Source organism: Carbonatibacter coralli, assembly GCF_039592655.1.
GTDB classification, from domain to species: domain Bacteria; phylum Pseudomonadota; class Alphaproteobacteria; order Kiloniellales; family Kiloniellaceae; genus Carbonatibacter; species Carbonatibacter coralli.
In genome coordinates, this window is record NZ_JBBUTJ010000001.1 from 686,965 (window position 1) to 741,686 (window position 54,722).

The window sequence follows — 54,722 nt, forward strand, 5'->3', positions numbered from 1 at the left end:
GACTTTAGGAGGCTGAACAGATGCTGATGTCTTTGGGGCTTTATGTCTTTCAACTCAAATCCGCACCGATCAGCAAGATCGATCGCACAACAAAGCAGAACTGGGCAGTCACACAACGAGTAGGTAAGCGCCCTGCCACTCAACACATCGGCCCATCGGATGACACCATCACACTGACCGGCGCATTGGCCCCGGAAATCACCGGCAAGGATATCGAGCTGGAAACACTCCGCGACATGATGCGATCAGGGAAAGCCTGGATACTCACAACGGGCACAGGTCAGGTTCTGGGCCCGTGGATTATTCTGGAGATCAAGGAAACCAGACGACATCTGACCAATCTGGGGCAAGCTCGGTTTATTGATTTCACTCTGTCCCTGCGCCGTTACGGTGAAGATCAGACTAGTGAACTCGGTGCCCCTATTGATTCCGCCCCGCCTGATTTAAGGCTGGCGCTTGGCAATCAGCAGCAGGCCACAAGCAACGTCCCACAAAGTGGCCCTCCCCCGCGTCCATCAAGGCGACCAGTATCAGCTGAAAGAAGCGAACAGCAATCTGCACAGGTTCCACTATGACCCCGCATTTCCAGATCACCGCCAATGGCCGGTCGATTACATCAGCCATCAACGAACACCTCATCAGCCTTTCAATCACTGACAAGCGCGGGTTTGAAGCCGATGATCTGTCCATCACCTTTGCAGATCCGGAACAGCGCTTTGCTCTACCCACCACCGGGGCAGCGTTGCGCTGTTCCATCGGCCTTTCCCCTTCGCAGCTGGTCAACAAGGGAAGCTTTACGGTTGATGATGTCAATCTGGACGGACCGCCAGACGTCATCACGATAACGGCCCGGTCCGTAGATTTTGCGAAGGCAATGAAGGAAGGCCGGGATCAATCCTTTTCCGGTAAAACCATTGGGGAAATTTTCGAATCTCTGGCTGACAAATCCGGACTGACACCACGTATTGCGGATGATCTCAGGGATATTGTGATTGACCATCTGGACCAGACCAATGAATCCGCCGCCAATCTGATCACCCGTCTGGGGCAAAGCTATGATGCCATCGCGCAAATCAAGGATGGCCATCTGCTGTTCATGCCCCGCGCCAAAGGTCGCACTGTGTCCGGTCAAAGCCTGCCGGGTCTGGCCATCGCCTACACAGGTATTGAACGTTTTCGCTATACCAATGCAGCCCGGCAAACCGACTATACAGGCGTCGAGGCCATTTGGCACAATCAGGCCACTGCCGAAACGCTCCGTGAACGTGCCGGCACAAAGGGCAACATCAAGACGCTGCGGGAAACCTACCCAACCAGGGAAGAGGCACTCGCAGCCGCTCAATCAGCCTTTCGTGATCTGAAGCGAAAAGAAAAAAGCATGTCTGTGACCCTGTCTCCAGGTAACCCCATCGCCCTCCCAGATCAGCCCGTCTTCCTTTCCGGCTTCCGGAACGAGCTTAACCGCATCAAGTGGATCAGTGGCGATATCACTCACACCCTGACAACCGGTGGATTGAAAACAGAAATTCAGTTGGAGGAAATTTTTATTTGAAAACAATAGCGAAATTCAGAGTCAATCCCTATTTTCAATAAAGAATGATTTCTTTACCGATTGCTGCTAACGTTACAGAGAGACTTGACATTAAGATCAAGCTCAGGCATTGCGCACGGCACAGGAATCTTCGTCTTTGAGGGGGAAGAAAGGGAGAAAGAGCCTTGACACAGACTGCAGAGTTCACACCTGCCCAAATAGCCAATTTCTTTCTTGATAAAGGAAAGAATGAAGGTATTGCGATTGAAAACCTGAAACTACAAAAGCTGGTTTATATCGCCTATGGCTGGTCTCTGGCTGTATTGGATATCAAATTATTCGACGAACCGATCGAAGCCTGGAAGCACGGCCCCGTGATTCCTTCGCTTTTCCATGAGTTCAAACACTTCCGTAAAGCCCCTATCACTCAATCTGCACTGGACATTGATTGGTCTGATTTGGAAGGACGTCTAAAACCAGCCCAAATTAACATCACAGATGAGAAACAAGCCGTTGTTCTCAACAAAGTATGGGATGTTTATAAAATTTTCACTGGCTGGGAGCTTCGTGCCAGAACACACGAGCAGGATACGCCATGGACAAGAGTCTATGCCCCAGATGAAAATCATCACATCAGAGATGAAGATGTTCGTGAGCATTTTGTTCAAAAAATTAACGATCTCATTGAGGCTGCTCACGCTGCATGACTGAAGAAAACCAAACTTCAGAAACAAACAGACCCCTGTTTGATGAAGACGTCTATCGCAATTTTGAAGGTACAAACGCCAAAAGCTTTCAAAAAGCAACACGCGATGTCGATCATGAGAAACGCATCAAAGAGAAAGATGAAGAAGGCGAAGCGGATCTTAGAGATCGCGTTAGAGCAGCTCAACGCTTGGCTATTAGCTCCATTGGTTGGGCAGTTTGGTTACTCGTTATTGGAGCCGCTTTTGCCGGATTTTTACTCATATTGCGATATACGTATTTGATTTGGGATCAAGCTCACACAATTTCATTTCTTCTCGGCAGAATTATTGAGTGGTTTATTGTTGCTGGTGCAGCAATGTTTGCAAAATCGAGATTGTTCGATATGAACAAAAAAGCCGGGGAGTAACCCGGCTTTTCAGAATTACTTCTGAGGATAGCCCATAAGCACCATACACAAGGCACTTGATTGGGCTGCAGGATTGGCTGACCTTTCTGCTACACCAACTCCGCCATAGAACTCATCAAGGCAAGTAACGAGATTGATTGCATAAGCTTTCAGCTCGTCCATAGATGACAGATTATCAATGCCGATATAAACAGCTGAAAAATCACCCGCTGTTGCCAGTTTATTTGCATAGCTTGCTGCATACCATTCGTTGCCATCTGCTTTATGAAGCGTTCCCCCGTTATACCATTCCTGTGCATAGGCGGTCGAAACAATTGAAAAAATGCTGAAAGTCAGCATAAGAGACAAATTTTTTTTCACTCTTATTTCCCTAGAAAAAATATCGCAGTGATTGTGCAAAAAAGGCCCCTAGATATGGGGCCTTAATTTACGAATGAGCGGAACAACCCGACGGATCAGAACCTTGCCGCATGTCCGTTTTTGTTGACCTTTGCGACGTTGTAAAATTGGCATCAAGCTTTTTAAACAATTGGTTTTCCAGATACTGTGCGAGTTTATCTGCCCGGTTTTTTTGTTGTTGCATTCGTGACTTGGTATCCCAATGCTTACTACACCCTTCCGGTTGGGAAAGGTGGTGTGGTTTTCCTTGGCAAACCTGTGTCAGACTTATGTGAATAGACCTGACAGCGGAGGATGTTAGCGCATCCCCGCCACCACTGAAGCAACGGATCAGTGGCGACAAACGGAGTGTGCAACAGGCTACATTTTACACGCAAGAGGTTTTTACGCGCTTTGCTATATTTTTATGCCTTCCTGTTCAACTGATCTCTTACCAGCTTCTCAAGGTTATCCACAGTATCTGAAAGCCTATATTTCTCGGGTTCCGATGATCGTTCCGGATCATTCAATAGATTATAGGTCCGGGCTGCCATGCCAATCAGGTCCAGGCAATTCATGTTCAACCCTTGTCGACTGTTGACCGTTTCCAGACCTTCTGCAATGTCCACCAGCATCGGAATATCAATCAAGCCCGGTGCTGGTGGTACAGCAACTCCCAACCCCGCATCAGAGCTTTCCTGCTGCTCTGAACCTGTCGCCAGCCATTCAACCGAAACACCACCAGCACGCGCAACAAGAACAAGCTTTGACAGTGTCGGTTCAGATTGCCCCTTGCGATAGGAGATCAGACTGGATCGGTTGATCCCCGTGGCTCTCGCCATAGCCGTGTCACCGCCTGCCTTTTCGATTGTTGATTGCATTCTTTGTGCAAAATTCTGGTCACTCATTAATTTTTTTTCCTCTTGCTTCCGTTCTCTTCCAGAAAGCCGCATGCCGTTGATTTCTGGTCATTTCCCCCTTTGGGAACAGAAACTATTATGTTTGGTTTTCCAAACAATTGAAACCCAAACAAACAATTTATTGTTGCTTTTTCCAAACAATAAAATCAGTTTTGTAGTGAATTATGAACATTCACTGCAAAAGGATACCCCAGTGCCTCTTTCTGCAACAGACCGAAAGAAAATCCAGATCAAGATTTTCAACAAGGCCAAGAAAAAATGGCCCGGTGAAAATCCTACCACGTTGCGAGATATCGCACGTCTGGAAGGGCTGGAAGATGAAGACACTTTCAGTAGCGCCCTGAACAACCAGCGTTTCAAAAAAGCAAAACAGGCAACAGCAGAGTTCCTCGAAGAAGATCCCGCGAAACTCTTCCCAAACCTGAACTGGTCCAAAGACTGATTAGACCTTCACTCGCCCAATAAAAAGCCGTCCACAGAGACGGTTCCACAGGTTCCATACAACATGCATCAAGAAACACTTTTCGAAGATCACCGGGTGGGCAGCCCTTCAACAATGAACGGAAAGACTGCCATGTCACCCCCAAAGCGAAACCAGGCCCCAGCCCCTGGTGTGAAGTGTCCTCACTGCAAAAGCCCGGCAAACAACACCAGAACCGTTGTGGTCAGTGAGACGCTCAAGGAAATTCGTTATCACTGCACCAACGAGAAATGCGGACACATCTTTCTGGCTGATCTGGAAATCAAAAGGACACTGGTTCCGTCTGATTGCCCAAACGCAGACATCAAAATTCCCCAGCACGATTTCAACGCCGCAAAAACCAACTGACCGGCATCCAGCAACAATCGTTCACAGGGGGTTATCATGTCCGCAGCTATCATCAATTACCCGTCCAGTTTCAAACCTTTTCTCAGCAACTTATTTGCACGGGTCTGCCAGCCTTTCTCTTCCGGTTCCTTCAAAGCTTTAAGGACATCAGAATCAAGTCGGATCGTGACCCGTTCTTTCGGATCGTCTGACTTGGGACGACCGGGGCTTCTCTTCTCATTTGATTGTTCCTTTGTTTCCATTCTCGTTCTTCCTTCAACATTCTGTCTTCATCAAGCATTTAATGTACGCACAATAATTATCTGCCACAAGATTTTTGTGCATACAAAAATAAAATTGACAGCTGTCAGTGCTTTCGCTAGTGTCGGACTTGAGGCGTCGAAACCTCATGTACACAGCGGGAACCGCACCCGACAGTTTGCGGTATTTTTGTGCCCTGTTTTTGGGGGCAATCTCGCTTATGGCGGGAGGGCAGCGGATACAACACCCTTCGGGGAAAGAAGCTCGCCTGATCTGTGTACAGGTTTCGAACCTCCCGCCACCAGGCTGGTCGTCGAAAGCCTTCTTGGTGGTGGTTGTTTAACAGCCAACACAGAAGGCGATACGATGACTGAGAAGCAACAAAGCGAATCTCTTTATTTCCTGACAAATGATCAACTGGAAGGACTGCGCGACTGCATCCGCCGGTTCAACGACATCACCTTGTCGCTGCCGATTGTGATTGAAGCTCTGGAAGTCAATGCGGATTTCCGAGAAGAAGCACCCATTCAGCTGGAAAACTCGATCGCAAACTTGCAGATCCTGCAAGAGAGCCTTGAACACGCCAGTAAACTGGCAAAAGACATCATGATTGATATCACCGCCCAAAGCGCCGGTGAGCTTTCAAACCAATCCACACAATCAGAGTAAATTATCATGGCTATCCGTGACGACATCCGGGCAGACCTGAAAAAGCGTCTGATTTCGGATTATCAATTCAAGGACCGCGGTGAATGGCTGCAGGGGGGCACATGCCCTTCCTGCGGGAAGCGCGAACTATTCACCAATGCTGAAAACCCGGCCTTCCTCCGATGCAACCGGCAAAACCGCTGCGGGTACGAAGAAAACACCCGCAATCTTTATCCTGATTTGTTCGAGAACCTGAACAAACGATACGAACCAACGCCAGAAGCGCCAAACGCGACCGCTGATGCCTATATGGACTTTGTCCGGGGCTTGCCCCTCAAGGACATCAAAGGATGGTACAGGCAGGAGAAATTCTGGTCACAGCGCGACAATGTAGGCACTGCCACAGTCCGATTTGATTTGAACCGTGAAAACAATATTTTCATGGAGCGCTTTGTCGAGACCATCACTGTCACAGATCAGGACGGGGTAAAGGTTAAGCGAAAGCAGCATTTCGGTGGCAGTCACAAAGGCATGGCTTGGGCGCCACCCGGATTCAAGATCGAACCGGGACGCGAGCTCTGGATTGTCGAGGGTATCATTGATGCAATTGCCCTGAACCTTTCAGGAAAGCCAACAATCGCGATCCTGTCCTGCGGGAACTACCCGGACCAATGGCTGAAGGACAAAAAGGTTCCTTTCAACGTTACTCTCGTCTGGGCACTGGACGACGACCCTGCAGGCCGCAAGTTTGCCAAGCGTCATGCAGCAAAAGCATTCAAGGAGGGTTACACCTCCAAAGCTGCATTTTGCCCGAACAGGGGAAAGGAAAAGATCGACTGGAACGAAGCCTATAAAGCCGGCGATCTGAAACAAAGTAGATTCTTTGAACAATGTCGGTTTGAAGGCGACCTGCACTTTGCAGCCAATGCCACAGACAGAGGTTTTATCATCTGGCAAGCCAAAGGCTTCAACGGCTTTTCCTTTGAGTTTAACAATAAAATCTATTGGTGGCAGTTGGACGGTGAACGCTTCAACAAGGAAGTCGACGCCTTTATCAAAAACAACGAGGGTAGAGGCCCCGACCATGAAGAACGGGACAAGATCGGACGCAGATGCGGAGCCATTGAAGAAATCAGCAACTGCAGGTTCGAGTTCCTTTACTTTCTGCAAAGCCGCTTCACAGATGAAAGCTGGTATTATGCAAAGATCACAATGCCAATGGGTGGCCGTGTTTTCAAAGACACGTTCACAGGGGGGCAGATTGCGGCATCCAGTGAATTCAAAAAACGTCTGCTGACGATCGCACCAGGTGCGCTTTTCTCGGGAAAGGGGCACCACCTCGATCACATTATCCGCACCGATCTGAACGACATCAAAACTGTCGAGACAGTCGATTTTGTTGGCTATGCCAAGGAATACGGTGCCTGGATATTCAATGACCAGGCAATCAAAGAAGGCAAAGCCTTTACGCTGAATGAAGAAGACTTCTTCGAACTGGGCAAAAGCAGCGTTAAAACACAGAACAAATCTGTTGCCCTGACATTGGGAGAAGCCAAGGCATACAATCCCGAATGGGTGAAAGACCTCTGGCAGGCTTTCGGTCCTGAAGGTATTGCCGCTCTGACCTTCTTTTTCGGTTCTCTTTTTGCTGAACAGATCCGATCGATGCACAAGTCCTTCCCCTTCCTGGAAATCGTCGGGGAAGCCGGTGCCGGTAAATCCACTTTGATCGAGTTTCTCTGGAAACTATTGGGACGAAACGATTACGAGGGTTTTGACCCGAACAAGGAAACGGTCGCAAGCCGGGCTCGTAAATTCTCACAAGGGGCAAACCTTCCGGTGTGTCTGATTGAAAGTGATCGGGAGGACGTTGCCAAGGTCAAGCAATATGACTGGGACGAACTGAAAACCGCTTACAACGGGCGGAGCCATCGGGGGCGGGGTGTCAAAAACTCCGGTAACGATACAGACGATCAACCCTTTCGCGGCTCGATCGTGATCACCCAGAACAACCCGGTCAATGCATCAGAAGCGATTCTGCAACGGATTGTCCATTTCTTCTTCACCACCAAGAGCCAGACCAAAGAAAGCTATCATGCAGCGAAACGTCTGGAGCAGCTGACGGTCGAGGAATTGTCTTACTTCATTGTCAAAGCCTGCACTGCTGAAAAGGCTGTTCTGGAAACAGTTAAAAAAGAAACTGCCATCTACGAAACAGAACTGCTCAAAACCAAGGACGTGAAGTCCAACCGGATCGCCAAGAACCACGCCCAAATGATGGCCTGTCTTTCTGCATTGCAACCGATCGCGGGGCTGACAGATGAAATGGTCGACAGAACCATTCTCGCTTTTGATCAGGCTGCCAAGGAACGGCAACACGCAATCGAGGCAGATCACGAAGTCGTCGCCAGGTTCTGGGAAGTTTACGAATACTTCCTCGCCAATGAGAAAAGAGCCAACCACTCGAACAGGGATGATCAGATCGCGATCAACCTCTCTGAATTCGAGAAATGGTCCTATGAGCTTCACCAGTCCATTCCAACTCTGGAAGCTCTGAAAAAGCATCTCAAAAACAGCAAAACACGAAAGTTCATCGACACAAAAGTCGTGAGTTCATCAGTCCTGAGCAAGTCCATTCGCTGCTGGGTATTCCAAACACCAAAAGGAGGCCAACACCAATGATTGTCGATCGCCAGAAACTCTCTGAAGTCATCCTGTTTGCCATTGAAACACTGACCTCCAAAAACGACGAGAATTGCACACTCCTGATAGGGCAGCTGGAAGACATCGAAGTCCAGATTTCTGTGACCAACCATCCTGATCACCTGATGGGGCAGTATTTGGATAACAACCAGGCAGAAGAGACCGCATGTATCAAACAAACATCACCCGGCAATGACTATGAAATGACTCTGCAGGATGCCCTGACAAATGCCGTGCTGATCAACGGAGAATTGGTCAAAAGCATCAATGCTCTTCGAAAGGAGAATGCATTCCTTCGGATGAACAGCTCAACAACAGTGATCAGGGGGAACCTGCAATGACCGTCTATGCCCTTTTCTGTGATGGCCATCAAATTTCTGATCCTGCCACAAGCACAGAAACCCTTCTCAAAGAAGCCAATGCCAACGGCCTGACAATCAGGCAACCAGACGGTGCGGTCCAGTTCCGTCCAGGCTTCATGATCAGCGCAACACGGGTACGTAATTCCAACCGGCTAAAAGCCATTCAGGAGCGGAGTAACAGCCATGCCAGCATTTAACTTTCAAAAGCAGTTTATTGCTTCCATCACTGAGGGAACCAAGACCGGTACCATCCGCAAAGAACGTAAAGACAAACGCTGCCCTGCTGACAAAGGCGACACACTCACGCTCTACACAGGAATGCGGACCAAACACTGTGCCCTGATCGCAGAAGTCGAATGCACTTCGGTTAAATCCTTCATGATCCATCAGGGACTGAACGAGCAAATTACCTGTTACAAGGACGGTCGCCCGATCAAGCATCAGGAACTGGAAAACCTCGCCATTGCTGATGGTTTCAAGAACTCCACCGAACTGGTGGCTTTCTTCCGGAAGACAGCCGGCTTGCCTTTTATTGGCTGGCATATCGAATGGGAGAGCAAGGCATGACCTGGCAAGCCGTTGTCACCTATATGTCCCCCCGCGCCTCGCAGATCCTCAACATCGAATCATTGAGTGAACTGGACAGCCTGATCGATCGGGGACCGGACAAGATCGAAATCGATCGTATCACCCTCACAACAACCACTCGAGATGCCGCCAAAGCATCGCAAGCCTTCTGGGGAAGGACAGAACAATGAATAAGCACCTCACGCCAAAACGCCAAAGGCAAGCAGCATTTCTGCCCTTCATGCTGGAACACATCCTTGATCTGATCTGTATCGATACAGAGTTCCATATCGATCACCCGGTTTCTCCGGAAGAGAAAGTGCGGCTGCAGACCAATCTCCCAACCATCAAACAGGCTTACAACCTGGCAAGGGAAGAGAGGATCAAAAACCTCTCAGATGCAAAAATACTTGTGTCCATGAAACGGGACTATAACGAGTTTTTTGCAGAACCACTGGCGCACAAGACAAACGGCTATGCCTTATTGATAGCCTTCTATATTTGCCGCGTTCTCCAGGACAACGATATCCCCGTTCCGGTCCCGCTCATTCAGGCTCTTAAATTGGTCCTTCCCTTTGCAGAGGAAGGCGAAAACAAAGACCGCATTGAGGGGTACAAAAAAAGTGCCTGGAAAGCAGCTGTCAAACTTATGAAACGTCTTCAAAGACGCGAATATCTGATCCCTCAATCCATGGAGATCGCCGCATGACAGTCATGGAAAAACTTGTCGGGATCGGTTCAAAAAGCAGCAGGGAAAAAGACGATTTCTATTCTACGCCATCAAAGGAAGCTCAGAGCCTTTTCGACCATGAAAGCTTCACTGGTTCCATTTGGGAATGTGCTTGCGGTGATGGGGCAATTAGTAAAACTGCGTTATCCAACGGTTACGATGTTTTAAGCACGGATTTGGTTGATCGAGGCTATGGGGCTTCAGGAGTTGATTTCCTCATGGAATACAAATCTATAGCTCCTAACATAGTCACGAACCCGCCTTTCAAGCTTGCAAAAGAGTTTGTCGAACATGCTCTAGCACTGGTGTCCGAATTCCCAGGAAATCCCAAAGGCCGAAAAGTGGCCATGCTTTTAAAACTCGGGTTTCTTGAGGGCCCCACCAAAGCTCACATCGTTAATCCAGAAGCTGGGCTGGCTCGAGTTCATATTTTCAGGAGACGGGTTTCATTTTTAAAAGGTGGAACAGAAAGCGTCAGTATGAAGGGTCGTGGAGGCATGATCGCATTTGCCTGGATAATTTGGGAAATCGGGTTCTCCGGCGTTCCAACGCTTCACTGGATCGAGGGAGAAAAATGATGACAGAAAAACAAATCCTGTCAGAAATCCTCTCAACAATTAAACAAAATCAATCGCTCTCATCAGAGCTATGGGCAATTGAGGATATTGCCCTCTTCCTGAAAATCTCACCCGATAGTGTTTCAAAAAGAATCACCAAGGTTAAAACTTTTCCCAAACCTATAAAAGTACCGACAACGGAAGGAACGATGAACCCCCGCTGGTACGCCCAAGAAGTGAGAGAATGGGTAAAAAGACATAAATCTTAATCAAGGCGCTGCGCGATCTCTGATGCTGTTGCATTGTAATAGATCATTAGGGATCGCGTATCTTTGTGGCCAACCATTCTGGCCAGATCCAACACATCAATTTTTCTAGCCAACCTGGTAAGAGCTTCATGCCGGGAGTCATGAAATTTCAAGTCCAGAATTTTCAAATCTTTCTTACATCGACGAAAGGCCATTGAAGCCGTCGTCTGGCTGCATTTGAAAACTTTCCCGGTCCCCGGCTGCATTGCTTGAAATAATTCAACAGCACGGCGCGAAAGAGGAACATCTCTTTTGTCGCCGTTTTTTGTATCCAGCAACTTACAGAACCTTTGATCCAGAAATACCCGCTCCCATTCGAGATCGAATAGTTCTCCCTGTCGCATTGCAGTCTCGATCGCCAACAAAAAGGCATAGGCGATAAACTGCTTTGAAGTAGATGGCGGCATCCCCTCCAGATAGTCCAAACCTTCCAGCAAAGAAGAAATTTCAGCATCAGAGATCCGGCGATCTCTGGCTTTTGGCTCTCTTGGCAAATCAGCATCCCTGCAGGGGTTCGTATGAATCCACTTCCACTTCTTTCTGGCCGTTTCAAAGACCGATGAAATCAGATGCACTTCTCGAAGAACCGAGCCAACTGACAAGCTTTTCAACAAGTCTTCGACAAGTTCGTTTATATCATCAGTTGAGACTTGGACGATTTGAACCGGTGCTATTGAGTATCTACAAAACTTCTGAAGGCGAATCTGCTCCCACCTTGCTCCCTTTTTGTTTGGGGAAACCTCTCTGGCATATCTCTCGAATGCATCCTCTACGGTTTTACCCAGGACAAGGCCAGATTGCTTTCCGAACTCTTCCTCTTTTTTTACAGCCCAGAGTTGAGCGGCAGATTTATTCGGATGAACCTTGGATGTATAACGGCCTTTTATCCGGACTTCAGCAATCCAGTCTCCTTGTTTTCGTTTACGGATAGAGGCCATTGAAGTGTTTTCCGTTCGTAATTCATTCGTAAATTATGCCCGGAAGTACCCCAAAACACCCCAAAATGTCCAGATATTGAAAATGAGATACAAGTCAAAGATCGCTTACACAAGGCGACAAACACCATAGAAAACAAAGGGTTTCAGGCACAAAAAAAGAGGTCTACCTGTTTCAGGCATCCTCTCTTTTACAGCTGCATTGGTGCCCCTGGCCTGACTCGAACAGGCACGTCCGAAGACAACGGATTTTGAATCCGTCGCGTCTACCAATTCCGCCACAGGGGCCCCTTGTGCAAGGGCCGGAAAAACACTGGTTCTTCAGGGTATTCCGGTCTGGTGCCGCATATTACTCAAAGCAGGGGATGATGCAAGCAGGCTTTTAAAAAGAATCATTTTTTTTGCTATTTTACACCAAATTGACTGCACAACTCTTGATATTTATACGCACATATGGTTGAAAGATAGGTAGATTAATGCACCAAAAAAAGAACGGCAAAGATCTGCATCAACAGGGAGATAGTGCAGCGATACGGAAGTATTGCCTGGAAAACAAACCAGACAGACCTCTTGAATTTCTGTCACAGACCCCTGAGAAATTATAAATCAACAGCGCAACATAAGAGTCTGACGGACACTCGCAAACAAAAACCGCAGACAAAAAGAAGACAGGCTGGAGAAAAGAATGCTCGATATTATCGATCAAGCCAAAAGCGGTTCGGCAGGCTCTGACAGCACTGCTACAACCTATGAAGAATGCACAGCTCGCATCAAGTGGTTCAACGTAACCAAGGGATTCGGCTTTGTTCAACCCGGAAACGGCAAGCCGGACGCCTTCCTGCACGCTTCCGTTCTGGAACCCACCGGACATCAGTCCCTGCCCGAAGGCTCCATGGTTCGCTGCGACATTGAAGCAGGACCAAAGGGCCTGCAGGTTCTGGTCATCCATGAAGTTCTGTCCATCCCGACGCCTCCTCCTCCGCTGGAGGCCGGTTCCGAGAGCGATGTCCTTGAAGGGCAGATCAAGTTCTTCAACGGGGACAAGGGCTACGGCTTCATCACGCTGGACAGCGACCCGACCAAGGACGTCTTTGTTTCAGCCCGTATCCTGGAAAAATCTGGGATCTTTCAGGTCACGCAGGGGCAACGTGTTCGCCTGCAGGCCGAAGAAGGTGGCAAGGGTCTTCTGGCCAAAGTGGTTGAACTGGCCTGAACAAAAGTTTATCTGAAGACAGCGCCCCCATCAGGCGGGCGCTGTTTTTTTGACCATTACAGGAAAAGACAGTGCGTCGAATCTATGACTGGACCCTGAGCCTGGCTGCTCATCCCCACGCCTTGCTGGCGCTCGGACTTGTCGCCTTTATCGAAAGCTCTGTTTTCCCCATCCCGCCGGATGTTCTGATCATCCCCATGATTCTGGCTGCCCGTGAAAAGGCGTGGAAAATCGCCCTGCTCGCGACCATTGGTTCAGTACTGGGCGGAATGCTTGGTTACGGTATCGGCGCACTGCTTTTTGAACAGATCGGCAAACCGGTCATCGATTTCTATGGCAAGGGTGCCTATCTTGAGGAATTCCGCACGGGATATCAGGAATGGGGCGCGTGGATTGTCGCAGGCGCAGGCTTTACCCCCTTCCCTTACAAGGTCATCACCATCGCTTCCGGAGCGCTGGATCTGAATCTGGGGGTCTTTACCGTCTCCTCGGTCCTGTCACGCGGCGCGCGCTTCTTCCTGCTCGCAGCTCTGCTCTGGCATTTTGGCACACCCATCAAAGCCTTTATTGAAAAGTACCTCAATATTCTGGCAACACTTTTCTTTGTCTTGCTGATCGGCAGCTTTGCCCTTCTCAAGTACATCTAGGACGATCCAACGGGGGACAGGACATGATTGCATCCTTGAAAAAACAGGCCTTGAACCCTGAAAGCGGCGTAGGCGCTCTGCTCCTCTTTGCAGCATCCGGGGCCATCCTGCTCTCGGCACTGGGTTTCCAGTATTTCGGCGGGCTGTTTCCCTGTGTCCTCTGCATCTATCAGCGCTATGCCTATGGAGCCGCCATGGCCTTTGCCGTCATGGCCTTTGGCTTCAAAGGCAACCCCTCGCTCAGGAACCTTTCCCTGGCCGGCAGCGCGCTGTCCTTTCTGGGTGGCGCAGCAACAGCCTTCTTCCATGTCGGGGTCGAACACCTCTGGTGGGAAGGTTCCTCCCAGTGCCAGGGGGAACCACTGGACCTTTCCCTCTCCGTAGAGGATCTGGCTGCGGATCTTCTGTCCCGCCCCTTTGCTCGCTGTGATCAGATCCCGTGGGATTTTCTGGGTCTGTCCATGGCGGGATGGAATGTCATCCTGTCTCTGGGCCTCTGCCTTGCCAGCCTCTATCTGCTGCGGCGCAGCCTGAAGCCGTCCTGAAAACTCACGAACCGGCCACAAGCAGGACGTTCCCGACCGCAGCGCTGATCAGCACTGTGAAGGTCAGAGCCATGCCCAGAACGCGCAGCCGGATCGGCTCATCAGGCTGCGACACAGCCCGGGAGTGGAACAGACGCCCTGCAAGGAGCAAGACTCCCAGTCCGTGCAACAGAAGGCCTGAAGCACCGTTCAGCTCCAGAAAGGCCAATAGAAGCAAGGCCAGCGGAACATACTCGGCAAAGTTCCCGTGAGCGCGAACAGCCCGCGCCAGTGTCATCTGCCCCTGATCACCGACAGCAGCACGAAAGATCCGTCTCAAGCGGATGGTTCTGAACGCAAGAACCAGATAGAGACAGACAAGCAGGGACGCATAGAGCGGTACAATCTTCAAAAGCATGACCTTTTCCCCTGACAAAAAGGGGCCGCACCCTGCAGCCCCTTCGAAAATTCCGCCATCGTATCCTACGAACCGGTACGGCAGCGATCATGTCACGGATCAAATCAATTCAGCTTGCCGTGACACTGCTTGTATTTCTTGCCGGAACCACAGGGGCAGGGTGCATTGCGGCTAACCTTGCCCCAGGTTTCCGGGTTTTCCGGATCAATCTCGGCCACAGCGGCTCCTCCGGCAGCAGCTCCTGCACCAAAGACAGAAGACCGGTTACGGGCCGGACCAGGGCGGTTCGGTGCCATGGCAGGATCGGCATTGCCTTCCTGCATCGGACCGGCCTGACGGGGAACTTCCGGGGCCTGATGCGCCTGCAGTTCGAAACGATGCAGCAGCATGGCCAGCTCATCACGGATAGACCCCAGCATGGCTTCAAACATGTCAAAGGCTTCACGCTTGTATTCATCCAGCGGATTGCGCTGACCATAGGCCCGCAGCTGAACCGCCTGACGCAGATGATCCAGGGACAAAAGGTGCTCTTTCCACTGTTTGTCCAGAACCATCAACAAAAGCTGCTGCTCCAGATTGCGCATGACCTCTGCAGAGTAGTTTGCAGTCTTGGCCGCAATTTTTTCGTCACTGTAGCGCTTGATACGATCAATCACTTCAGCATCGGCAATGCCTTCTTCCTCGGCCCATTCCCTCACTGGCATGTCAGCACCGAAAATGCGCGAACATTCCTCGTGAAGGGTATCCAGTTCCCACTGTTCCGGATAGGCATTCGGCGGGATGCAGCGTGCAACCAGATCCTCGATCACCTCGTGGCGCATGTCGCTGACGGTCTCCTGCACATTCTCGGCAGACATGATCTCGCGGCGCTGTTCGTAAACAACCTTCCGCTGGTCATTCATCACGTCATCGAACTTCAGCAGGTTCTTGCGAATATCAAAGTTACGCTGTTCCACCTTGTGCTGCGCCTTTTCCAGCGCACGATTCACCCAGGGGTGGACAATCGCCTCACCGTCTTCCAGACCCAGTTTCTGCAGCACGGTGTCCATGCGTTCCGAACCGAAGATGCGCATCAGGTCATCCTCGAGGCTCAGGAAGAACTTGGACGCACCCGGATCGGACTGACGCCCGGAACGTCCGCGCAGCTGATTGTCGATACGACGGCTCTCATGGCGCTCGGAAGAAATGACGAAAAGACCGCCGGCATTGCGGACAGTCTCGCCACCCTCGCGGACCTCTACCTCGATTTCGGCAATGCGTTTGGCCCGTGCCGCCTCGTCGGTCATGCCCGCGGTCTCGTGAAGGACACGCATTTCGGCATTACCACCCAGCTTGATGTCTGTTCCACGACCGGCCATGTTGGTTGCAATTGTCACCGAACCCGGAGCACCGGCCTGCGCCACAATGTAGGCTTCCTGTTCATGGAACCGGGCGTTCAGGATGCTGTGCGGGATCTTTTCCTGCGTCAGGAGCTTCCCGATGTACTCTGACTTTTCAATGGAAACCGTACCAACCAGAACAGGTTGCTGGCGTTCGCGGCATTCCTTGATCTGGGCAATGATGGCGTTCAGCTTTTCACGCTCTGTCCGATAAACTTCGTCATGGTGATCCACACGGGTCACAGGCAGGTTCGTCGGGATCGTCACTACATCCAGACCGTAGATGGAGGAAAATTCCTCGGCCTCGGTCATGGCTGTACCAGTCATGCCGGAAAGCTTTGGATAAAGACGGAAGAAATTCTGGAAGGTGATCGAGGCCAGGGTCTGGTTTTCACGCTGAATGTTCACCCGTTCCTTTGCTTCCAGCGCCTGGTGCAGCCCCTCGCCAAAGCGACGGCCTTCCATCATCCGGCCTGTAAACTCGTCGATGATCACGACCTTGTCGTCCTTGACGAGATAATCCTTGTCCTTGTGGAAAACCTTGTGCGCACGCAGGGCCTGATTCACGTGGTGAAGCGTGTTGACATTCTGGATGTCATAGAGCGAACCGCTTTCCATCACACCGGCTTCCAGCAGGCGTTCCTCCAGAAACTCGGTTCCCGCTTCTGTCAGGGTTACGGAACGGGATTTCTCGTCCAGCTCGTAGTGCTCTTCCGCCTCCAGAAGGGGAATAAAGCTGTCCAGTGTCACATACTGGTCAGAGGAGTCCTCGGCCGGACCGGAAATCACCAGAGGCGTCCGGGCCTCGTCAATCAGGATCGAGTCGACCTCGTCCACAATCGCAAAGTTGAACGGACGCTGAACCAGTTGATCTGCGGAAAACTTCATGTTGTCACGCAGGTAATCGAAACCCAGTTCATTGTTCGTGCCATAGGTGATGTCTGCAGCATAGGCTGCCTGACGTTCCTCTTCGGAAACACCCGGGTGCACGACACCGACATTCAGGCCCAGATAGCTGTAGATCTGCCCCATCCATTCGGCATCACGGCGGGCCAGATAGTCGTTCACCGTCACAACGTGAACGCCCTTGCCTTCCAGCGCATTCAGATAGACAGGCAGGGTTGCAACCAGTGTCTTTCCCTCACCTGTTGCCATCTCGGGAATCATGCCCCTGTGGAGCACAACGCCCCCCATCATCTGAACATCGAAATGGCGCAAGCCCAGTGTCCTCTGGGACACTTCACGGACTGTTGCAAAAGCTTCCGGCAGAATATCATCCAGACTTTCTCCTGCGGCCAGACGCCCCCGCAGTTTTTCTGTCTGGGCTTTCAGCGCATCATCATCCAGCGCCTTCAGTTCAGGCTCCATTGCGTTAATGGCTGTAACAATCGGATCCAATCCCTTGATGAAACGATCGTTGGCTGTGCCAAACAGGCGTTTGACGATAGAGCCGAACATGAAGAACCTCTTAAATACTATTCTGATGGACGGGGCAAAGACCCCTCTGAAAAAAAGTCTATTGAGAGATAGGGCCCAAGCCCCCCGATGTCAACGCGAACCCTCTTCGCTCACCCTCTTGTCAGCTAAATATACGATTATTATTGCCCTTTGCCCCTTTTCTGTCTGATTACTGTCATAGAAGCTTGTCGCAAAGCCGTCTTTATCTTCTTGACGCCAGAGGGTCCACAGAGCAGCTTGGGACCGGGTTTAAACAGTGAAAGATCACACAATCATGCGCCAGACCGGCCTTCTTACACTCGTTCTTTTCTCGCTTTTCCTCATGGAAGCAACGCCTCTGAGCCGTTCAGCTGCTGCCGAGGAAGAGGACTGGCGTATCCAGCAAAAAAAGGACGGTGGCAAGCTGATCAAATGGTTTCTGGAAGCAACCAGTCTCCGGGACGCTGACGACGAGGAAGAACTCGAAGAAGAGATCGAAGAGGAAAGCCTGACGCGGGAAACCGAACCTCAACCGGAAGCCGGGCCTTCTGACGAGCAACCTGTCACAGATGAACAGGCTGCTCCAGAAACGGAACTTCCGGAGGAAAACCCTGAAAACACAGCCCCCAATGTTTCTGATGAAGCCACAGAACAAAAAGAGGTAACTCCGGAAACACGCCGAGAGGTAACCCCTCTCCAGACGACAACTCTGGATGTTGTACCAGAAACAAAAACAGTGCCGCTCAATACGCTGGAAGCCCTTCCGGCCGTTCCTTCCGGCGGCGCACAGAAGGCGCAGCAGACCGTAGCACAGAACACAACCCTCGAGCTGGCTCCCCTGACCAGGGAAAATCGCTATGATTTCCCGGTTGCTCCCGCTGTTCAGGCCGAGATTGACAGACTTGTCAGGGAGAACCCTGTTGTCGCTTCTGTCGAAGACGAGGATATCACCTGGCGCGACGTCATGGATCAGGCCAGGCGCCTGCCGGAGCACGTCAAACAGGATATCGAGAACCTCTTCCCCGTTCTGATTGACCGGTCAATCGACCTCAAGCTTCTTTCCATTGCCAGCCGCAAGCTTGAACGGGAAAAGGAAGAGGAAAATGAAATCAAAAGGCGAATCCGGCGCACAACAGACCTTGTCTACAGAAGGGATTTCATCGAGCAGGAAATCGAAGCCGGGATCACTGCAGCCATGGTCTATGACCGCTATCTCCGAACAGTCCGGGAACTCAAGACACAGGAAGAAGTGCGCGCGCGCCACATTATCCTTGAAGACAGGGATCAGGCTCTGGCCCTGATCCGGTCCCTTCAGAACGGGGCGGATTTTGACCTCATTTCCCAGCGTTTTTCACAGGCCAGCTCTGCCGCAAGGGGTGGGGATCTGGGCTGGTTCAAACGCGAGGATATGGAAACGGGTTTTGCCAACGCCGTTTTTGCACTCGATGTCGGCGAGATCACAAGCACACCCGTTATCACGGATTTCGGCTATCACATCATCCGCCTCGATGAGCGCAGAGGTCAGAAAATTCCCGAGTACAATGACATCAGACAGGAACTGTTCAGGGAACTGGCCAAGGAGACCCTCAGCACCCGCCTCAGGGAACTGAGAGAAAACAGCGATCTCAAGGTTTTCCCGAAGGAATGAATTCATTCCTGTGACAGCTGTTGCTGAAAAAGCCTTGGAATCGTCACACTTTAAACCTTGCACTCCTGCTGTTCCCACCCCAAACTCTCTGGCACAATTCCATTGCCTTTAAGGAAAGCTCCATGTCAGCAAAATCCCTCCTGATCCCTGTCGTTTCCGTCATTGCACTGGGCGTTGGAGCCTATGGCGGATACAGCTATCGCGGCATGGAGGCCTCCCAACAGGTGGCTGAAACCGTTCAGGAAGACACCAGCACTGTTGTTGCACGGATCAATGGCGAAGACCTCACACGAAATGATGTGCTGGCCCTTGCCTCTGATCTCCCGGAAGATCAGCTGGATGTCCTTTTGCCTGCCCTGATTGACCAGATCGTTGATCTCAAACTGATGGTTCAGGCTGCCGAGAACGCAAAACTGGATCAGACACCCGACGTCGCCAAGCGTCTGGAGGCATCACGCAACAACATCCTTGCAGAGGTTTTCGTCACGGGTGAATTTGACAAGCGCGTAGATGATGCCGCTATCAAAAAAGCCTATGAAGACTATCTGAACAACACACCGACAGAGCGTGAGGTTTCCGCCCGACATATTCTTGTTGAAAGCGAGGAAGAAGCCCAAAAGCTGATTGCAGAGCTGGATGGCGGTGCAGACTTTGTCGAACTGGCCCGTGAAAACTCCATCGGCCCGAGCGCACCGAACGGCGGTGATCTGGGCTACTTCACAGCAGCCCGAATGGTTCCCGAGTTCTCTGCAGCAGCCTTTTCCATGAAACCGGGTGATCACTCCAGCGAACCCGTCAGAACGCAGTTCGGCTGGCACGTTATCAAGGTGGAAGACGAGCGGGAAAGCCAGCACCCTTCCTATGAAGAACTGGAACAGCAGCTGAAACAGCAGCTTTCTCGCGAAGCCTATGAAGCCCTTGTCGCCGAACTCAAGAACGGCGCCCAGATTGAAATCCTGCTGAACAAGCCTGCCGAAGCAGCCAGCGAAGAAAACAAAACAGAGTAACCCTGCTCTGAATCATTTGGAAAAAGCCGGTGCCTCTCTCGGGTTCCGGCTTTTTCTTTACCCGGATTTCCCGTCTTGCAAAGCGCTCTTCTTTAGGGCAACGTTCCCGCAAATTTTCCAAATGTGCCCCTGTTCGAAAGGTCTTTCCCGATGGATCTGCCAAAGTCTCCCCTCGCACCAGAATTCTTCCCGAAGATGCCATCGGTAAAAGGTGTCTCCATGGCAACTGCAATGGCTGGCATCAAATACCAGGGCAGAACAGACCTGCTGCTGATGACCTTTGAGCCGGGCGCCACAATCGGTGGTGTTCTGACCAAATCCCTGACAGCCTCCGCCCCTGTGGAGCTTTGCAGGGAGCACCTGAAAAAGGGACAGGTCAGAGCCATCGTCGTGAATTCCGGAAACTCCAACGCCTTTACAGGGGTTGCGGGACGCAGGGTGACAGAAGAGGTTCTGGAGGCAACAGCCCGACAGCTCGGATGCGATGTCAGCGAGGTTTACATGGCCTCTACCGGCGTCATTGGAGAACTGCTGCCCATCAAAGGCATCCTGGACAATCTGGCCGGTTTGCAGGATCAGCAAACCGGCAATCTCTGGGAAGAGGCTGCCAAAGCCATCATGACCACAGATACCTTTCACAAGGGTGCCTCCCGCACCGCTGTTATCAATGGCGCAACCGTCACAATCAACGGCATCTCCAAAGGTTCCGGCATGATTGCGCCGGATATGGCGACAATGCTGGCATTCGTTGCAACCGATGCAAAACTCCCGGCCTCCGTTGTTCAGGAGCTGATCCGCGAAGGCGCTGACCAGTCCTTCAATGCGATCACCGTCGACAGTGACACCTCGACAAGTGACACCCTCCTGATGGCAGCAAGCGGTGCGGTGAACAACGGAGACATTGCTTCCGCTTCCTCACCTGAACTGGCTGACTTCAGGGCAGCGCTCTTTGATCTGCTCCGGGATCTGTCCCATCAGGTTGTGAAAGATGGCGAAGGGGCAAGCAAGTTCGTTGAAATCGAGGTTACGGGTGCCGAAAGCGAAGAAGCCGCCCGCGCTATCGGACTGAGCATTGCCAATTCGCCCCTGGTCAAGACAGCCATCGCCGGTGAAGACGCAAACTGGGGACGTGTTGTGATGGCCGTCGGCAAGTCAGGCCAGCGCGCGGATCGTGACAAGCTGACCATCGCAATGGGTGGTGTGACCATCGCCAGCAACGGTGGCGCCGTCGAAGGCTATGACGAAGCCCCTGTGACAGAGCACATGCGTGGACAGAACATCTCGATCTCCGTGGACGTCGGTGTCGGTTCCGGCAGTGGCAAGGTCTGGACCTGTGATCTGACACACGGCTATATCACCATCAATGGTGACTACCGCAGCTAGGCCAGACAACGCACAGACAGCGAGAAACAATGTCAGAAACAGAAATGGGCGGCTGCTGGTCCGCCGACCAACGCCAGGAAACACCTCAAAAAATCGTGCTGGTTGCTGCAGCTGCCCTCATTGATACCGATGGACGCATTCTTCTGGCGCAGCGTCCCGAAGGCAAAGCCATGGCCGGTCTCTGGGAGTTCCCCGGCGGCAAGGTTGATCCCGGCGAAACACCGGAGCAGGCTCTTGTCCGCGAGCTTCAGGAGGAACTGGGCATAGATACCCGCACCTCCTGTCTGGCGCCCATTGCCTTTGCCTCTCACAGCTATGACGATTTTCACCTGCTGATGCCTCTTTTTGCCTGCCGGATCTGGGACGGAATTGTCGCCCCCCAGGAAGGCCAGAACATCAAGTGGGTTCATCTGAATCAACTGCGGGACTACCCCATGCCGGAAGCTGATGAACCTCTGGTTGCTTTAATTAGAGAGTTGCTATAAAACACAAACTTGCCGTGAACAGGCCTGACAGGTTTTTCTTGCAGCCACAGAAGGAGACAGATACCTTCTTTTTTTTCGGGCCTGTTCGCCCAACAGTTGAAAGCTCTGCAAGTGTAGTCCGCACAGCGACGAAGAAACTGCTTAAACAAAACAATAAAACAGATTCGAAAGTTGCATTAGATCCAATGTCCAGACAGGTTGTTCGCAATATTACACTCAACGGTCATCGCACGTCTCTCAGACTGGAAGCAGATGTCTGGGAGGCCCTTGAAGAAATCTGTGTTCGCGAGGGCTACACGCTGAACCAGCTGGGGAGCATGATCAACAAGCAGCGCCAGGAATCCTCAATGGCTGCTGCTGTGCGCGTTTTTGTTCTGATGTATTTCCGCTCGGCCGCAACGGAACTGGGTCACGAAAACGCAGGGCACGGCACACTTGAGGACATTGTCTGACCTCTTCCCCTTACAACGGATCCAGAGTTCTGCGAAGGGATCAATCCCTTTCATCAGGCTCCTTCATAAAAAGATCCGTCAGCTTCTGTACCGCAGATCCCGGACGCAGGGGCTGTTGCTGAGCTGTCTGATCCGGACGCCAGCCTCCCAGATAGACAACATCAAAAGACGCTGTTATCCGCCCTTCACCATCCGAGAAGCGTTCGTGGTAAAGCTCGGCCGCCCTGAACAGGGTTTCCTTGCGCATCAGGGTCTTGCGTCGGGCAAGAACAGCATTTGCCTCTCCCATGCCGCGCAAATCCTTCATAAGCTCCAGTGCAGAGGCATAGGTCACACTCAGGGTATCAAAATCCGCAACAGGCAGGGCAAATCCGGCTCTCTGGAGCAGGCCACCCGCATCCCGCACGTCAACGAACGGGGAAACGCGCGGAGACACACCGCCCTCCACTTCCATTTCGGCATCCATCAAAGCTGACCGGAGTTCCTTCAGGGTCTCCCCGCCAAACATGGAAGCCAGGAAAAAACCGTCCGGCCTGAGACAGCGGTTAACCTGCAGTAACAGTCCCGGCAGGTCATTGACCCAATGAAGGGCGAGATTACTGATGATCAAATCAAACTGCCGTTCGCCAAAGGGCAGCACTTCATCATCCGCCACAACAGTCCGGATTGAACAATCTCCCGTCTTGCGTCCGACCTGTTCCGCATCCGTTCCACAGGGGTTCATTTCGAGCAGTTCGCGAACGCCTCCCCGTCCCTCAAGCATCCCCGCCAGTATGCCCTGACGGGAACCGATCTCGAGAGCACAGGGGAAGGGACGGGAAAAGTCCAGCAAACGGTCGGCCAGACGATCCGCGACTTCACGATAGAGAAAATCGTAGCGGCCAAAATCTGCAGCAGCGCGTTTTCGATGCTGCAAAACAGCTTTCCTGTCAAAAATCTGTGCCTGATCCATTGCTCTCTCCCGAAAAACCTCTCTGCACTATGTACGTTTGCCGACCTGCTTCGTCACCCCCTAATGAAAAAAGTCCGGTTTTAAATTTTGCCGCCCGCACCTATCATTGCAGGGCAATGCTTCATCTTTTCAAGGCAATACCAAACAGACTGCTCGACCTCTGCCTGCCGCCCCGCTGCCTGAACTGCGAGGTCGAAACACGCGATCCCCTTGCCCTCTGTCCAACCTGCTGGGAAGCCTTAAGCTTTCTCCACAGCCCGCAATGCAGATGCTGCGGCCTGCCCTTCACGGACAGCCGGCAACAGCAAAACACTCTGTGCGGGCGCTGCATTGCCTCCCCGCCACCCTATACGGCCTGTCGTTCCGCTCTTGTCTACGATGAAGCCAGCAAGCCCGTCATCCTGCGCTTCAAACACGCCGACCGGACAGACAGCGCTGCACTGCTTGCACAGTGGCTCTATCAGGCCGGAACAGAGCTTCTGGAAGCTTCAGACCTTATCATTCCGGTTCCCCTGCATCGCTCCCGCCTTCTCAAAAGACGCTACAACCAGTCAGCCCTGCTGGCCTCTGCCCTCTCCCGCAAAACCGGTATCCCCTGGAAAGGCAATCTGCTGCTCCGCCACAGGAAAACAGAAAACCAGGGGCTGTTCAGCAGGGAGGGAAGACAAAGGAATGTTGCCGGAGCCTTCAACTGTCCTTCCCGATACAAAGAGGTGCTGCAAAACAAATCCGTACTCCTGATCGATGACGTCCATACAACCGGCGCAACGGCGGAAAGCTGTAGCAAAGCCCTGCTAAGGGCAGGCGCACAAAAGGTCAGGGTTCTCACAGTCGCCCGCGTTTTGCCCGGCAGCTGATCCATGAAAAATCACGAATTTGTGTGGTGCATTGAAATAGCAAAATCGATAGGTCATCCTTATGTCTACCAACAGGAAGGCAATCAGAAATTCGGAGCCTTTGTTTCTTTCAGGCTTCATGCCCCCTGTACATTCCCGGCAGAACGCTTAAATTCTGTCGGAAGAGGAGTGAAGACTCCGGGTTTGAGAGGATAAGAGATGACCAACGTTGTAATGTATTCCAGCATGCTGTGCCCCTTTTGCACACGCGCCAAGAAGCTTCTGAAGTCCAAAGGCGTGACCTTTGAGGAAATCGATGTGATGATGCAGCCATTGCGCAAGCGCGAAATGATCGAAAAAGCAAACGGTCGCCGCACAGTGCCACAGATCTTCATCGGCGCAACCCACGTCGGTGGCTGCGACGATCTGATGGAGATGGAAGCTGACGGCAAGCTGGATGCATTGCTGAATGGAAATGCCGCATGACAAAGCTCACTGTTGCCTGTGTTCAAATGACTGCAGATCGGGAGGATGCTCCATCCGTCGCGATGGCCTCGGAACTGATTCGCGAGGCACAGGCAAGAGGAGCCTCCTACATTCAGACCCCTGAATGTACGTCAATGATGGAGCCAAGCAAAAAGCTTCTGCTGGCGAAAGCCTGGCCAGAAGAAGAGCACCCGGCTCTTCAGGCCTTCCAGGCCCTCGCCGCAGAGCTGGGCATCTGGCTCCACATCGGCTCGCTGATTGTGGGATTGCCCGATCAGGAAAAAGCAGCCAACCGTGGTTACATGATTTCTCCCGAAGGCAGGATCACAGCGCGTTATGACAAGATCCACATGTTCGATGTCGACATTCCCGATGGCCAGCGCTATCAGGAGTCAGCAACCTTTGAAGCCGGCAAACAAGCCGTTCTGACAGGGATTGACACACCGGACCATGTCGGTCTGAAGCTGGGCATGACAATCTGCTACGATGTTCGCTTCGGAGCCCTTTACCGCTCCCTGGCAAAGGCAGGAGCGGACATTCTGACGGCCCCCGCCGCCTTTACACGCTTTACCGGACAGGCGCACTGGTCTGTTCTTCAGCGCGCCCGGGCCATTGAAACAGGATGTTTCGTTGTTTCCGCCGGTCAGTGCGGCACACATGCTGAAGGCCGCGAAACCTATGGTCATTCCATCATCGTTGCCCCCTGGGGCGAAGTTCTGGAAGAAGCAGGCGAAGCCCCCTGTGTCATTACGGCAGAGCTTGATCTTGAGCGTGTCCAACAGGCCAGAAACATGGTTCCCTCGCTCAACAACGACCAGGCCTTTTCACTCTGACGGACAACCAGCCGGATCGCTCCGGCCTCAAGACTCCCGAACTGCACAGACCCGCTGCAACACAGGCCCGGCAGGATTCTCGACTTCCTGATAGTGCCTGACCCGCAGGCGCCCGGCGCAAAGCCCCAGCAGCTCCTGGGGCTGCAACAGAAAATCGGGATTGGCCGGACGGCCGTGCTTTTCCTGTCCAGCCATAAAGGTTTCATAAATCAGGAAGCCACCCTCTGTGAGAAGATCCGGCAAAAGCTCCAGCAGCGGCCTGAAAAGATAATTTGTCACCACCACAGCGCCAAAGCGCTGCCTTGCAAAAGAAGGTGCACGGCCGCTTTCGAGATCTTCTTCCAGCAATTCCAGATTGGGATAGCCCTCCAGATCGGCCACACCACTCAAATCCCGGTCCACAGCCGTTACGGCATGACCGTTCATCAAAAAAAACCGGGTGTGCCGACCACGGCCACAAGCCAGATCCAGCACACGGCAATCCGGCTCCAGAAGTGCCGAATGCTCCATGATCCACGGGGAAACCTGATTCACTTTTGGGCTCCTGCTCACAGGGGATTAACAGTCACAAAACTGACTTGCTCTTGCCCGACAGACAAGCCATAACCATGTCAACTGTTCAACACCCTTTTGCTTCCCGAGAGGACCGGGATAGAGGCTTTCTGGACCGACATTCATGATTCTCTTCGATCTGATCTGTGAAAATGGGCATGTTTTTGAAGCCTGGTTCAAGGATTCCGAAGCCTTCGAAAAGCAGGTTGAACTCCAGGCCGTGGAATGCCCGACCTGCCTGTCCAAAACCGTATCAAAAGCCCTGATGGCTCCGAACATCCAGACGAGCAAGCAGAAAAAATCCCTTGATCAGGCCAAGACAGAAACACAACACGAAGCCCTGACGACCCGGCAGGCCATCGAAGAACTGCACAAAACGGTCGAGAAAAACTTCGACTATGTTGGCAGCAGCTTTGCGCAGGAGGCCCGCAAGATTCACCACGGCGAGAGCGAATCGCGCAATATCTATGGTGAAACAACTCCGGGAGAAGCCAAATCACTCGCAGAAGAAGGTGTATCTGTCCTGCCCCTTCCCCCAAAGACGAAATCCGACGCATAGCAAAAAGGGCAGCACCAGCCGCCCTTTTCCGTTCCTTCTGTTCCAGCCCTGCCCGGGTTCTCAGGGCATACGGTTCCAGGCATCCAGTGCTGCAACCTTGTAGGCTTCAGCAAGCGTCGGATAGTTGAAGGTGTTTTCGACAAAGTATTCCAGCGTGCCCTTCAGGTTCAGGACAGCCTGACCAATGTGAATCAGTTCGGTCGCCCCTTCACCCACGATGTGAACACCCAGCAGGCGGTGCGTTTTCAGGGAGAAGATCAGCTTCATCATCCCTGTTTCGAGTCCCATGATCTGCCCCCGCGCTGTTTCGCGGAAATGACAGATACCGCACTCATAGGGAATGCCACGCTCCTGCACCTCTTCCTCCGACATGCCAACCGTGGAAATCTCGGGAACAGCATAGATACCGTACGGGAAATACTCCGGTGCATCATAAGCATCCTGATCAAAGGCATGGCAGGCCACGATTCGCCCCTGCTCCATCGAGGTGGAGGCAAGGCTCGGGAAGCCGATCACATCACCCGCCGCATAAATATGCGGCACATCTGTCTGGAAGTTCTCGTTTACCTTCAGACGGCCACGGTGATCGGTCGTAACACCGGCAGCCTCGAGCCCCAGCTTGCTTGTTGCTCCCATCCGGCCCGCAGAGAAGAGCACCATGTCAGCCTTGACCAGACGCTTGTTCTTCAGATGAACGATGTGGCTTCCGTTATCGGTCGTTTCAATTTCCTCAACCGGCTGGCCAAAGCGGAACGTCACATTCTGCAAACGCAACAGGTGCATGAACTCGTCAATGATTTCACGGTCAATAAAGTCCAGCATGGAATCCCGCGGCTCGATAACAGTCACAGCCACATCCAGCGCAGAGAAAATCGTGGCATATTCAATCCCGATAACACCGGCGCCAATCACAGCCATGCTTCTCGGCAGGTTCTTCAGCTCGATAATCTCGTCACTGTCGATAATCGTTGTTCCGTTGAACGGAATGTAGTCCGGGCGGAACGGATGTGTCCCTGTGGCGATCAGAATCTTGTCCCCGTGGATCTTCGTGCTCTCGCCGTCGTCATGCACCACTTCAAGGGTGTGGGAATCCACAAAATGGGCCAGACCATGCAACCAGTCGACCTTGTTGCGGACAAACTGGTGTTCCAGTGTCTCGACCTCGTGGGACAGGGTCATGTTCAGACGTTCCAGCAGATCGTCCGACGTGATGTTGTCTTTGACCCGATAGGATTTCCCGTAAAAAGTACGCTCTCGCCAACCCGAGAGGTTCAGAACGGTTTCACGCAGTGTTTTACTGGGGAGAGTTCCCGTATGGACAGACACACCACCGATTGCCGGGGATTTTTCGATAACAAGCACCCGCTTGTTCCATTTTGCAGCCTGAATGGCGGCGCGGCGACCGGAAGGACCACTTCCAATCACAACAAGTTCATAGCGTTCCATGGTATCCTGACCAGAGATTACAGATATTCACGAACAACATAGCGGAATCGCCAAAAATCTCAATGATAAAGCCCTCACAAACAACGACGGGAACAGGAATAGTGAAGGAAATTCCTCTTTATCTCCCGAACCGGATATAAAAGAACCTTTCCTTCAAAAGGATCAGAAGATCATGCCCCGAAAGCACACTCCTTTTGAAAGATTCGAACAGTCCGATTCAGAGACAGAAAATCCCTGCTGTCCCGTTTGCGAGCGCCCGCTGCCACAGGGAGAAACCGTCGACAGACATCACTGGATCCCCAAAAGCAGGGGCGGTCGGGACGTCGCCCTCCTGCACAGAATCTGTCACCGCATGATCCATCGCGTTTTCTCCCACAGCGAACTGGAAAGATATTACAATTCCGCCGAGACAATCCGCGAACACCCGGACATGCAGCGTTTCATCAGCTGGGTCCGCAAAAAAGACCCCGGCTACATGGACTGGCCGGAATCAGGCAACCGCTACGGGCGCAACAAAAAACGCAAAAGATAGCCCCGAACAAAAGGCATAAAAAAAGAAGGTCGCAACCTTCTGCCGTCAGTTTCGATGAAAATCACGCGCCATCCGCCACCAGCCATCACTGCTGGCTTCCTGCTCGAGCTCGCTGTCCCAATAGAGGAAGTCCATCCAGCTCTCATGCAGATAGTTCGGTGGAAAGGAGCGACCGTTTTCCTGCAGCTCCCAGACAGATGGCCGGTGAGGCTCGCTGAGCAGCTGCATATTGGCCTGTAGCGGAGACCGGCCACCCTTGAAGAGATTGCAGTCCTGACAGGCAGCCGTGACATTCTCCCAAGTCGTCGGCCCGCCCTGGCACCGGGGTACCACATGGTCAAAAGTCAGCGATTCCACTGGCTTCCTGACACCACAGTACTGGCAGGAAAAATGGTCTCTCAAAAACACATTGTAACGGGTAAAGGCCGGATTGCGGTCAAGATCGACAAAGCTTTTCAGCGCCACAACAGACGGGATTTCCATGGAAAGGCTGGGCGAATGAACCCTGCGACTGTAGGTCGAGACGATCTGGACACGATCCAGAAAGACCGACTTGATGGCCTCCTGCCACGAAATCAGGGACAGGGGGAAATAACTGAGCGGGCGAAAATCCGCGTTCAGCAACAATGCGGGATGATTGGTCGGTCTTGATGCCATCGACACCACGAGAACACCTCTCTCCAGACAGGGGTAAAACAGCAACTCCAGTCCATTCCAGAGTAGCTTGAACACCTCTGAAATACAACATCTTGTGTCAGGGAGATTTAAAACACGCAATCATGACACTGTGCTGTCAAAGAGATTGCAAAGATAAGACAATTCTGAAAAACCCGTTTTTTTCAGGCCAGGCTGCAGGAAAAGTCTGCAACCCTGAACTTTTCAGCCCAAAAAGCAAAAAGGAGCCTCCTTCCGGAAGGCTCCCTGTCTGTCCAGAGCAGAAAAGCGGCTAGGCCTTTTCCGCGTATCCCAGCACTTCCATACAAAAACCGATGCCCATACTGGCACCGTTCTCGTCAATACCGTGCCCCAAGCCATCAATCACCTGCTGGTAAACCGTAAAGCCTTCGCTTTCCAGCGCCTCAACAGCCGCCGGAAGCGCCTGGACCGGAACCACATTGTCTTCAGCACCATGGATCACAAGAACAGGCGGAGTGTTCACCTTTTCCCGGGCCATTTCCCCGGGGCCGATCAGCATTCCGGAATAGGAAATCAGTCCCGCCACACGATCCTTCAAACGTGTCCCCAGATGCAGTGTCATCATTCCGCCCTGGGAAAATCCCATCAGCACCAGACGATCCGCAGACAGATTGTAACGCTTCAGCTCATCTGCGATGAACTGTTCCAGAACCGGGGAAACAGTCCGCATGCCTTCAAGCATCAGATCCTTTTCCCTCTCCTGAAGACTGAACCACTGACGGCCATAGGGAGCCATATCACAGGGAAAAGGAGCATCAGGTGCAACAAAGGCCGCATCCGGCATGGCGTTGGCAAAAAGAGGTGCCAGAGAAATCAGGTCCTGACCGTCAGCACCAAGACCATGCAACATGATCACAAGTTCCTTCGCCGGAGCTCCGGATTTTGGCTCCTGACGTGGCCCGCTCAACGTCGTATCACTCGATGTAGCTTCCGACATGGCTTTCCTTCCAAATCGAGTCTTGCGATGCCCGAGTTCCACGCGGCTTCCAGAAACCTGAAACCTTCGAAAGAGGAACTCCCCAACAGGCAATCACACAATCTTTACAAGAGTTTGCCACTTTTTTTCGCAAAAAGCAAAAAACATTCCTATATAGCACAATCAAGCCACCGCGTCGTGCCTGTAATGATGCCAGAGAAACCTGGCCCCGGCGCTTCTCCACGGCCGCCAAAGCTCCACCAAGCCTCTGATTTCCTTATCATTTGGCCTTTCCTCCAAACCTTTCAGGCGTGCGAAGGAAGCCTGCAGGGCCAGATCCGCTGCCGGAAAGACATCAGGCCGTTTCAGGACAAACAGCAGATAGATTTCAGCCGTCCAGCGCCCAATTCCCTTCACTGCGGTCAGGGCTTTGACAATGGCTTCATCCTCCATGCCATCAAAGGCAGAAAAGTCCAGCCCTCCCCCCTGAACAGTCTCGGCAAGAGAGCGGATATAGGCCTGCTTGGGCCGACTCAGGCCAATGGCCTTCAGGTCTTCATCACTCAAATCCAGCACCCGTTCTGCCGACAGATCAGGAACAGCATTTCTGAAACGGTCCCGGATTGACTTGGCTGCGTGAATGGAAATCTGCTGGGAAATGATCATGTTCACCAGCCCTTCAAAACCGCCCAGCTGGCTGCGGACAGGTGGCACCCCGCAAAGCCTGTAGGCTCTGGCAAAATCCGGATCACATTCGCTCAGGGCTTCAAGGGCAGGAACAAGGCTCTCGTCGGGGAGCGCGTTGACAACCTCTGGATTGGGGGACGGTTTCTTCATTATTTCAAACCTGATCTGGACAGTGTGACGGATAATTTGCAATCTGGGTCTCGAACCTTACAACCATTCAGCCCAGTTCACCAATGCCGATCTTCCGTTTTGCCCCATCACCAAGCGGTCTTCTTCATCTTGGTCACGCGCATTCCGCACTTTTCTCGTGGAGCGAAGCGCAAAAGGCCGGAGGGCGTTTTCTCCTGCGCATTGAGGACATTGACACCACCCGCTGCAAACCGGAATTTACAGAGATTCTCATGGAAGACCTGCACTGGCTGGGGCTTGAATGGGAAACCCCTGTCCGCGTCCAGTCCCGGCACATGAAAGCCTACAGGGATGCCCTGGACAAGCTTGATGCGATGGGCTTGATCTATCCCTGTTTTTGCACCCGCAAAGAGATTCAAAAGGAAATTGCAGAAGCCGGGCGCGCGCCCCACGGCCCGGACGGTCCTCTTTATCCCGGTCTTTGCAGAAATCTGACAGAGCAGGAACAAAAGGAAAGAATTGAGAAAGGACAGATCCCGGCCCTGCGGCTCAACATGAACAAGGCGCTTCAGGCTGCAAAAGCAGAGAAAAGTCCTCTTGTCTGGCAGGACAAAAGAGCAGGAGAACAAAAGGCCACTCCGGAACTTCTGGGTGATGTTGTGCTCGCCCGCAAGGATATCGGGACCAGCTATCACCTCTCTGTCGTTGTCGACGATGCCATTCAGGGCATCACGGAGATCACACGCGGCGAGGACCTTTTCCACGCCACCCATCTCCATCGCCTCCTGCAAGCTCTTCTGGAACTGCCGGTTCCGGTCTGGCATCACCACAGTCTCATTGCAGATGAAAAGGGCCAGCGCCTCGCCAAAAGAAACAATGCCCTTGCCATCAGCACATTGCGGGACTGGGGACACTCTGCCCGTGACGTCAGGGCCATGGCCGGCTTCCCCGATCCAATCTAGGGGCCACAATCAAACCTAGAGCGAACGCGGCGCCCGATCCGCAAAACGATCAGCCACTTCCTTGACGGCCTCCATGACGACAAAGGTGCTGGTTTGCGAAACATGGGGAAGTGCAGAAATCACTTCACCCAGCACACGCCTGTAAGCCACCATGTCCCTGGTTCTGACCTTGAGCAGATAATCAAAGCCCGCCGCCATCATGTGACACTCCTCGATTTCGCGAACCTCACGCGCAGCCTCGTTAAAGGCTGTCAGGGCCGGTGTCCGGGTATCCTCAAGCTTGACCTGCACAAAGGCAACGTGGCTTTCTCCGAGCCTTGATCTTGAAATCAGGGCCGAATAGCCAAGGATATAGCCTTCCTTCTCCAGCCTTTTCACACGCAGTTGGCAGGGTGTTTTCGTCAACCCCACCCGCGAAGCCAGTTCTGTCAGGGTTATCCGGGCATTAGCCTGCAGCTCCCGCATGATCGCACGATCAAAACGGTCGATATTCCCATCACTACTCTCTTTTGAGGACAAAACACAAACTCCTGAATAAAATTACAGGATAATATTCCATATTTTCTCACAAAATAGCCAGAAAAGTCTGCCTATACACTTTAAAATAGTTGTCACAGATTGCGCCCACAGGGAGGCGCGTGGCTGAAAACAGCCATCTCAAAGGATTTCAAAGATGACAACAGACGCCCTTCTTCAGGAACAAAGTGCACAAATCCGTTCTGAAATGCGCGCCCGGATTCACAGCCCGGAAGCAGACATTCTGCACCAGCTGATCTCGGAGGCTGCTCTGGACAAAATGGAACGGGAAGACATTTCGGCAAAAGCAGCCCGCCTTGTCGAAATTGTCCGCGAAAACTCCAAGAACACAATGATGGAGAGCTTCCTTGCAGAATACGGACTGTCGACCAAGGAAGGCGTGGCCCTCATGTGTCTGGCAGAGGCTCTGCTCCGCGTGCCCGATGCAGAAACAATCAACGAACTGATCGAAGACAAGATCACGCCGGGCAAATGGGGTGAACATCTTGGCAAGTCCGCCTCTTCCCTCGTCAATGCCTCGACCTGGGCCCTGATGCTGACAGGACGTGTGATTGCCGAACCGGCTCACCACACAATCGCCAACTCGCTCCGCGGCATGGTCAAGCGGCTGGGCGAACCCGTTATCCGGACAGCCATTGCCCAGGCCATGAAGGAACTGGGTCGCCAGTTTGTTTTGGGACGCGACATTGAAGAAGCCATGGAGCGCGCCCGGAAGCTGGAAAGCGAGGGTTACAGCTATTCCTATGACATGCTGGGTGAAGCGGCGCGCACAGATGCCGATGCAAGGCGCTACCACAAGGCCTACAGCGACGCCATTCATGTCATTGCAAAAGCCTGCAAGGGCGACAGCATTCGCTCCAACCCCGGAATTTCCATCAAGCTTTCTGCCCTGCATCCACGTTACGAGTTCGCCAAGAAGGAACGCGTGATGAAAGAGCTGGTCGAGCGTACAAAAACGCTGGCTCTGGAAGCCAAGCGGGCCAACATGGGCTTTAATATCGACGCAGAGGAAGCAGATCGCCTTGATCTGTCCCTTGATGTGATCGAAGCCGTTCTGTCCACGCCTGCCCTCGCAGGCTGGGATGGTTTCGGCATCGTTGTCCAGGCCTATGGCAAACGCGCGAGCCACACACTTGACTGGCTGTACAATCTCGCCCGCAGACTGGATCGCAAGATCATGATCCGGCTGGTCAAGGGAGCCTACTGGGACACCGAGATCAAGCTGGCCCAGACGCTCGGGACAAAGGATTTCCCTGTCTTCACACGCAAGGCCAACACAGACGTGTCCTACCTCTGCTGTGCCCGCAAGCTGCTGAAAATGACAGATCGCATCTATCCGCAGTTTGCCACACACAACGCGCACACCGTTGCCTCCATCATGCACTTTTCCAGACACGGAGAAACCCGCAACGACATCTCGGCCTTCGAGTTTCAGCGTCTCCACGGCATGGGGGAATCACTCCATGATGCTGTCCTCAAAAAGAAAGGCGATATCCGGGAAGGTGGCGCCCGCTGCCGCATCTACGCCCCCGTTGGTGCACACCGCGACTTGCTGGCCTATCTGGTTCGCCGTCTGCTTGAAAACGGCGCGAACAGCTCTTTTGTCAACCAGATCGTTGACGAGAGCATTACCCCTCAGGACATCGCAGCAGACCCCTTCGTGACAGTCGGGGAGCTTCTGAAGGATGGTCACAATCTCATCGAAAACCAGGGCATCGCCAAACCGGCGGATATCTTCGGCAAGGACCGTCTGAATGCCAGGGGATGGGAGCTGACAGACCCTCTGGATGTGGAAGAAATCAACACAGGCCGCAACCCCTTCCGCAGCCATCAATGGAACACCAGACCACTGATTGCCGGAACTGTTGAAGGCCTGCCCGCCAAAACAGTGCTCAACCCCGCCGATCCGGCGGATCAGGTCGGCACCATCGTCGAGGCCAGCGAAAGGGACATTGAAACAGCCCTCCAGGCCGCCGTGGAGGGTGCCGGGGTCTGGGGAAGAACCCCTGCCCGCGAGCGCGCGGCATGCCTGCGCAAAACCGCTGATCTTTTTGAACAGCACGCCATGGAGTTTTTTGCCCTGGCCTGCCGCGAAGCGGGAAAGATTGCCCTTGATGCCGTTGGTGAAATCCGCGAGGCCGTCGACTTCTGCCGCTTCTATGCCAGTGAATGCGAGCGCCTGGGGGATGTCGCCGAAGGGCGTGGAGTGATCGGATGCATCTCCCCCTGGAACTTCCCGCTGGCAATTTTCTCCGGACAGGTGCTCGCCTCTCTGGCTGCAGGAAACGCCGTGCTCGCAAAACCCGCTGGCCCAACCGTTCTGATTGCAACTCGCGCAACAGAGCTGATGCATGAAGCCGGTATTCCCAAGGCCGCGATGCAGCTCCTGCCCGGGAGTGGTCGCACAGTCGGAACAGCCCTGACTTCCGATCCGCGTATTTCCGGCGTCTGTTTCACCGGCTCCACAGCAACAGCCCAGCATATCAATGGCGTTATGGCGGGAAGTCTGGAACCGGATGCTCCCCTGGTTGCGGAAACGGGGGGTCTCAATGCCATGATCGTGGACTCGACAGCCCTGCCGGAGCAGGCTGTGCGGGACATCCTCGCCTCGGCCTTCCAGTCAGCGGGACAGCGCTGTTCAGCCCTGCGCATGCTTTACGTCCAGAATGACATCAAGGACCGTTTCCTCGAGATGCTTTACGGGGCCATGGACGAGCTGGAAATCGGCAACCCCTGGGCCCTGTCTGTTGATGTCGGCCCCGTTATTGATCAGGCCGCACATGATGGTATCGAGGCGCACTGCTCCAAATTCGCAGACAAGGGTCAGGTCCTCAAACGTCTGGCCAAACCGGAATACGGTCTCTTTGTTCCCCCAACAGTAATCGGCCTGAATTCCATCTCGGAGCTTGAAGAGGAAATCTTCGGCCCTGTTCTTCACGTTGCCGGTTTTGAGGCAGACGAACTGGACCAGGTCATTGATGATATCAACGCCAGGGGTTTTGGCCTCACCTTTGGTCTGCACACCCGGATCGATTCCCGTGTCGATCACATCATCAACCGCATCAGGGTTGGCAACATCTACGTCAACCGCAACCAGATCGGTGCCGTTGTCGGCAGCCAGCCCTTTGGCGGGGAAGGCCTCTCGGGAACCGGACCCAAAGCCGGAGGCCCGAACTATGTTGCCCGTTTCTGCAAGGAACAGGCTCCCTACACCGGCAATCCGGCAAATCCGCCACAAACAGCTGCTGTACTGGAGACCGGCACTGTCCAGCAGGCTCTGGACAGGCTGAACCCCGCAGAATGGACCAACAGGGAAGACCGCCTTGAACGGCTCCTGCAGCTGGATCACCTGTCTGAAGAAACACGCAAGAGCCTGCAATCCCTTGATCTGTCCAGCAAGGACCTGCCGGGACCAACAGGCGAATCCAATCGCCTGTCCCTGAACCCGCGCGGGACTGTCCTCTGCCTTGGGCCAGGCGTCCGGGATCTGGAATGGCAAATCACACACGCCCTGCTGACAGGCAACGCCGTTGTCGCTATCGCAGCCCCCGACGTGATCCGCGAACTCTCCTCCCTTGAGCAGACTGATCTTCCTCTCGAACTGCTTTCCGGGCGAATTGATGCCACATCACTCACGGCACTGGACGGCATTGATGTTGTCGCCTCCCGCGATCCGGACAGCACTTTCCTGCAACAGTGTCGTCAGGCTCTGGCCGCAAGAAACGGAGTTCTCATCCCGCTTGTTTCAGGTCTAAATCCTGTTCGCTTTGCCCTGGAGCGTCATCTCTGTGTTGATACTACAGCCGCCGGAGGTAATGCAGCACTTCTGGCACAGGCAAGCGTATGATCTTGACTGTTCAACACCTTCCCTGTTGACAGTCAAATACTTGAAGCGAGAGGGCAAATTCTTGCCTTCTCGCTTTTTTCCTTTGCCAAAATTCCACCTCTGAAAACCATTTCTAAAAATTTGTTTACCTCTTTCACAAAGCCCCTATAATTTACTTCGCTCACGGGCCACAGAATGCCCGGAGCTAATAAAAATAAGTTTAGGGAGGCAATCAAATGACGGGCTCTGACTTCAAGGCCTGGCGCAAAGAGCGCAAGCTGACTCAGGAACAGGCTGCCAACATCTTCGGACGCAGCCGGAGACAAATCATCAATTGGGAAAAAGGCAGCGCCGTTCCGCAAATTCTGGAACTGGCATGCAGGGGGTACGACAGTGCCTCGTCCCGCGTTGGTTTGAACGCCTGATCTTTTCCAGAAATATAACGGGTCGAAAAGCTTTTCTGTATCAACAAACAAGTTGACTCCTTGTTCAGGAAAGCTATATTCCCGACACATTGGACCGGAAGCCTCATGGTTTCCGGCCCTTTCATATATGCCATTTTCGGTTCAGGACAGTGCAAACTGTCAGGTTCGGGGATTGCATCAACGCCTTATCAATAGCTTAAGTGACCGATATGTTTGCAGTAATCAAAACTGGTGGCAAGCAGTACAAAGTCCGCAAGGACGACGTGCTTGTCGTTGAGAAGCTCAACGCAGAAGCTGGTGCTTCCGTTGACTTTAACGAAGTACTGATGATCGGTGACGGTGAAAAAGCAACCATTGGCGCGCCTGTAGTGGACGGTGCCGTGGTCAAGGCTGATGTGGTTGAGCAAACGCGTGGTGACAAGGTTGTCATCTTCAAGAAAAAGCGCCGCAAAAACCATCGCCGTAAAAACGGCCATCGCCAGCACCTCACTGTCATCAAAGTAACCGACATCGCTGGCGGCAAATAAGCCCGACGCGTAGATAAACACAGGAGTATTTCCTATGGCTCATAAGAAGGCCGGCGGTAGTTCCAGAAACGGACGCGACTCAGCGGGTCGTCGTCTGGGTGTCAAGAAATTCGGCGGCGAATCCGTCGTTCCTGGCAACATCCTCGTGCGTCAGCGCGGCACCAAGTTCCACCCTGGTGAGAACGTTGGCATGGGTAAAGACCACACAATCTTCGCAAAGGTCGAAGGTTCCGTGGTTTTCCGTGAGCGCGCTGGTGGCCGCAAGTACGTCTCTGTTCAGCCGTCTGCCTGATACCAGGCCCCGGCTGTTACCAGACAGGCCTGCCTGTTTGCTGACAGAGTAAAGTTTCAAAAAGGGGGAATGGTTTTACCGTTCCTCCTTTTTGCTGTTGAATAACAAGCCTGCCTCTGTCCGGACACGACAGGGCACCTCAAGCAAAGAGCATCGGTTATGAAGTTTCTCGACGAAGCAAAAATCTACGTAAAAAGCGGCTGGGGCGGTAACGGCTGTACGTCTTTCCGTCGCGAGAAATATATCGAGTTCGGCGGCCCCAACGGTGGTGACGGCGGCAAGGGCGGCGATGTTATTCTCGAGGCTGTCAACAACCTCAACACCCTGATTGACTTTCGCTATGCCCAGCACTTCAAGGCCAAGCGCGGAGAGCACGGCAGAGGAAGCGACATGACAGGTGCCGGGGCTGACGACCTCGTTATCAAGGTTCCTGTCGGGACCGTCATTCTGGACGAGGACAAGGAAACCGAGCTCGTCGACATGATCGAGGAAGGACAGCGCCATACACTCTGCAAGGGTGGTGATGGCGGCTGGGGCAATGCCCGTTTCAAGACCTCGACAAACCGCGCGCCCCGTCGTTCCGATCCCGGCCACCCCGGCGAGGACATGTGGGTCTGGCTGCGCCTCAAGCTGATTGCGGATGCAGGTCTGGTCGGGCTTCCCAATGCGGGCAAGTCCACCTTCCTCTCCTGCGTTTCACGCGCCAAGCCGAAGATTGCCGACTACCCCTTTACAACACTGCACCCCAATCTGGGTGTCCTTTACCGCCACGGGCATGAATTTGTTGTTGCCGATGTTCCCGGACTGATCGAGGGCGCAAGCGAAGGTCACGGTCTGGGCACGCGCTTTCTGGGCCACGTTGAGCGCTGCGGAACCCTTCTGCATCTCGTCGATGTGACCTCTGAAACCTACATCGAGGATTTCCACGTCATCCGCAACGAACTGGAAGCCTATGGCAACGGCATTGACACCAAACCTGTCGTCCTTGCCATGACCAAGGTTGATTCCCTGACGGACGAAGCCCTTGCTGAATGCGAGGCAAGACTGAAAGAGGCCTCCGGTCAGGAAAAAATTCACCGCATGTCTGCCATTCTGGGCGAAGGCGTTGACGGTGTACTGGATGAAATGCTGCAAAACATTCTGGATGATCGCGCAGCCATTCTCGCAGCAGAAGAGGAAGAGAAAGGCCCGCAACCCTATTCACCAGTGTAAACACCTGTTGAATTCGGCCCCTTTCCTCTCTCTTTTGAAATGCGATGATCATGACAGTTTCCAGCACTCCTTCTGCCGCAGATTATCTGAAAAAGGCCAAGCGTCTTGTCATCAAGATCGGCTCCGCTCTTCTGGTGGATGAAACCACAGGGCAACCCCGTCATGACTGGCTGGAAGCCCTGACAACAGAAGTGGCCCGCTATCGCAAGGCCGGTGTTGAAGTCGTTCTGGTGTCCTCCGGTGCAATCGCAGTCGGACGCCTCCATCTTGACCTGATGCACACCAAGCTGAAGCTGGAAGAAAAACAGGCCGCTGCCGCAACCGGACAGGTCCTGCTGGCCCATGCCTATCAGGAAGCTCTCAAGCCTCATGGTCTGACGCTGTCCCAGGTTCTCCTGACCCTTGAAGACACAGAGGAACGCCGCCGGCATCTCAATGCACGCAACACTCTCAACACCCTTCTGAGGTTGGGGACGATCCCGGTTATCAACGAGAACGACACCGTCGGCACATCCGAAATCCGCTTTGGCGACAACGACCGGCTTGCAGCACGTGTTGCCGCCATGATCAACGCCGATCTTCTGGTCCTGCTGTCCGACATTGACGGTCTCTACACAGCGGATCCGAAAAAGAATCCCGACGCCCGGTTTCTCCCCGTCATTGAGGAGATCACACCGGAAATTGAAGCCATGGCCGGTGAAGCCGTCCCGGGCTTCAGTACTGGCGGCATGGTCACCAAGCTTGCAGCGGCACGCATTTCCGTTGGTTCCGGCACCAACATGATCATCACCAACGGTCACGAGTCAGCTCCCCTGACCCGGATCGAAGGCGGTCAGCGCGCCTCTGTCTTTGTGGCGGGAATGGAACCGAAAACAGCCAAGAAACGCTATATCGCCGGAACCCTGAAACCCTCAGGCGCCCTCCATCTGGATGCAGGCGCCGTCAAGGCACTCAAGGCCGGGAAGTCCCTGCTTCCAGCCGGTGTGGCGAAAATCGAAGGCGATTTTCTGCGCGGTGACGCGCTGAGCATCTTCACTCCGGAAGGGCAGGAAATTGCCCGGGGGCTGGTCGCCTATGACAAACGCGAAGCCTTTCTGATCATGGGGCGACGTTCAGCCGATATCGCCCTTCTGCTGGGCTATGAAGGACGCGACGAGATGATCCACCGCGACGATCTCGTCCTCCTCTGAAACAGCTGTACAGCACTGGTCATTGACAACAACTTATTCTACTTTAATAACAATTCCGGCTTTCCGGGCAAGGAGCACAAGACCATGAACGATCTGCATCAGCAAATGCAAACCCTCGGTCAGGCCGCCAAAACTGCGGCGGCAAAGATGGCTCTTGCTTCACCGGAACAGAAAAACCAGGCCCTCCGTGCAGCAGCACAGGCACTGCGTGATCAGTCCCGAAAGATCATGGATGCCAATGCCCTTGATATGGCTGCAGGCGAGGAAAAGGGACTGAGTGACGCCATGCTGGATCGCCTTGCGCTGAATGCCGATCGCATTGAAGCCATGGCAAGGGGACTGGAAACAATCGCAGAGGCTGCCGATCCTGTGGGGAAAACCCTGAAGGAATGGGAACAGCCCAACGGCCTGCGCTTCAAACAGGTCAGCGTGCCCCTTGGTGTCATCGGCATTATCTATGAAAGCCGTCCGAATGTGACAGCCGACGCCGGTGCCCTTTGCCTGAAGTCCGGCAATGCCACAATCCTGCGCGGCGGCTCTGAAAGCTACAATTCTTCCGGGGCGATCCTCGAAGCCCTGCAAAGCGGTCTGGAAGCGGCTGGTCTGCCTGCTGCTGCCATTCAGCGTGTCCCGACCCGTGACCGCGAAGCCGTCGGCATTCTGCTGACCATGAGCGAGACCGTTGATCTGATCATTCCCCGCGGGGGCCGTGGCCTGATCGAGCGCATTATGAACGAAGCCCGCGTTCCTGTTCTGGCCCATCTGGATGGTCTCTGCCACACCTACCTGCACGCTTCTGCTGATCCGGAAATGGCCCGCACTGTTGTGCTGAACGCGAAGATGCGCCGCACAGGAATTTGTGGAGCGACAGAAACCCTGCTTGTGGACCAGGGCTTTTCTGACGAGGCTCTTGTGCCAATCCTGAAAGAGCTTCAGGAAAAAGGCTGCGCACTGCGCGGATCTGCAGAAATCGGGAAACTGATTGGGGATGTCAGCCCGGCCACAGACGAAGACTGGGACACAGAATATCTGGATGCCATCCTTTCTGTGAAACGCGTCGCCAATATTGCCGGAGCGATTGAACACATCAACCGGCATGGCTCCCACCACACCGAGGCCATCATTGCCGAGGACGGCGAGGCTGTAGAGCGGTTCCAGCGTGAAGTGGATGCCGGGATTGTCATGCACAACACCTCCACCCAGTTCGCCGACGGCGGCGAGTTCGGAATGGGCGCAGAAATCGGAATCTCCACTGGGAAAATGCATGCACGCGGACCTGTCGGTGCCGATCAGCTGACCAGCTACAAATACTGCGTTACAGGCTCCGGTCAGACCCGTCCCTAGGGGATCGCAAACAGAACCATGAGACAGAACCGCCCCTTTGCAACACCTCACACTCTGGCCCGGGAGCTTGGTGCACACCTGCCCTCTCCCGGACAGAGGATCGGTTTGCTGGGTGGCTCCTTCAATCCTGCACACGAAGCCCATCTCGACATCAGTTTGCAGGCCATGAAAAGTCTGGGGCTGGATGAAGTCTGGTGGCTTGTCAGCCCGCAGAACCCGCTCAAATCCGAAGACGGCATGGCCCCCCAGGACATTCGTCACCTGCAGGCAGACGTTTTTGCGGCAGGACACAGACGCATCAGGGTCACGCGTCTGGAAAGCCTGCTGGGCACGCGCTACACCCGCCACAGCCTTGATGCGCTGCAAAAGCACTTCCCGAAAGCACAGTTTGTCTGGCTGATGGGCAGTGACAATCTCGCCCAGATTACAAAATGGCACGGCTGGCAGGAAATCTTCACAAAGACATCAATTGCAGTTTTTTCCCGTCCGTCCTATTCTTTAAGGGCATCTGCATCAAAGGCAGCGCAGCGTTACCGCCGACACCGCCTTCCCGAACGCAGAGCACGGAAGCTGTCAGGATATAAAGCCCCCGTCTGGACACTGATCCACGGGAAGCTTTCCAGCCAGTCTTCCACCAAACTGCGCGAAACTGCTCCGGACTGGGCAGACAAAGTCGCTCTGCACAGGGCGCCCCCTTCCTAGGGACTTCGCGCAAGTGGTCAGTGTTATCGCTGTTTTCGGGAAAACAGTGCAGCGTTGACGACCAGCCGGACTCCGGTTCACAAGTCCCTTGCGGGATTGATAACCGGGCGTTATTGTCCGCGCTTCTGCTACAGCTTTGGGCCGATGCGCCAACGGGGCTTGTGGCTCGCTTTCTCAAGCCTCATACAGAAACTGATCCTGTGCCGAGCAGTGCAGGGCCTCACGGAATGCAGTCCTGCTGTTTTCCGAACCCGAATGATGGAGCAAAACCATAGTAGAGAACCTTCAGGTTACAGGCGCAACCTCCCCCCAAGGCGCCCCGCTCGATGATCTGAGCCAGAGCCGTCACCTTCTGGACGTCATCACGACTTCACTGGACAGTGACAAGGCAGAAGACCTGGTCGTGATCGATCTCGAAGGAAAATCCAACATCGCAGACTTCATGGTCATCACCAGCGGGACCTCATCCCGCCACGTGTCATCCATGTCCGACCACCTGCTTCGCAACCTCAAGAACGAAGGCCTGAAAAGCCTGAATGCAGAGGGCGCCGAACGGGGCGACTGGGTGCTGGTGGATGCCGGTGATGTCATCGTGCACATCTTCCGTCCGGAAGTACGCGCCTTCTACAACCTCGAAAAGATGTGGGGTCTGGAACTTCCAGAATCCTCCCAGCCTTTCGTTGAGCAAGAGCCTCACTGACAGAACACATCGCGCAGGCAGCTCCAAGCTGCAGCGCGTGATTGAAGAGGCTGGCAGACATGCGTTTGACTTTGATTGCCGTTGGGCGAGCCAAGGCTGGTCCGGCGAAAGAGCTTTTTGATCTCTACCAGAAGCGACTGGGGAACGGACGCAGCGGAGCGGGCTGGTCCCTTTCTCTCAAGGAAGTCGAGGAAAAGAAAAACCTGCCAGCCGGACAGCTCAAAAGACGCGAAGGCGAACTGCTCCTTTCCGTTGTCCCCAAAGGCGCCCTGATCATCACACTGGACGAACGGGGCAAGGAGCTGACAAGTCAGAGCTTTTCCGAACGCATGAGCCGCTGGCAGGACGACGGCCACCAGGATGTCTGCTTCCTGATCGGGGGCGCCGACGGGCTGGACGATGCTGTTCGGGCCAAAGCGGATTTCTCCATCTGTTTCGGACGGATGACCTGGCCTCACATGCTTGTGCGCGGCTTGCTGGCCGAACAGCTCTATCGTGCCAGCTGCATCGCTTCGGGACACCCCTACCACAGGGAATGACAGACCCGTTCCCTTCATCCGGGGCATTTGAAAAAACTGTGTTTTTTCGCTGTTCAGGGGTGCACTTCCCTCAAAATGTGCTTAGACTTGCCGCCTGACTTCCCTTTCACACAAGATCGGATGCACGAGAGCAATGTCTGACGTCACCATTACGTCTTCTCCCCTTCCCTTTACCCGAAAAAAAAGCAGCCGTCCTGTCCTGCTTTGTATTCTGGATGGCTGGGGAGACAGACAGAAAACGACGGACAATGCCATCACCGAAGCCTCAACTCCTCTCATGGATCGCCTGGGCGAAAGCCTGCCTTCAGCCCTTCTGAAAACCTGTGGCCCGGATGTCGGCTTGCCGGAGGGACAGATGGGCAACTCCGAAGTGGGACACATGAATATCGGTGCAGGGCGCGTTGTCATGCAGGACCTGCCCCGCATCAACGCAGCCATGAAGGACGGAAGCTTCCAGAAGACCCCTGCCCTTCTGCAAACCATTGAAACCCTCAAGGAAAATGGCGGCGCAGCCCATGTTCTGGGACTACTCTCCAGAGGAGGCGTCCACGGTCATATGGATCATGTCCTCTCGCTGATCAGCACCATCAGGGAAGCAGGAATCCCTGTCAGGGTGCATGCCATTCTGGATGGGCGGGACACCGCCCCACAGGCTGCACTGGACGATGTGACAGCTTTTGAAAAAGCCCTTGGGAACGGTACAGGTGCCCAGGCGTCTATTGTCTCTCTGAGTGGACGTTACTTCGCCATGGACAGGGACAAGCGGTGGGAACGCGTCCAAAAAGCCTTTGATGCCATGTGCAACGCAAAGGCTCCAAGAGTCAGATCAGCGACAGATGCAATCCGCGACAGCTACAGCGCCGGTGTCTACGATGAGTTTGTCGAGCCTGTTGCTCTGGAAGGCCATGAAGGCATGCAGGAGGGCGATGCCCTGATCATGACCAACTTCCGGACAGATCGCGCCCGGGAAATCCTTGATGCCTTTCTCCTGCCGGATTTTGATGGTTTTGATGTCACATCCCGCCCTGTTTTCTCTTCGGCTCTCGGGATGGTTCGCTACTCTGATGCACTGGAAGCGCACATGGGATGCCTGTTTCCCCCGCAGACACTGGACAATGGCCTGGGTGTTGTCGCCTCGCAGGCAGGGCTCAGCCAGTTCCGGATCGCAGAGACCGAAAAGTATCCGCATGTGACCTATTTCTTCAACGGCGGAGAGGAGGAACTCCTCCCCGGAGAAACGCGCTGTCTTGTGCCATCCCCCAAGGTGGCAACCTACGATCTCCAGCCTGAAATGTCCGCCCATACCGTAACGGAACAACTGGTCGCAGCCATTGAATCCGGAGACTATGATTTGCTGATCTGCAATTATGCCAACTGTGACATGGTCGGGCACACCGGGTCTCTGGAAGCCGCCATGCAGGCTGCCGGAACTGTTGATGAATGCCTGCAAAAGGTGACAGCCGCCATGGAAACTGCCGGTGGCAGCCTGATCATCACGGCCGACCACGGCAATGCGGAACAGATGCTGGATGCGGAAACAGGGCAGCCTCACACCGCCCATACACTCAATCCTGTTCCGGTCCTGCTCTTCAACGGCCCCGACAACTGCCGCACCCTTGGCAACGGACGCCTTGCAGACCTGGCCCCCTCCATTCTGGAACTGCTGCATCTGGAACAGCCGGCAGAGATGACAGGGCTCTCCATTCTGAACAGAGAACTCTAAGGCATGCCGAAGTTCACAGAAAAACAGCACAGAAGGCGCAACGGGGGCGGATCTGCTCCTGCTTCTGCCCTGACAGCTGTTCTTTTGTCAGCCTTTCTGTTCGCCTTGCCTGTTTCCGCCCAGCAAAGCCAAAACGAACAGGAGTTGCAGCGGCTTGAACAACAGGCAAAGGAAGACGAAGCCCAGGCTCGCAAACTCGAAGCCCAAGCCCGGAAGGACAGGCAGGAGATCAAGGGAGCCAGAGGGCAGCTCATCGCAGCAGCAAACAAAATCCAGAACCTTGAGGAAGACCTCACCCGTATCGAAAACACCCTGGACACTCTGGAAGAGGAAGAAAGCGACAAGGGCAGTCGGCTTTATGAAAACCGTCAAAGTCTGGCCCGGGTTCTCTCTGCTCTTCAACGGATTGCCATTCAGCCTCCTGAAGCCATTGTCGCGGCCCCCGGAGACCCGCTTGATACCGTGCGCAGTGCCATTGTTCTGGAAACAGCAATTCCCGATATTGAAAAGCAGGTCAATGCCTTGCGGGATGATCTCTCTGCACTGGCTGAACTGAGGGACCGCATCCGGCAGGAACGCGAGGACCTGCTGGCAGCACGACAGGATCTCCAGAAGGAACAACGCTCTGTTGAAAAGCTTCTCGGCCAGAAAAAGGCACAGGAGAAGAAAAACACCGCAGCGCTGGAGCAACGGCGCAAGCGCGCCAAGGCACTGGCCGACAAGGCCAATGGACTGAGAGATCTCATTGCCCGCCTCAAGGAAATCGACAGGCAGCAGCCCCCCCTGCCAAAGCCCAAACCCTCGGCACCGGAAACATCAGGCTCACGCAACAATGAACAGGAAACGGCAGCACTGACACCATCCTTTCAGGTGACTGAAGAGCAGATCCGGGCTTTCCCCAAACGCCCGAACGCTTCAGTCCTCAGCCCCGCACGCGGCTCGATCACGAAAAATTTTGGGCAAAACCGGGCAGATCAAACTACCTTTAGGGAAGGAATTCTGATTGAAACGCGCCCGCGCGCCCAGGTGATCGCTCCCTTCGATGGTCGCGTCGTCTATGCCGGAAATTTCAGGGGCTATGGAAACATGATCATCATCGAGCACAGTGACAGACCCGGTCTTCTGGACAGCGAAAGCAGCTATCACTCTCTTCTGGCCGGATTAAACGAGATTTCGGTTCTGGAAAACCAGCTTGTTCTTGCCGGCGAACCCCTCGCCTGGATGCAAGACGGGTCCCTGACAAAACCGGAGATCTATTACGAACTTCGTCGTGGTGGGCGGCCCATCAATCCGCTACCATGGTTAAAACGCTAAGACAGGAGCAACAGACTGGTTCAACAGTCTTTTTAGAAGACTTTGATCAGAAATCAGCTAAACTCCTCTATAAATAAAGCCGAACAGGAATTTCTCGGCAGTCGACGGAAAAGGTAGGAAATAATGCTACGCCACATGACAGAAACTTTGACAGCCACCCTGACAGACCGCCCGCTGAAGGCTTTGGGACTGTCACTCGCACTGGCTGGCGGGTTAGGCCTTTCTGCCCTTCAGACTGCCCCTGCCCTTGCTCAGGAAAGTGAGGAAAACTCCCGTCTGGACACCTACAACCAGCTCCAGCTTTTCGGAAATGTCTTCAAGCGTATCAAGGAAGACTATGTTGAAGATGTTTCTGACGAGGAACTGATCGAGTTTGCCATTCAGGGCATGCTGAGCCAGCTGGATCCTCATTCCAGCTACCTGGACGCAGATTCCTTTCGTGACATGCGCGTTCAGACACGCGGCGAATTCGGAGGCCTTGGCATTGAAGTCACAATGGAGAACGGCTTCGTAAAGGTTGTCACTCCGATTGATGACACACCCGCCGCCCGTGCCGGCATCATGGCTGGTGATTACATCACACATCTGGATGGAGAAGCCGTCCTCGGCCTGTCCCTGCAGGACGCCGTCGAGCGCATGCGGGGCGAAATCGGCTCGGACATTATCCTGACAATTTCCCGGGATGGTGAGGAAGCAACTTTTGATGTGACCGTCAACAGGGATGTCATCAAGGTTCGTTCCGTGCGCCATCGGACAGAAGGCGATATCGGATACGTCCGGATTTCAGCCTTTAACGAGCAAACCACACCGGGGCTGGAAAAAGCTGTTGAGGAACTCCGTGCAGAACTGGGTGACGACATGAAGGGCCTCGTTCTTGACCTGCGTCTGAACCCCGGCGGTCTTCTGACTGAAGCCATCTCGGTTTCCGATGCCTTCCTTGACCAGGGGGAGATCGTCTCCACACGCGGTCGCGACAATGCAAATGCACAGCGCTTCAATGCCCGTGACGGTGACCTGATTGACGGCCTGCCAATGGTGGTACTGATCAATGGTGGTTCCGCTTCTGCCTCGGAGATTGTTGCCGGTGCCCTTCAGGACCACCGCAGAGCCGTGATCATGGGAACACAGTCCTTTGGCAAGGGTTCTGTTCAGACCATCATTCCCCTGCTGGGACACGGCGCAATGCGTCTGACGACAAGCCGTTATTACACTCCTTCCGGCCGCTCCATTCAGGCTGAAGGCATTTCCCCGGATATCATTGTTGAACCGGCCCGTGTCGAAACAATCGATATCAGCGGTGGCCGCCGTGAAGCCGACCTCAGAGGCGCTCTCGAAAACAAGGGCGGCACAAACGGCGAGGAAGACGATCAGACTGCAGCCAACGCAGAGGATCAACGTCCGACCGATTACCAGCTGGATCGCGCCCTCGACCTGATCCAGGGGGTCTCACTCTTCCAGGTTTCCCAGGCAGGCAACTAACAAGCAACCGGGAACCTCCCGCCAAAAGGATCGGGGCAACTCCTGAAAGGGTTGCCCCGATTAACCCTTCTGTAAGAGGCTTTTGAGAAACTTGACCTCTCACCCTCAACCGGACTGATGGCTCAAAACTGTCAATCCACTTCAGGAAACACTTCTTCAGGCAGGTTGCATTGAACTGGAACAAGACAGCGTTGATCGTTTGCTGGTGCCTGTTCCTTCTGGTTCTTGGTGGCGCCACAACTCTGGTCGTTACATCCCCTGACACAGAGCTGCCCTATGTCTATTCTCCGGAAAAGGATGACAGCACCAGCAAGCAGGCCTCAGCTTCGGAAAAGGCCCCGGACAAAAGAGACGTTCCGGATCGCATACAGGCCTACAGCGCTGATGCGGAAGAACCGGAGGCTACTCTGGAGGATACTCCGCCCACCGCTGAGGATACCGCCCAGACAGAAAGCACCGAACCTCCTGCAACAGAACCTTCTCCGTCAGACACAGAGACCTCTGAAACAGAGGATCAAACCGCCCCCCCGGCCACAGGCGGGGAATCTGAACAGCCTGTGGAACAGTCTACAGCAGAAACAGCTCTGTCAGAGGACACCACCGGGACGGACAGCCAAGCTTCAGCAACAGAACAGGGCAATCCCGCCCGGGATCAGCAGGCCGCTCTTACGCCGCAACATCAGGACACAGCCCCCAGAGCGCCTGCCGTGGAAGCAGACACGCGTCCGGCATGGCAAAAGTATGCGTCCAATAACAAATACAATGACAGAAAGCCCCGGATTGCTGTCGTCGTCTCCGGACTGGGGCTTTCCCGCGCCGCGACAGACGCAGCCATCAGGCAGCTTCCTGCCGAGGTCAGCCTCTCCTTCAGTCCCTACGCCAAGCAGCTGGAAGGCTGGATTGCCCTTTCCAGATCGCTGGAGCATGAGATCCTGATGGACCTCCCGCTTGAACCTTCCGAATATCCGAAGGATGATCCAGGCCCCAGAACCCTCCTGACAGCTGCCGATCAACAAACCAATCTCAGAAATCTGGACTGGATTTCAAGGCGCGGAAGCGAGGTTATCGGCTTTACAGCCTTTATGGGCGGGCGCTTTGTGACATCGGCTTCCCAGATGGACAGCCTGTTTGATTATCTCAAGGTCCGGGGCTTTGCTTTTCTGGACAACGGCCTGAACCCGGGAAGCCTCACACCGTCTGTCGCCTCCTCCAAACAGGTGCCCTACGCCGTCGCCAACAGCGTTATTGACAACACACAGCTCAGCCGTGTTGTCATCGATTCAAAGCTGGCACAGATTGAGAGACTCGCTGTGGAAAACGGCAGTGTGATTGCGCTCGGCCGCCCCTATCCTGTTACACTGGAGCGTCTGGCAAACTGGACAGGCGAGCTGGAAGCCCGGGGTTTTCAGCTGGTCCCGGTTTCTGCCGTATTGAACTCTCCCCGGTAACATCAGTCACAGATTCGAAACCTCCCCTATCTCCACTCAGGAAATATCCGGAACATGGGCAAGAAAAACACAGAGATCAATCTTGAAGCACTCCCCTATCGCCCCTGTGTGGGCATCATGCTGATCAACAGGCAAGGACAGGTTTTCGTTGCACAACGCATCGACAATCCCGGAGAAGCCTGGCAAATGCCGCAGGGCGGTGTTGATGAGGGAGAAGATCTTCTGGATGCAGCCAAACGGGAATTGTTCGAGGAAACCTCTGTCAAAAGCGTTTCCCTGATCGCCGAGAGCACCGACTGGCACAAATACGACCTCCCGGCCGAGCTTGTCCCGAGGGTCTGGAAAGGCCGCTTCAGGGGGCAGAAGCAAAAATGGTTTGCCTTCCGTCTCGAAGCCGATGACCAGGAAATCAACATCCGGACCAGCCACCCCGAATTCTCGGACTGGAAATGGGTCCCTGTCGAGGACGTTCCCGGGCTGATTGTCCCGTTCAAAAAGGAACTCTACACAAACATCGTCGCAGAGTTCAAAAAACACTGCGTTGCGGTCTAGGTCTTGTGCCATTCCATGGGACGGCAGTAGATCCCCTTGATCTGCTGTCTGTCACCCATCGGGCAAAAGCCCATTTTCTCATAAAAGCCTTCAGCATAGGATGACGCAAAGACTGTTTGCTTTCGGGGCATCAGCTCCTTGCGGCTGACCTCGATCAACTGGCGTGCCAGGCCATGCCCCGCACTTGTGCTCCTCACAAACAGGCTGAAGATGTGCTGGCTGGTTTCTCCTGTCGAAGCATCCGTTGATCGCACTTCACAGAAGGCTTCAACGCCACCCGTTTCATCCTGAACCACCCAGCCGACACTGCCGCTGGAATGCCGGAAGAAAAGCTGCTCGGGAGAGATAAAATCGACGAACTCTTCCCAGGCCTTTTCTGTAAAGTCCTGCCTGAGCAGAGTACTGGCCTCCGCAATCACCAGATCGGAAACCTGCTGAAAGTCATCCAGCCCCAGTCTCCGCAGTATCCGCCCTTGCCTGAGAAAAAGTGGTGTCATAATGCCTGCTGCCTGCTCTCGAAAGTCTTTGTTCTTTTTCTTCGAGTGCGCCCAGAACACTGCGAAATGCCCGGAAAGTCAAGCGCACAAAAAAAGCCCGCGCAAAGTGCACGGGCTTTTTCCATTTTTTATCAGGCTTTTAAAGGCTTATTGGGCAGCCTTCAGCAATGCTTCGTTCAGCACAACTTTTTTCTGCGCAGCTTCACGGGCAGCATCATCCTTGGCATCAGCCAGATCTTCCTTGGCGTTTTGCAGTTGCTGTTCAACAGCAGCCTTGTCGATCTCGCCGACGGGCAGCGCATACTCGGCAAGAACGGTGCAACGCTCTGTTGTGACTTCAGCAAAGCCACCAGCTACGAAGATTTTCTCTGATACAGCCTTGTTGTCATAAACAGAGATGACACCATGGCGCACAGTGGAGATCAAAGGCGCGTGACGCGGCAGCACACCAAAGTCACCGTCTTCACCCGGAACGACAACCATGTCGACGGACTGGGAGAAGAGGAGCTTCTCTGGTGAAACCAGTTCAAACTGGACCTGTTCTTTGGCCATGTTTTTCTTCCTGCTACCGGACGGTCAATTCAACTGATGGGAAGGATCAGGCCCTGAGACCTGATCCCATCCAGCAGACTTAAGCGGCTTCTGCAGCCATTTTTTCTGCCTTGGCAATGGCTTCGTCGATGGTACCAACCATGTAGAAAGCAGCCTCTGGCAGGTGATCGTAGTCACCGTTCAGGATGCCTTTGAAACCGCGAATGGTTTCATCAAGCGGAACCTGAACACCAGGAGAACCGGTGAAGACCTCAGCAACGTCAAACGGCTGGGACAGGAAGCGCTGGATCTTACGAGCGCGCGCAACTGTCATTTTGTCTTCTTCAGACAGTTCGTCCATACCCAGGATCGCGATAATGTCCTGCAGGTCCTTGTAGGCCTGAAGAACACGCTGAACACCACGGGCAATGTTGTAGTGCTCGTCACCGATCACGGATGGCTCCAGAATACGGCTGGTGGAGTCCAGCGGATCAACCGCAGGATAGATGCCCAGCTCGGCAATCTGACGGGACAATACTGTTGTCGCATCCAGGTGAGAGAAGGTTGTTGCAGGCGCAGGGTCAGTCAGGTCATCCGCAGGAACGTAAACGGCCTGTACGGAAGTAATGGAACCCTTCTTCGTGGAAGTAATACGCTCCTGCATACCGCCCATATCTGTTGCCAGAGTAGGTTGGTAACCAACCGCAGAAGGAATACGACCCAGAAGCGCAGACACCTCGGAACCCGCCTGTGTGAAGCGGAAGATGTTGTCTACGAAGAACAGAACGTCCTGGCCTTCTTCGTCACGGAAATATTCCGCCTGTGTCAGACCGGTCAGTGCAACACGGGCACGCGCTCCGGGAGGCTCGTTCATCTGACCGTAGATCAGGGAACACTTGCTGTCGCCCTCGAGTTTGATAACGCCGGATTCCATCATCTCGTGATAGAGGTCGTTACCTTCACGTGTACGCTCGCCAACACCCGCGAATACGGAGTAACCACCGTGTGTTTTCGCGATGTTGTTGATCAGCTCCATGATGGTCACGGTCTTGCCGACACCCGCACCACCGAACAGGCCGATTTTACCACCCTTGGCGTAAGGCGCCAGAAGGTCGATGACCTTGATACCGGTGACGAGGATTTCCGCGTCAGTGGACTGCTCTTCAAAAGCAGGGGCCTCACGGTGGATCGGGAAGCTGCGCTTGTGACCGATGTCACCACGCTCGTCGATCGGCTCACCAATCACGTTCATGATGCGGCCCAGTGTTTCAGGTCCAACCGGAACCTGAATAGCGTCGCCAGTGTCAGCAACTTCCTGGCCACGTGTCAGGCCTTCTGTTGCATCCATAGCGATGGTGCGAACAGTGTTCTCACCAAGGTGCTGACCAACTTCCAGAACCAGGCGCTTGCCATCGTTCTGTGTTTCCAAAGCGTTCAGAATCGGAGGCAGATTGCCACCTTCAAACTGAACGTCAACCACGGGGCCCATGACCTGCGTGATTTTACCGACATTCTTATCAGACATCAGGTTACTCCTATGCCAAATGCGCTGCCATGGCCCTCGTTAGAGTGCTTCCTTGGCGGAGATAATTTCAATCAATTCGTTCGTAATAATCGCCTGGCGTGTCCGGTTGTACTGGATGGACAGCCTGTCGATCATTTCGCCTGCGTTCCGTGTTGCATTGTCCATAGCGGACATACGCGCGCCTTGCTCACTGGCGTTGTTTTCCAGCATCGCCTTGAAGATCTGGACAGAAATGTTGCGAGGCAACAGGTCTGACAGGATTTTCACGTCGGATGGCTCGTAGTCATAAACCTGACCAGCGGACAATCCGGATGCTGAAGCGTCATCGCCCTCGCTGCTGTCACCAGCAGTGGCTTCAAACGGAATGAGCTGTTGAGCAGTCGGAATTTGAGAAATCGCTGACTGGAACTGGGAATAGAACACAGTACAGGCATCAAATTCGCCATCTTTGAACATCTGCAGGATACGGTCGGAAACCGCAGCAGCCTTGTCAAAGCTCAGCTCTGGCTTGGCGATGTCTTCAATTGTATCCACAATCTGTGCGCCATAGTCACGACGCAGCAAATCGCGGCCCTTGCGGCCAATGCAAAGGATTTTGATCTCCTTGCCATCGCGGAGGAGCTCATCAGCCTTCAGACGCGCAGCCTTTGCGATAGAGGTATTGAAACCACCGCAAAGTCCCCGGTCAGCTGTAGCCACCACGAGAAGGTGAACATCATCCTTGCCAGTGCCAGCCAGAAGAGGAGACGCACCCGGCATCTTGCCTGCCGCAGAGGCAAGAGAGCCCAGCATCCGTTCCATACGCACGGCGTATGGACGGGACGCTTCAGCCTGCTCTTGCGCTTTGCGGAGTTTTGCCGCTGCGACCATCTTCATCGCAGAAGTGATCTTCTGCGTTGACTTGACGCTGCTGATCCGCAGTTTGAGGTCTTGTAAGTTAGGCATCTCGTATCTTTCTCGTTGCCGTTACAACCTCTCGTCCGGCCTTAGACAAAGGTCTTGGAGAAGGAATCCAGGAAGTCTTTCAGTTTGCCTTCAAGCTCACCGCTGAGAGCCTTCTTGGTACGAATTTCTTCCAGAATGTCAGCACCATTGCCGCGCAGTTCGGACAGCAGCTTTTCTTCAAAGCGGCCAACTTCACGAACTTCCAGCGCATCCAGATAGCCACGGACACCTGCGAAGATAACAGCAACCTGCTCTTCAACAGTCAGAGGCTTGTACTGAGGCTGTTTCAGCAGCTCGACCAGACGGGCACCACGCGCCAGCAGACGCTGTGTTGCGGCATCCAGATCGGATGCGAACTGGGCGAAGGCTTCCATCTCGCGATACTGGGCAAGCTCCAGCTTGATGGAACCCGCAACCTGCTTCATCGCCTTGATCTGCGCAGAGGAACCAACACGGGATACAGACAGACCAACGTTAACCGCCGGACGGATACCCTTGTTGAACAGGTTGGTTTCCAGGAAGATCTGACCGTCGGTAATGGAAATCACGTTGGTCGGGATAAAGGCGGAAACGTCACCACCCTGGGTTTCGATCACCGGCAGAGCTGTCATGGAGCCCGCACCGTTTTCGTCGTTCAGCTTACAGGCACGCTCCAGCAAACGGGAGTGCAGGTAGAAAACGTCACCAGGATAGGCTTCACGTCCAGGAGGACGGCGAAGCAGCAGGGACATCTGACGATAGGCAACCGCCTGCTTGGACAGATCGTCATAAACGATCACGGAGTGCATGCCGTTGTCACGGAAGTACTCGCCCATTGTTGCACCGGTGTAAGGTGCCAGGAACTGCAGGGGAGCCGGATCGGAAGAGGTCGCGGCAACAACGACGGAGTATTCCATCGCGCCGGCTTCTTCCAGAGTCTTCACCAGCTTCGCAACGGTGGAACGCTTCTGGCCAACAGCAACGTAGACACAGAACAGCTTTTCACTGTCGGAAGATGCCGCGTCGTTGGATGCCTTCTGGTTCAGAATGGTATCCAGGGCGATCGCAGTCTTGCCTGTCTGACGGTCACCAATGATCAGCTCACGCTGGCCACGACCGATCGGGATCAGGGAGTCAATGGATTTCAGGCCGGTTTGCATCGGCTCGTGAACGGACTTGCGCGGGATGATGCCAGGCGCCTTGACCTCAACACGTGACCGTGTGACGTCTTCCAGCGGACCCTTGCCGTCAATCGGGTTACCCAGCGCATCGACGACACGACCCAGAAGACCACGACCGGAAGGTACGTCCACGATGGAACCTGTACGCTTGACGTTGTCGCCTTCCTTAATGTCGCGGTCAGATCCGAAGATCACAACACCGACGTTATCGTTTTCAAGGTTCAGGGCCATACCCTGAATACCGTTGTTGAAA

At 53.8% G+C, this 54,722-nt stretch carries 62 protein-coding genes and 1 tRNA gene (2 of these 63 only partly in view); 44 read left to right on the forward strand and 19 right to left on the reverse strand.

Translation table 11 applies throughout. The annotated features are described in order from the left end of the window. The 5 genes from AAAH10_RS03095 to AAAH10_RS03115 form a co-directional block, all read left to right on the forward strand. Nucleotides 1–8 carry the final stretch of a phage tail tape measure protein gene (locus AAAH10_RS03095; protein WP_343560434.1) on the forward strand. It extends 2,356 nt beyond the left edge of the window, so the window shows 8 of its 2,364 coding nt (coding positions 2,357–2,364); its start codon lies beyond the left edge, outside the window; its stop codon occupies nucleotides 6–8. Nucleotides 9–20: 12 nt separating this feature from the next. Further along, nucleotides 21–575 (forward strand): phage tail protein, encoded by a 555-nt coding sequence (locus AAAH10_RS03100; protein ID WP_343560436.1) that lies wholly within the window; start codon nucleotides 21–23, stop codon nucleotides 573–575. Then, on the forward strand, nucleotides 572–1,552 hold the full coding sequence (locus AAAH10_RS03105; protein WP_343560438.1) for a hypothetical protein: 981 nt from the start codon (nucleotides 572–574) through the stop codon (nucleotides 1,550–1,552). Before AAAH10_RS03100 ends, AAAH10_RS03105 begins: the two co-directional genes overlap by 4 nt. 164 nt (nucleotides 1,553–1,716) lie before the next feature. Then, complete coding sequence (locus AAAH10_RS03110) at nucleotides 1,717–2,238, forward strand: Panacea domain-containing protein (RefSeq protein WP_343560440.1); 522 nt, start codon at nucleotides 1,717–1,719, stop codon at nucleotides 2,236–2,238. After that, nucleotides 2,235–2,645 carry a hypothetical protein gene (locus AAAH10_RS03115; protein ID WP_343560442.1) on the forward strand — a complete coding sequence of 137 codons (411 nt, stop codon included), beginning with the start codon at nucleotides 2,235–2,237 and terminating at the stop codon, nucleotides 2,643–2,645. The genes AAAH10_RS03110 and AAAH10_RS03115 overlap by 4 nt, the downstream gene beginning before the upstream one ends. Before the next feature lie 15 nt (nucleotides 2,646–2,660). On the opposite strand, the gene AAAH10_RS03120 is transcribed toward AAAH10_RS03115, so the two are convergent. Then, nucleotides 2,661–3,005: a hypothetical protein gene (locus AAAH10_RS03120; RefSeq protein ID WP_343560444.1), complete on the reverse strand. Its 345-nt coding sequence runs from the start codon at nucleotides 3,003–3,005 to the stop codon at nucleotides 2,661–2,663. Between the two features lie 443 nt (nucleotides 3,006–3,448). Then, entirely contained in the window at nucleotides 3,449–3,931 is a 483-nt protein-coding gene (locus tag AAAH10_RS03125; RefSeq protein ID WP_343560446.1) for a helix-turn-helix domain-containing protein, read from the reverse strand. 43 nt (nucleotides 3,932–3,974) lie between these two features. Between AAAH10_RS03125 and AAAH10_RS03130 the strand changes: the two genes are divergently transcribed. From AAAH10_RS03130 to AAAH10_RS03180, 11 genes are all read left to right on the forward strand, one after another. After that, complete coding sequence (locus AAAH10_RS03130; protein ID WP_343560448.1) at nucleotides 3,975–4,385, forward strand: helix-turn-helix domain-containing protein; 411 nt, start codon at nucleotides 3,975–3,977, stop codon at nucleotides 4,383–4,385. 132 nt (nucleotides 4,386–4,517) lie between these two features. After that, nucleotides 4,518–4,772, forward strand: a complete 255-nt coding sequence (locus tag AAAH10_RS03135) for an ogr/Delta-like zinc finger family protein (RefSeq protein ID WP_343560450.1) — start codon at nucleotides 4,518–4,520, stop codon at nucleotides 4,770–4,772. A 36-nt stretch (nucleotides 4,773–4,808) separates the two neighbouring features. Further along, complete coding sequence (locus AAAH10_RS03140; RefSeq protein WP_343560452.1) at nucleotides 4,809–5,681, forward strand: hypothetical protein; 873 nt, start codon at nucleotides 4,809–4,811, stop codon at nucleotides 5,679–5,681. A 6-nt stretch (nucleotides 5,682–5,687) separates the two neighbouring features. Beyond that, nucleotides 5,688–8,342 (forward strand): toprim domain-containing protein, encoded by a 2,655-nt coding sequence (locus tag AAAH10_RS03145; protein ID WP_343560453.1) that lies wholly within the window; start codon nucleotides 5,688–5,690, stop codon nucleotides 8,340–8,342. Next, nucleotides 8,339–8,704 (forward strand): hypothetical protein, encoded by a 366-nt coding sequence (locus AAAH10_RS03150; protein ID WP_343560454.1) that lies wholly within the window; start codon nucleotides 8,339–8,341, stop codon nucleotides 8,702–8,704. The genes AAAH10_RS03145 and AAAH10_RS03150 overlap by 4 nt, the downstream gene beginning before the upstream one ends. Then, nucleotides 8,701–8,922 (forward strand): hypothetical protein, encoded by a 222-nt coding sequence (locus AAAH10_RS03155; RefSeq protein WP_343560456.1) that lies wholly within the window; start codon nucleotides 8,701–8,703, stop codon nucleotides 8,920–8,922. Before AAAH10_RS03150 ends, AAAH10_RS03155 begins: the two co-directional genes overlap by 4 nt. After that, nucleotides 8,909–9,292, forward strand: a complete 384-nt coding sequence (locus AAAH10_RS03160) for an ASCH domain-containing protein (protein ID WP_343560458.1) — start codon at nucleotides 8,909–8,911, stop codon at nucleotides 9,290–9,292. The genes AAAH10_RS03155 and AAAH10_RS03160 overlap by 14 nt, the downstream gene beginning before the upstream one ends. Then, nucleotides 9,289–9,483, forward strand: coding sequence for a hypothetical protein (locus AAAH10_RS03165; RefSeq protein WP_343560460.1), 195 nt, complete (start codon nucleotides 9,289–9,291; stop codon nucleotides 9,481–9,483). The genes AAAH10_RS03160 and AAAH10_RS03165 overlap by 4 nt, the downstream gene beginning before the upstream one ends. Next, nucleotides 9,480–10,001 carry a hypothetical protein gene (locus tag AAAH10_RS03170; RefSeq protein WP_343560462.1) on the forward strand — a complete coding sequence of 174 codons (522 nt, stop codon included), beginning with the start codon at nucleotides 9,480–9,482 and terminating at the stop codon, nucleotides 9,999–10,001. Before AAAH10_RS03165 ends, AAAH10_RS03170 begins: the two co-directional genes overlap by 4 nt. Next, nucleotides 9,998–10,600 carry an NAD(P)-dependent oxidoreductase gene (locus AAAH10_RS03175; RefSeq protein ID WP_343560464.1) on the forward strand — a complete coding sequence of 201 codons (603 nt, stop codon included), beginning with the start codon at nucleotides 9,998–10,000 and terminating at the stop codon, nucleotides 10,598–10,600. The genes AAAH10_RS03170 and AAAH10_RS03175 overlap by 4 nt, the downstream gene beginning before the upstream one ends. Beyond that, entirely contained in the window at nucleotides 10,600–10,848 is a 249-nt protein-coding gene (locus tag AAAH10_RS03180) for a helix-turn-helix transcriptional regulator (protein ID WP_343560466.1), read from the forward strand. Before AAAH10_RS03175 ends, AAAH10_RS03180 begins: the two co-directional genes overlap by 1 nt. Here the strand turns inward: AAAH10_RS03180 and AAAH10_RS03185 are convergent. Together AAAH10_RS03185 and AAAH10_RS03190 are read right to left on the reverse strand one after the other, a co-directional pair. Further along, nucleotides 10,845–11,825: a tyrosine-type recombinase/integrase gene (locus tag AAAH10_RS03185; protein ID WP_343560468.1), complete on the reverse strand. Its 981-nt coding sequence runs from the start codon at nucleotides 11,823–11,825 to the stop codon at nucleotides 10,845–10,847. The genes AAAH10_RS03180 and AAAH10_RS03185 overlap by 4 nt on opposite strands. A 200-nt stretch (nucleotides 11,826–12,025) precedes the next feature. Continuing rightward, nucleotides 12,026–12,110 (reverse strand) — tRNA-Leu (locus AAAH10_RS03190). Between the two features lie 397 nt (nucleotides 12,111–12,507). Between AAAH10_RS03190 and AAAH10_RS03195 the strand changes: the two genes are divergently transcribed. From AAAH10_RS03195 to AAAH10_RS03205, 3 genes are all read left to right on the forward strand, one after another. Beyond that, nucleotides 12,508–13,035, forward strand: a complete 528-nt coding sequence (locus tag AAAH10_RS03195) for a cold-shock protein (protein ID WP_343560470.1) — start codon at nucleotides 12,508–12,510, stop codon at nucleotides 13,033–13,035. Nucleotides 13,036–13,106: 71 nt separating this feature from the next. Continuing rightward, a complete protein-coding gene (locus AAAH10_RS03200) occupies nucleotides 13,107–13,682 on the forward strand; it encodes a YqaA family protein (RefSeq protein ID WP_343560472.1) in 576 nt (191 codons plus the stop codon). A 23-nt stretch (nucleotides 13,683–13,705) separates the two neighbouring features. Continuing rightward, nucleotides 13,706–14,227 carry a disulfide bond formation protein B gene (locus AAAH10_RS03205; protein WP_343560474.1) on the forward strand — a complete coding sequence of 174 codons (522 nt, stop codon included), beginning with the start codon at nucleotides 13,706–13,708 and terminating at the stop codon, nucleotides 14,225–14,227. A 4-nt stretch (nucleotides 14,228–14,231) separates the two neighbouring features. Here the strand turns inward: AAAH10_RS03205 and AAAH10_RS03210 are convergent, their stop codons facing one another. Together AAAH10_RS03210 and secA are read right to left on the reverse strand one after the other, a co-directional pair. Next, on the reverse strand, nucleotides 14,232–14,624 hold the full coding sequence (locus tag AAAH10_RS03210; RefSeq protein ID WP_343560476.1) for an MAPEG family protein: 393 nt from the start codon (nucleotides 14,622–14,624) through the stop codon (nucleotides 14,232–14,234). A gap of 104 nt (nucleotides 14,625–14,728) precedes the next feature. Continuing rightward, nucleotides 14,729–17,461: a preprotein translocase subunit SecA gene (gene secA / locus AAAH10_RS03215; RefSeq protein ID WP_343560478.1), complete on the reverse strand. Its 2,733-nt coding sequence runs from the start codon at nucleotides 17,459–17,461 to the stop codon at nucleotides 14,729–14,731. 256 nt (nucleotides 17,462–17,717) lie between these two features. Here secA and AAAH10_RS03220 point away from each other — a divergent pair, with 256 nt between their 5' ends. The 5 genes from AAAH10_RS03220 (at nucleotide 17,718) to AAAH10_RS03240 (ending at nucleotide 22,415) form a co-directional block, all read left to right on the forward strand. Then, on the forward strand, nucleotides 17,718–19,088 hold the full coding sequence (locus tag AAAH10_RS03220; RefSeq protein ID WP_343560480.1) for a peptidylprolyl isomerase: 1,371 nt from the start codon (nucleotides 17,718–17,720) through the stop codon (nucleotides 19,086–19,088). Between the two features lie 122 nt (nucleotides 19,089–19,210). Beyond that, the gene (locus tag AAAH10_RS03225) at nucleotides 19,211–20,095 is read left to right on the forward strand and encodes a peptidylprolyl isomerase (RefSeq protein WP_343560482.1); all 885 of its coding nucleotides are present in this window, start codon (nucleotides 19,211–19,213) and stop codon (nucleotides 20,093–20,095) included. A gap of 195 nt (nucleotides 20,096–20,290) precedes the next feature. Further along, entirely contained in the window at nucleotides 20,291–21,478 is a 1,188-nt protein-coding gene (gene argJ, locus AAAH10_RS03230; protein ID WP_343560484.1) for a bifunctional glutamate N-acetyltransferase/amino-acid acetyltransferase ArgJ, read from the forward strand. A 29-nt stretch (nucleotides 21,479–21,507) separates the two neighbouring features. Further along, nucleotides 21,508–21,963, forward strand: a complete 456-nt coding sequence (gene mutT / locus AAAH10_RS03235) for an 8-oxo-dGTP diphosphatase MutT (protein WP_343560486.1) — start codon at nucleotides 21,508–21,510, stop codon at nucleotides 21,961–21,963. A 185-nt stretch (nucleotides 21,964–22,148) separates the two neighbouring features. Beyond that, nucleotides 22,149–22,415 carry a ribbon-helix-helix domain-containing protein gene (locus AAAH10_RS03240; RefSeq protein ID WP_343560488.1) on the forward strand — a complete coding sequence of 89 codons (267 nt, stop codon included), beginning with the start codon at nucleotides 22,149–22,151 and terminating at the stop codon, nucleotides 22,413–22,415. Between the two features lie 40 nt (nucleotides 22,416–22,455). Here AAAH10_RS03240 and AAAH10_RS03245 read toward each other — a convergent pair whose 3' ends face one another. Next, nucleotides 22,456–23,367 (reverse strand): methyltransferase domain-containing protein, encoded by a 912-nt coding sequence (locus AAAH10_RS03245; RefSeq protein WP_343560490.1) that lies wholly within the window; start codon nucleotides 23,365–23,367, stop codon nucleotides 22,456–22,458. Between the two features lie 116 nt (nucleotides 23,368–23,483). Here AAAH10_RS03245 and AAAH10_RS03250 point away from each other — a divergent pair, with 116 nt between their 5' ends. From AAAH10_RS03250 to AAAH10_RS03260, 3 genes are all read left to right on the forward strand, one after another. Continuing rightward, complete coding sequence (locus AAAH10_RS03250) at nucleotides 23,484–24,224, forward strand: ComF family protein (RefSeq protein WP_343560492.1); 741 nt, start codon at nucleotides 23,484–23,486, stop codon at nucleotides 24,222–24,224. A 198-nt stretch (nucleotides 24,225–24,422) separates the two neighbouring features. Beyond that, entirely contained in the window at nucleotides 24,423–24,689 is a 267-nt protein-coding gene (grxC, locus tag AAAH10_RS03255) for a glutaredoxin 3 (RefSeq protein ID WP_343560494.1), read from the forward strand. After that, the gene (locus AAAH10_RS03260) at nucleotides 24,686–25,522 is read left to right on the forward strand and encodes a carbon-nitrogen hydrolase family protein (RefSeq protein WP_343560496.1); all 837 of its coding nucleotides are present in this window, start codon (nucleotides 24,686–24,688) and stop codon (nucleotides 25,520–25,522) included. Before grxC ends, AAAH10_RS03260 begins: the two co-directional genes overlap by 4 nt. 27 nt (nucleotides 25,523–25,549) lie before the next feature. Here the strand turns inward: AAAH10_RS03260 and AAAH10_RS03265 are convergent, their stop codons facing one another. Continuing rightward, a complete protein-coding gene (locus AAAH10_RS03265) occupies nucleotides 25,550–26,056 on the reverse strand; it encodes an SAM-dependent methyltransferase (protein WP_343560498.1) in 507 nt (168 codons plus the stop codon). 142 nt (nucleotides 26,057–26,198) lie between these two features. On the opposite strand from AAAH10_RS03265, the gene AAAH10_RS03270 reads away from it, so the two are divergent. Next, nucleotides 26,199–26,633 carry a DUF1178 family protein gene (locus AAAH10_RS03270; RefSeq protein WP_343560500.1) on the forward strand — a complete coding sequence of 145 codons (435 nt, stop codon included), beginning with the start codon at nucleotides 26,199–26,201 and terminating at the stop codon, nucleotides 26,631–26,633. Between the two features lie 60 nt (nucleotides 26,634–26,693). On the opposite strand, the gene sthA is transcribed toward AAAH10_RS03270, so the two are convergent. Continuing rightward, nucleotides 26,694–28,079 (reverse strand): Si-specific NAD(P)(+) transhydrogenase, encoded by a 1,386-nt coding sequence (gene sthA / locus AAAH10_RS03275; protein WP_343560502.1) that lies wholly within the window; start codon nucleotides 28,077–28,079, stop codon nucleotides 26,694–26,696. 172 nt (nucleotides 28,080–28,251) lie between these two features. Between sthA and AAAH10_RS03280 the strand changes: the two genes are divergently transcribed. Beyond that, complete coding sequence (locus tag AAAH10_RS03280; protein WP_343560504.1) at nucleotides 28,252–28,611, forward strand: HNH endonuclease; 360 nt, start codon at nucleotides 28,252–28,254, stop codon at nucleotides 28,609–28,611. A 45-nt stretch (nucleotides 28,612–28,656) separates the two neighbouring features. Here AAAH10_RS03280 and AAAH10_RS03285 read toward each other — a convergent pair whose 3' ends face one another. The 3 genes from AAAH10_RS03285 to AAAH10_RS03295 all read right to left on the reverse strand — a co-directional run bounded on the left by AAAH10_RS03285 (nucleotide 28,657) and on the right by AAAH10_RS03295 (nucleotide 31,060). Further along, nucleotides 28,657–29,268, reverse strand: a complete 612-nt coding sequence (locus tag AAAH10_RS03285; RefSeq protein WP_343561328.1) for an HNH endonuclease — start codon at nucleotides 29,266–29,268, stop codon at nucleotides 28,657–28,659. A gap of 289 nt (nucleotides 29,269–29,557) precedes the next feature. Next, nucleotides 29,558–30,244: an alpha/beta hydrolase gene (locus AAAH10_RS03290; protein WP_343560506.1), complete on the reverse strand. Its 687-nt coding sequence runs from the start codon at nucleotides 30,242–30,244 to the stop codon at nucleotides 29,558–29,560. Between the two features lie 162 nt (nucleotides 30,245–30,406). Continuing rightward, nucleotides 30,407–31,060 (reverse strand): DNA-3-methyladenine glycosylase family protein, encoded by a 654-nt coding sequence (locus tag AAAH10_RS03295; RefSeq protein ID WP_343560508.1) that lies wholly within the window; start codon nucleotides 31,058–31,060, stop codon nucleotides 30,407–30,409. Between the two features lie 83 nt (nucleotides 31,061–31,143). Here AAAH10_RS03295 and gluQRS point away from each other — a divergent pair, with 83 nt between their 5' ends. After that, entirely contained in the window at nucleotides 31,144–32,001 is an 858-nt protein-coding gene (gene gluQRS, locus AAAH10_RS03300; protein WP_343560509.1) for a tRNA glutamyl-Q(34) synthetase GluQRS, read from the forward strand. A 15-nt stretch (nucleotides 32,002–32,016) separates the two neighbouring features. Here gluQRS and AAAH10_RS03305 read toward each other — a convergent pair whose 3' ends face one another. Next, complete coding sequence (locus tag AAAH10_RS03305; RefSeq protein WP_343560510.1) at nucleotides 32,017–32,520, reverse strand: Lrp/AsnC ligand binding domain-containing protein; 504 nt, start codon at nucleotides 32,518–32,520, stop codon at nucleotides 32,017–32,019. Nucleotides 32,521–32,674: 154 nt separating this feature from the next. Between AAAH10_RS03305 and putA the strand changes: the two genes are divergently transcribed. After that, nucleotides 32,675–36,385, forward strand: coding sequence for a bifunctional proline dehydrogenase/L-glutamate gamma-semialdehyde dehydrogenase PutA (gene putA / locus AAAH10_RS03310; RefSeq protein ID WP_343560511.1), 3,711 nt, complete (start codon nucleotides 32,675–32,677; stop codon nucleotides 36,383–36,385). A 32-nt stretch (nucleotides 36,386–36,417) separates the two neighbouring features. On the opposite strand, the gene AAAH10_RS03315 is transcribed toward putA, so the two are convergent. Beyond that, on the reverse strand, nucleotides 36,418–36,840 hold the full coding sequence (locus AAAH10_RS03315; protein WP_343560513.1) for a hypothetical protein: 423 nt from the start codon (nucleotides 36,838–36,840) through the stop codon (nucleotides 36,418–36,420). A gap of 158 nt (nucleotides 36,841–36,998) precedes the next feature. Between AAAH10_RS03315 and rplU the strand changes: the two genes are divergently transcribed. The 13 genes from rplU to AAAH10_RS03380 all read left to right on the forward strand — a co-directional run bounded on the left by rplU (nucleotide 36,999) and on the right by AAAH10_RS03380 (nucleotide 49,811). Continuing rightward, complete coding sequence (rplU, locus tag AAAH10_RS03320; RefSeq protein WP_343560514.1) at nucleotides 36,999–37,316, forward strand: 50S ribosomal protein L21; 318 nt, start codon at nucleotides 36,999–37,001, stop codon at nucleotides 37,314–37,316. 34 nt (nucleotides 37,317–37,350) lie between these two features. Next, nucleotides 37,351–37,608 carry a 50S ribosomal protein L27 gene (gene rpmA / locus AAAH10_RS03325; protein WP_343560516.1) on the forward strand — a complete coding sequence of 86 codons (258 nt, stop codon included), beginning with the start codon at nucleotides 37,351–37,353 and terminating at the stop codon, nucleotides 37,606–37,608. 159 nt (nucleotides 37,609–37,767) lie between these two features. Beyond that, nucleotides 37,768–38,820, forward strand: a complete 1,053-nt coding sequence (gene obgE, locus AAAH10_RS03330) for a GTPase ObgE (protein WP_343560518.1) — start codon at nucleotides 37,768–37,770, stop codon at nucleotides 38,818–38,820. A gap of 50 nt (nucleotides 38,821–38,870) precedes the next feature. Then, nucleotides 38,871–40,010, forward strand: a complete 1,140-nt coding sequence (gene proB, locus AAAH10_RS03335; RefSeq protein ID WP_343560520.1) for a glutamate 5-kinase — start codon at nucleotides 38,871–38,873, stop codon at nucleotides 40,008–40,010. A gap of 84 nt (nucleotides 40,011–40,094) precedes the next feature. Then, nucleotides 40,095–41,354 carry a glutamate-5-semialdehyde dehydrogenase gene (locus AAAH10_RS03340; RefSeq protein WP_343560523.1) on the forward strand — a complete coding sequence of 420 codons (1,260 nt, stop codon included), beginning with the start codon at nucleotides 40,095–40,097 and terminating at the stop codon, nucleotides 41,352–41,354. Nucleotides 41,355–41,372: 18 nt separating this feature from the next. Continuing rightward, entirely contained in the window at nucleotides 41,373–42,056 is a 684-nt protein-coding gene (locus AAAH10_RS03345) for a nicotinate-nucleotide adenylyltransferase (protein WP_343560525.1), read from the forward strand. A 373-nt stretch (nucleotides 42,057–42,429) separates the two neighbouring features. Beyond that, nucleotides 42,430–42,756 (forward strand): ribosome silencing factor, encoded by a 327-nt coding sequence (gene rsfS, locus AAAH10_RS03350; protein WP_503128503.1) that lies wholly within the window; start codon nucleotides 42,430–42,432, stop codon nucleotides 42,754–42,756. 59 nt (nucleotides 42,757–42,815) lie between these two features. Further along, nucleotides 42,816–43,295 carry a 23S rRNA (pseudouridine(1915)-N(3))-methyltransferase RlmH gene (gene rlmH / locus AAAH10_RS03355; RefSeq protein ID WP_343560527.1) on the forward strand — a complete coding sequence of 160 codons (480 nt, stop codon included), beginning with the start codon at nucleotides 42,816–42,818 and terminating at the stop codon, nucleotides 43,293–43,295. Between the two features lie 133 nt (nucleotides 43,296–43,428). Next, nucleotides 43,429–45,018: a 2,3-bisphosphoglycerate-independent phosphoglycerate mutase gene (gpmI, locus tag AAAH10_RS03360; protein WP_343560529.1), complete on the forward strand. Its 1,590-nt coding sequence runs from the start codon at nucleotides 43,429–43,431 to the stop codon at nucleotides 45,016–45,018. Nucleotides 45,019–45,021: 3 nt separating this feature from the next. After that, a complete protein-coding gene (locus tag AAAH10_RS03365; protein WP_343560530.1) occupies nucleotides 45,022–46,332 on the forward strand; it encodes a murein hydrolase activator EnvC family protein in 1,311 nt (436 codons plus the stop codon). Nucleotides 46,333–46,467: 135 nt separating this feature from the next. Next, nucleotides 46,468–47,811: a S41 family peptidase gene (locus AAAH10_RS03370; RefSeq protein WP_343560531.1), complete on the forward strand. Its 1,344-nt coding sequence runs from the start codon at nucleotides 46,468–46,470 to the stop codon at nucleotides 47,809–47,811. Nucleotides 47,812–47,981: 170 nt separating this feature from the next. Beyond that, entirely contained in the window at nucleotides 47,982–49,259 is a 1,278-nt protein-coding gene (locus AAAH10_RS03375; protein WP_343560532.1) for a divergent polysaccharide deacetylase family protein, read from the forward strand. A gap of 54 nt (nucleotides 49,260–49,313) precedes the next feature. Then, nucleotides 49,314–49,811 carry an RNA pyrophosphohydrolase gene (locus AAAH10_RS03380; protein ID WP_343560534.1) on the forward strand — a complete coding sequence of 166 codons (498 nt, stop codon included), beginning with the start codon at nucleotides 49,314–49,316 and terminating at the stop codon, nucleotides 49,809–49,811. Here AAAH10_RS03380 and AAAH10_RS03385 read toward each other — a convergent pair. The 5 genes from AAAH10_RS03385 to atpA all read right to left on the reverse strand — a co-directional run. Beyond that, nucleotides 49,808–50,308, reverse strand: a complete 501-nt coding sequence (locus AAAH10_RS03385; protein ID WP_343560536.1) for a GNAT family N-acetyltransferase — start codon at nucleotides 50,306–50,308, stop codon at nucleotides 49,808–49,810. The genes AAAH10_RS03380 and AAAH10_RS03385 overlap by 4 nt on opposite strands. A 147-nt stretch (nucleotides 50,309–50,455) precedes the next feature. Continuing rightward, complete coding sequence (locus tag AAAH10_RS03390; RefSeq protein ID WP_343560537.1) at nucleotides 50,456–50,860, reverse strand: F0F1 ATP synthase subunit epsilon; 405 nt, start codon at nucleotides 50,858–50,860, stop codon at nucleotides 50,456–50,458. A gap of 79 nt (nucleotides 50,861–50,939) precedes the next feature. Beyond that, the gene (atpD, locus tag AAAH10_RS03395; protein WP_343560539.1) at nucleotides 50,940–52,364 is read right to left on the reverse strand and encodes a F0F1 ATP synthase subunit beta; all 1,425 of its coding nucleotides are present in this window, start codon (nucleotides 52,362–52,364) and stop codon (nucleotides 50,940–50,942) included. A 39-nt stretch (nucleotides 52,365–52,403) separates the two neighbouring features. Further along, nucleotides 52,404–53,309, reverse strand: coding sequence for a F0F1 ATP synthase subunit gamma (locus tag AAAH10_RS03400; RefSeq protein ID WP_343560541.1), 906 nt, complete (start codon nucleotides 53,307–53,309; stop codon nucleotides 52,404–52,406). Between the two features lie 41 nt (nucleotides 53,310–53,350). Continuing rightward, a protein-coding gene (gene atpA, locus AAAH10_RS03405) for a F0F1 ATP synthase subunit alpha (protein WP_343560543.1) crosses the window boundary here: on the reverse strand, nucleotides 53,351–54,722 show its 3' portion. It continues 161 nt past the right edge of the window; 1,372 of the gene's 1,533 nt are visible here — the last part of the coding sequence; its start codon lies off the right edge, out of view; the stop codon is at nucleotides 53,351–53,353.

Bases quoted from the DNA above. Each gene is read 5' to 3' on its own strand.
- AAAH10_RS03365 (WP_343560530.1), top strand. From the start codon at position 45,022: ATGCCGAAGTTCACAGAAAAACAGCACAGAAGGCGCAACGGGGGCGGA.
- AAAH10_RS03125 (WP_343560446.1), bottom strand. From the start codon at position 3,931: ATGAGTGACCAGAATTTTGCACAAAGAATGCAATCAACAATCGAAAAG.
- AAAH10_RS03155 (WP_343560456.1), top strand. From the start codon at position 8,701: ATGACCGTCTATGCCCTTTTCTGTGATGGCCATCAAATTTCTGATCCT.
- AAAH10_RS03180 (WP_343560466.1), top strand. From the start codon at position 10,600: ATGACAGAAAAACAAATCCTGTCAGAAATCCTCTCAACAATTAAACAA.
- AAAH10_RS03390 (WP_343560537.1), bottom strand. From the start codon at position 50,860: ATGGCCAAAGAACAGGTCCAGTTTGAACTGGTTTCACCAGAGAAGCTC.
- AAAH10_RS03340 (WP_343560523.1), top strand. From the start codon at position 40,095: ATGAACGATCTGCATCAGCAAATGCAAACCCTCGGTCAGGCCGCCAAA.
- atpD (WP_343560539.1), bottom strand. From the start codon at position 52,364: ATGTCTGATAAGAATGTCGGTAAAATCACGCAGGTCATGGGCCCCGTG.
- AAAH10_RS03165 (WP_343560460.1), top strand. From the start codon at position 9,289: ATGACCTGGCAAGCCGTTGTCACCTATATGTCCCCCCGCGCCTCGCAG.
- AAAH10_RS03290 (WP_343560506.1), bottom strand. From the start codon at position 30,244: ATGTCGGAAGCTACATCGAGTGATACGACGTTGAGCGGGCCACGTCAG.
- rplU (WP_343560514.1), top strand. From the start codon at position 36,999: ATGTTTGCAGTAATCAAAACTGGTGGCAAGCAGTACAAAGTCCGCAAG.
- AAAH10_RS03105 (WP_343560438.1), top strand. From the start codon at position 572: ATGACCCCGCATTTCCAGATCACCGCCAATGGCCGGTCGATTACATCA.
- AAAH10_RS03380 (WP_343560534.1), top strand. From the start codon at position 49,314: ATGGGCAAGAAAAACACAGAGATCAATCTTGAAGCACTCCCCTATCGC.
- AAAH10_RS03385 (WP_343560536.1), bottom strand. From the start codon at position 50,308: ATGACACCACTTTTTCTCAGGCAAGGGCGGATACTGCGGAGACTGGGG.
- AAAH10_RS03185 (WP_343560468.1), bottom strand. From the start codon at position 11,825: ATGGCCTCTATCCGTAAACGAAAACAAGGAGACTGGATTGCTGAAGTC.
- AAAH10_RS03285 (WP_343561328.1), bottom strand. From the start codon at position 29,268: ATGGCATCAAGACCGACCAATCATCCCGCATTGTTGCTGAACGCGGAT.
- AAAH10_RS03205 (WP_343560474.1), top strand. From the start codon at position 13,706: ATGATTGCATCCTTGAAAAAACAGGCCTTGAACCCTGAAAGCGGCGTA.
- AAAH10_RS03270 (WP_343560500.1), top strand. From the start codon at position 26,199: ATGATTCTCTTCGATCTGATCTGTGAAAATGGGCATGTTTTTGAAGCC.
- mutT (WP_343560486.1), top strand. From the start codon at position 21,508: ATGTCAGAAACAGAAATGGGCGGCTGCTGGTCCGCCGACCAACGCCAG.
- AAAH10_RS03370 (WP_343560531.1), top strand. From the start codon at position 46,468: ATGACAGAAACTTTGACAGCCACCCTGACAGACCGCCCGCTGAAGGCT.
- AAAH10_RS03175 (WP_343560464.1), top strand. From the start codon at position 9,998: ATGACAGTCATGGAAAAACTTGTCGGGATCGGTTCAAAAAGCAGCAGG.
- sthA (WP_343560502.1), bottom strand. From the start codon at position 28,079: ATGGAACGCTATGAACTTGTTGTGATTGGAAGTGGTCCTTCCGGTCGC.
- AAAH10_RS03135 (WP_343560450.1), top strand. From the start codon at position 4,518: ATGTCACCCCCAAAGCGAAACCAGGCCCCAGCCCCTGGTGTGAAGTGT.
- argJ (WP_343560484.1), top strand. From the start codon at position 20,291: ATGCCATCGGTAAAAGGTGTCTCCATGGCAACTGCAATGGCTGGCATC.
- AAAH10_RS03345 (WP_343560525.1), top strand. From the start codon at position 41,373: ATGAGACAGAACCGCCCCTTTGCAACACCTCACACTCTGGCCCGGGAG.
- AAAH10_RS03145 (WP_343560453.1), top strand. From the start codon at position 5,688: ATGGCTATCCGTGACGACATCCGGGCAGACCTGAAAAAGCGTCTGATT.
- AAAH10_RS03250 (WP_343560492.1), top strand. From the start codon at position 23,484: ATGCTTCATCTTTTCAAGGCAATACCAAACAGACTGCTCGACCTCTGC.
- AAAH10_RS03150 (WP_343560454.1), top strand. From the start codon at position 8,339: ATGATTGTCGATCGCCAGAAACTCTCTGAAGTCATCCTGTTTGCCATT.
- secA (WP_343560478.1), bottom strand. From the start codon at position 17,461: ATGTTCGGCTCTATCGTCAAACGCCTGTTTGGCACAGCCAACGATCGT.
- proB (WP_343560520.1), top strand. From the start codon at position 38,871: ATGACAGTTTCCAGCACTCCTTCTGCCGCAGATTATCTGAAAAAGGCC.
- rlmH (WP_343560527.1), top strand. From the start codon at position 42,816: ATGCGTTTGACTTTGATTGCCGTTGGGCGAGCCAAGGCTGGTCCGGCG.
- AAAH10_RS03260 (WP_343560496.1), top strand. From the start codon at position 24,686: ATGACAAAGCTCACTGTTGCCTGTGTTCAAATGACTGCAGATCGGGAG.
- AAAH10_RS03280 (WP_343560504.1), top strand. From the start codon at position 28,252: ATGCCCCGAAAGCACACTCCTTTTGAAAGATTCGAACAGTCCGATTCA.
- AAAH10_RS03100 (WP_343560436.1), top strand. From the start codon at position 21: ATGCTGATGTCTTTGGGGCTTTATGTCTTTCAACTCAAATCCGCACCG.
- AAAH10_RS03400 (WP_343560541.1), bottom strand. From the start codon at position 53,309: ATGCCTAACTTACAAGACCTCAAACTGCGGATCAGCAGCGTCAAGTCA.
- putA (WP_343560511.1), top strand. From the start codon at position 32,675: ATGACAACAGACGCCCTTCTTCAGGAACAAAGTGCACAAATCCGTTCT.
- AAAH10_RS03115 (WP_343560442.1), top strand. From the start codon at position 2,235: ATGACTGAAGAAAACCAAACTTCAGAAACAAACAGACCCCTGTTTGAT.
- AAAH10_RS03240 (WP_343560488.1), top strand. From the start codon at position 22,149: ATGTCCAGACAGGTTGTTCGCAATATTACACTCAACGGTCATCGCACG.
- AAAH10_RS03245 (WP_343560490.1), bottom strand. From the start codon at position 23,367: ATGGATCAGGCACAGATTTTTGACAGGAAAGCTGTTTTGCAGCATCGA.
- AAAH10_RS03210 (WP_343560476.1), bottom strand. From the start codon at position 14,624: ATGCTTTTGAAGATTGTACCGCTCTATGCGTCCCTGCTTGTCTGTCTC.
- AAAH10_RS03130 (WP_343560448.1), top strand. From the start codon at position 3,975: ATGCCGTTGATTTCTGGTCATTTCCCCCTTTGGGAACAGAAACTATTA.
- rpmA (WP_343560516.1), top strand. From the start codon at position 37,351: ATGGCTCATAAGAAGGCCGGCGGTAGTTCCAGAAACGGACGCGACTCA.
- AAAH10_RS03195 (WP_343560470.1), top strand. From the start codon at position 12,508: ATGCTCGATATTATCGATCAAGCCAAAAGCGGTTCGGCAGGCTCTGAC.
- AAAH10_RS03160 (WP_343560458.1), top strand. From the start codon at position 8,909: ATGCCAGCATTTAACTTTCAAAAGCAGTTTATTGCTTCCATCACTGAG.
- AAAH10_RS03295 (WP_343560508.1), bottom strand. From the start codon at position 31,060: ATGAAGAAACCGTCCCCCAATCCAGAGGTTGTCAACGCGCTCCCCGAC.
- AAAH10_RS03170 (WP_343560462.1), top strand. From the start codon at position 9,480: ATGAATAAGCACCTCACGCCAAAACGCCAAAGGCAAGCAGCATTTCTG.
- grxC (WP_343560494.1), top strand. From the start codon at position 24,423: ATGACCAACGTTGTAATGTATTCCAGCATGCTGTGCCCCTTTTGCACA.
- gluQRS (WP_343560509.1), top strand. From the start codon at position 31,144: ATGCCGATCTTCCGTTTTGCCCCATCACCAAGCGGTCTTCTTCATCTT.
- AAAH10_RS03140 (WP_343560452.1), top strand. From the start codon at position 4,809: ATGTCCGCAGCTATCATCAATTACCCGTCCAGTTTCAAACCTTTTCTC.
- obgE (WP_343560518.1), top strand. From the start codon at position 37,768: ATGAAGTTTCTCGACGAAGCAAAAATCTACGTAAAAAGCGGCTGGGGC.
- gpmI (WP_343560529.1), top strand. From the start codon at position 43,429: ATGTCTGACGTCACCATTACGTCTTCTCCCCTTCCCTTTACCCGAAAA.
- AAAH10_RS03225 (WP_343560482.1), top strand. From the start codon at position 19,211: ATGTCAGCAAAATCCCTCCTGATCCCTGTCGTTTCCGTCATTGCACTG.